Annotated in this window: 52 protein-coding genes and 1 pseudogene (1 of these 53 cut by a window edge); 18 read left to right on the plus strand and 35 right to left on the minus strand. The window is 71.7% G+C overall.

The annotated features are described in order from the left end of the window. Positions 1-156: 156 nt before the first annotated feature. From rph to K7640_RS24600, 3 genes and pseudogenes are all read left to right on the plus strand, one after another. Positions 157-2754 (plus strand): rifamycin-inactivating phosphotransferase, encoded by a 2598-nt coding sequence (gene rph, locus K7640_RS24590; RefSeq protein ID WP_222957280.1) that lies wholly within the window; start codon positions 157-159, stop codon positions 2752-2754. Between the two features lie 395 nt (positions 2755-3149). Further along, a complete protein-coding gene (locus K7640_RS24595) occupies positions 3150-4934 on the plus strand; it encodes a hypothetical protein (protein WP_222957281.1) in 1785 nt (594 codons plus the stop codon). A 45-nt stretch (positions 4935-4979) separates the two neighbouring features. Beyond that, positions 4980-5904, plus strand: a pseudogene (locus K7640_RS24600) (glycosyltransferase family 2 protein); the annotation flags it as partial. 249 nt (positions 5905-6153) lie between these two features. Here the strand turns inward: K7640_RS24600 and K7640_RS24605 are convergent. The 4 genes from K7640_RS24605 to K7640_RS24620 form a co-directional block, all read right to left on the minus strand. After that, positions 6154-7311 (minus strand): serine hydrolase domain-containing protein, encoded by a 1158-nt coding sequence (locus K7640_RS24605; protein WP_255609887.1) that lies wholly within the window; start codon positions 7309-7311, stop codon positions 6154-6156. Next, the gene (locus tag K7640_RS24610; protein ID WP_222957282.1) at positions 7308-8135 is read right to left on the minus strand and encodes a carbohydrate ABC transporter permease; all 828 of its coding nucleotides are present in this window, start codon (positions 8133-8135) and stop codon (positions 7308-7310) included. The genes K7640_RS24605 and K7640_RS24610 overlap by 4 nt, the downstream gene beginning before the upstream one ends. Continuing rightward, positions 8132-9025, minus strand: coding sequence for a sugar ABC transporter permease (locus K7640_RS24615; RefSeq protein WP_308042687.1), 894 nt, complete (start codon positions 9023-9025; stop codon positions 8132-8134). Before K7640_RS24615 ends, K7640_RS24610 begins: the two co-directional genes overlap by 4 nt. Positions 9026-9099: 74 nt before the next feature. Continuing rightward, positions 9100-10455, minus strand: a complete 1356-nt coding sequence (locus tag K7640_RS24620; protein ID WP_222957284.1) for an ABC transporter substrate-binding protein — start codon at positions 10453-10455, stop codon at positions 9100-9102. A gap of 364 nt (positions 10456-10819) precedes the next feature. Between K7640_RS24620 and K7640_RS24625 the strand changes: the two genes are divergently transcribed. Further along, positions 10820-11845 (plus strand): LacI family DNA-binding transcriptional regulator, encoded by a 1026-nt coding sequence (locus K7640_RS24625; RefSeq protein ID WP_222957285.1) that lies wholly within the window; start codon positions 10820-10822, stop codon positions 11843-11845. Positions 11846-11914: 69 nt separating this feature from the next. Continuing rightward, positions 11915-12862 (plus strand): family 43 glycosylhydrolase, encoded by a 948-nt coding sequence (locus tag K7640_RS24630; RefSeq protein WP_222957286.1) that lies wholly within the window; start codon positions 11915-11917, stop codon positions 12860-12862. A gap of 4 nt (positions 12863-12866) precedes the next feature. Here the strand turns inward: K7640_RS24630 and K7640_RS24635 are convergent, their stop codons facing one another. Both K7640_RS24635 and eda read right to left on the minus strand, forming a co-directional pair. Continuing rightward, complete coding sequence (locus tag K7640_RS24635) at positions 12867-13964, minus strand: sugar kinase (protein WP_255609888.1); 1098 nt, start codon at positions 13962-13964, stop codon at positions 12867-12869. A gap of 2 nt (positions 13965-13966) precedes the next feature. Next, positions 13967-14626, minus strand: a complete 660-nt coding sequence (gene eda / locus K7640_RS24640) for a bifunctional 4-hydroxy-2-oxoglutarate aldolase/2-dehydro-3-deoxy-phosphogluconate aldolase (protein WP_222957288.1) — start codon at positions 14624-14626, stop codon at positions 13967-13969. Between the two features lie 54 nt (positions 14627-14680). Here eda and K7640_RS24645 point away from each other — a divergent pair, with 54 nt between their 5' ends. Beyond that, positions 14681-15457, plus strand: coding sequence for an IclR family transcriptional regulator (locus K7640_RS24645; RefSeq protein ID WP_255609890.1), 777 nt, complete (start codon positions 14681-14683; stop codon positions 15455-15457). Positions 15458-15504: 47 nt separating this feature from the next. Here K7640_RS24645 and K7640_RS24650 read toward each other — a convergent pair whose 3' ends face one another. From K7640_RS24650 to K7640_RS24670, 5 genes are all read right to left on the minus strand, one after another. Next, complete coding sequence (locus K7640_RS24650; protein WP_222957290.1) at positions 15505-16377, minus strand: amidohydrolase; 873 nt, start codon at positions 16375-16377, stop codon at positions 15505-15507. 75 nt (positions 16378-16452) lie between these two features. Further along, positions 16453-17499 carry an ABC transporter permease gene (locus tag K7640_RS24655; protein ID WP_222957291.1) on the minus strand — a complete coding sequence of 349 codons (1047 nt, stop codon included), beginning with the start codon at positions 17497-17499 and terminating at the stop codon, positions 16453-16455. After that, complete coding sequence (locus tag K7640_RS24660) at positions 17492-18982, minus strand: sugar ABC transporter ATP-binding protein (protein WP_308042690.1); 1491 nt, start codon at positions 18980-18982, stop codon at positions 17492-17494. The genes K7640_RS24655 and K7640_RS24660 overlap by 8 nt, the downstream gene beginning before the upstream one ends. Positions 18983-19087: 105 nt before the next feature. Beyond that, the gene (locus tag K7640_RS24665) at positions 19088-20152 is read right to left on the minus strand and encodes a sugar ABC transporter substrate-binding protein (RefSeq protein WP_222957293.1); all 1065 of its coding nucleotides are present in this window, start codon (positions 20150-20152) and stop codon (positions 19088-19090) included. Positions 20153-20186: 34 nt separating this feature from the next. Beyond that, positions 20187-21506, minus strand: a complete 1320-nt coding sequence (locus K7640_RS24670) for an enolase C-terminal domain-like protein (protein ID WP_308042691.1) — start codon at positions 21504-21506, stop codon at positions 20187-20189. A 307-nt stretch (positions 21507-21813) separates the two neighbouring features. Here K7640_RS24670 and K7640_RS24675 point away from each other — a divergent pair, with 307 nt between their 5' ends. The 4 genes from K7640_RS24675 to K7640_RS24690 all read left to right on the plus strand — a co-directional run bounded on the left by K7640_RS24675 (position 21814) and on the right by K7640_RS24690 (position 25480). Then, entirely contained in the window at positions 21814-22500 is a 687-nt protein-coding gene (locus K7640_RS24675) for a FadR/GntR family transcriptional regulator (RefSeq protein WP_222957294.1), read from the plus strand. A 111-nt stretch (positions 22501-22611) separates the two neighbouring features. Further along, positions 22612-23640 (plus strand): zinc-binding dehydrogenase, encoded by a 1029-nt coding sequence (locus tag K7640_RS24680; RefSeq protein WP_222957295.1) that lies wholly within the window; start codon positions 22612-22614, stop codon positions 23638-23640. Beyond that, complete coding sequence (locus K7640_RS24685) at positions 23637-24398, plus strand: SDR family oxidoreductase (protein WP_222957296.1); 762 nt, start codon at positions 23637-23639, stop codon at positions 24396-24398. Before K7640_RS24680 ends, K7640_RS24685 begins: the two co-directional genes overlap by 4 nt. 47 nt (positions 24399-24445) lie before the next feature. Further along, positions 24446-25480, plus strand: coding sequence for an aldo/keto reductase (locus tag K7640_RS24690; RefSeq protein ID WP_308042692.1), 1035 nt, complete (start codon positions 24446-24448; stop codon positions 25478-25480). 94 nt (positions 25481-25574) lie between these two features. Here K7640_RS24690 and K7640_RS24695 read toward each other — a convergent pair whose 3' ends face one another. After that, the gene (locus K7640_RS24695; RefSeq protein WP_308042693.1) at positions 25575-27770 is read right to left on the minus strand and encodes an alpha-L-fucosidase; all 2196 of its coding nucleotides are present in this window, start codon (positions 27768-27770) and stop codon (positions 25575-25577) included. A gap of 626 nt (positions 27771-28396) precedes the next feature. On the opposite strand from K7640_RS24695, the gene K7640_RS24700 reads away from it, so the two are divergent. Both K7640_RS24700 and K7640_RS24705 read left to right on the plus strand, forming a co-directional pair. Beyond that, positions 28397-29794: an enolase C-terminal domain-like protein gene (locus K7640_RS24700; protein WP_222957298.1), complete on the plus strand. Its 1398-nt coding sequence runs from the start codon at positions 28397-28399 to the stop codon at positions 29792-29794. 13 nt (positions 29795-29807) lie between these two features. Continuing rightward, the gene (locus K7640_RS24705; protein ID WP_222957299.1) at positions 29808-30575 is read left to right on the plus strand and encodes a FadR/GntR family transcriptional regulator; all 768 of its coding nucleotides are present in this window, start codon (positions 29808-29810) and stop codon (positions 30573-30575) included. Between the two features lie 18 nt (positions 30576-30593). Here the strand turns inward: K7640_RS24705 and lhgO are convergent, their stop codons facing one another. Then, complete coding sequence (gene lhgO, locus K7640_RS24710; RefSeq protein ID WP_222957300.1) at positions 30594-31796, minus strand: L-2-hydroxyglutarate oxidase; 1203 nt, start codon at positions 31794-31796, stop codon at positions 30594-30596. A 198-nt stretch (positions 31797-31994) separates the two neighbouring features. Here lhgO and K7640_RS24715 point away from each other — a divergent pair, with 198 nt between their 5' ends. After that, positions 31995-32336, plus strand: a complete 342-nt coding sequence (locus K7640_RS24715) for a GlsB/YeaQ/YmgE family stress response membrane protein (protein ID WP_255609891.1) — start codon at positions 31995-31997, stop codon at positions 32334-32336. Between the two features lie 86 nt (positions 32337-32422). On the opposite strand, the gene K7640_RS24720 is transcribed toward K7640_RS24715, so the two are convergent. Beyond that, positions 32423-32593, minus strand: coding sequence for a hypothetical protein (locus K7640_RS24720; protein WP_222957301.1), 171 nt, complete (start codon positions 32591-32593; stop codon positions 32423-32425). A 165-nt stretch (positions 32594-32758) separates the two neighbouring features. Here K7640_RS24720 and K7640_RS24725 point away from each other — a divergent pair, with 165 nt between their 5' ends. Both K7640_RS24725 and K7640_RS24730 read left to right on the plus strand, forming a co-directional pair. After that, positions 32759-34345 (plus strand): beta-1,3-glucanase family protein, encoded by a 1587-nt coding sequence (locus K7640_RS24725; RefSeq protein ID WP_222957302.1) that lies wholly within the window; start codon positions 32759-32761, stop codon positions 34343-34345. A 102-nt stretch (positions 34346-34447) separates the two neighbouring features. Then, complete coding sequence (locus K7640_RS24730; RefSeq protein ID WP_222957303.1) at positions 34448-36436, plus strand: acyl-CoA dehydrogenase; 1989 nt, start codon at positions 34448-34450, stop codon at positions 36434-36436. A gap of 7 nt (positions 36437-36443) precedes the next feature. On the opposite strand, the gene K7640_RS24735 is transcribed toward K7640_RS24730, so the two are convergent. Continuing rightward, positions 36444-38063 (minus strand): Ig-like domain-containing protein, encoded by a 1620-nt coding sequence (locus tag K7640_RS24735; RefSeq protein WP_222957304.1) that lies wholly within the window; start codon positions 38061-38063, stop codon positions 36444-36446. Between the two features lie 160 nt (positions 38064-38223). On the opposite strand from K7640_RS24735, the gene K7640_RS24740 reads away from it, so the two are divergent. Beyond that, a complete protein-coding gene (locus K7640_RS24740; RefSeq protein WP_222957305.1) occupies positions 38224-38760 on the plus strand; it encodes a dihydrofolate reductase family protein in 537 nt (178 codons plus the stop codon). Between the two features lie 62 nt (positions 38761-38822). Here K7640_RS24740 and K7640_RS24745 read toward each other — a convergent pair whose 3' ends face one another. The 13 genes from K7640_RS24745 to K7640_RS24805 form a co-directional block, all read right to left on the minus strand. Then, positions 38823-39755 (minus strand): trypsin-like serine protease, encoded by a 933-nt coding sequence (locus tag K7640_RS24745; protein WP_222957306.1) that lies wholly within the window; start codon positions 39753-39755, stop codon positions 38823-38825. A 58-nt stretch (positions 39756-39813) separates the two neighbouring features. Then, positions 39814-40920: a HAMP domain-containing sensor histidine kinase gene (locus K7640_RS24750; RefSeq protein ID WP_222957307.1), complete on the minus strand. Its 1107-nt coding sequence runs from the start codon at positions 40918-40920 to the stop codon at positions 39814-39816. Positions 40921-40930: 10 nt separating this feature from the next. Beyond that, positions 40931-41608: a response regulator transcription factor gene (locus K7640_RS24755; RefSeq protein WP_222957308.1), complete on the minus strand. Its 678-nt coding sequence runs from the start codon at positions 41606-41608 to the stop codon at positions 40931-40933. A gap of 5 nt (positions 41609-41613) precedes the next feature. Beyond that, on the minus strand, positions 41614-42324 hold the full coding sequence (locus K7640_RS24760) for a VanZ family protein (protein WP_222957309.1): 711 nt from the start codon (positions 42322-42324) through the stop codon (positions 41614-41616). Between the two features lie 74 nt (positions 42325-42398). Next, positions 42399-43628, minus strand: a complete 1230-nt coding sequence (locus tag K7640_RS24765; RefSeq protein ID WP_255609893.1) for a serine hydrolase — start codon at positions 43626-43628, stop codon at positions 42399-42401. A 350-nt stretch (positions 43629-43978) separates the two neighbouring features. Continuing rightward, entirely contained in the window at positions 43979-44452 is a 474-nt protein-coding gene (locus tag K7640_RS24770) for a hypothetical protein (protein WP_222957311.1), read from the minus strand. A gap of 10 nt (positions 44453-44462) precedes the next feature. Next, on the minus strand, positions 44463-44807 hold the full coding sequence (locus tag K7640_RS24775; RefSeq protein WP_222957312.1) for a PadR family transcriptional regulator: 345 nt from the start codon (positions 44805-44807) through the stop codon (positions 44463-44465). A gap of 57 nt (positions 44808-44864) precedes the next feature. Further along, entirely contained in the window at positions 44865-45404 is a 540-nt protein-coding gene (locus K7640_RS24780; protein WP_222957313.1) for an SUKH-4 family immunity protein, read from the minus strand. After that, positions 45401-45940, minus strand: a complete 540-nt coding sequence (locus tag K7640_RS24785) for a hypothetical protein (RefSeq protein WP_222957314.1) — start codon at positions 45938-45940, stop codon at positions 45401-45403. Before K7640_RS24785 ends, K7640_RS24780 begins: the two co-directional genes overlap by 4 nt. Next, positions 45937-46512, minus strand: coding sequence for an endonuclease (locus K7640_RS24790; RefSeq protein WP_222957315.1), 576 nt, complete (start codon positions 46510-46512; stop codon positions 45937-45939). Before K7640_RS24790 ends, K7640_RS24785 begins: the two co-directional genes overlap by 4 nt. After that, on the minus strand, positions 46505-46999 hold the full coding sequence (locus tag K7640_RS24795) for a hypothetical protein (protein WP_222957316.1): 495 nt from the start codon (positions 46997-46999) through the stop codon (positions 46505-46507). The genes K7640_RS24790 and K7640_RS24795 overlap by 8 nt, the downstream gene beginning before the upstream one ends. A gap of 4 nt (positions 47000-47003) precedes the next feature. Further along, a complete protein-coding gene (locus tag K7640_RS24800; RefSeq protein ID WP_222957317.1) occupies positions 47004-47327 on the minus strand; it encodes a WXG100 family type VII secretion target in 324 nt (107 codons plus the stop codon). Then, on the minus strand, positions 47324-47749 hold the full coding sequence (locus K7640_RS24805) for a YbaB/EbfC family nucleoid-associated protein (RefSeq protein WP_222957318.1): 426 nt from the start codon (positions 47747-47749) through the stop codon (positions 47324-47326). The genes K7640_RS24800 and K7640_RS24805 overlap by 4 nt, the downstream gene beginning before the upstream one ends. 147 nt (positions 47750-47896) lie before the next feature. Here K7640_RS24805 and solA point away from each other — a divergent pair, with 147 nt between their 5' ends. Together solA and K7640_RS24815 are read left to right on the plus strand one after the other, a co-directional pair. Next, entirely contained in the window at positions 47897-49039 is a 1143-nt protein-coding gene (gene solA, locus K7640_RS24810) for an N-methyl-L-tryptophan oxidase (protein WP_222957319.1), read from the plus strand. Positions 49040-49122: 83 nt separating this feature from the next. Then, positions 49123-49512 (plus strand): OsmC family protein, encoded by a 390-nt coding sequence (locus tag K7640_RS24815; RefSeq protein WP_222957320.1) that lies wholly within the window; start codon positions 49123-49125, stop codon positions 49510-49512. Between the two features lie 16 nt (positions 49513-49528). Here the strand turns inward: K7640_RS24815 and hisC are convergent, their stop codons facing one another. The 7 genes in view from hisC to K7640_RS24850 are tightly spaced (at most 43 nt apart) and all read right to left on the minus strand, a layout consistent with a single transcriptional unit that may run on beyond the window. Continuing rightward, the gene (hisC, locus tag K7640_RS24820; protein WP_222957321.1) at positions 49529-50602 is read right to left on the minus strand and encodes a histidinol-phosphate transaminase; all 1074 of its coding nucleotides are present in this window, start codon (positions 50600-50602) and stop codon (positions 49529-49531) included. Continuing rightward, on the minus strand, positions 50599-51951 hold the full coding sequence (locus tag K7640_RS24825) for an ATP-grasp domain-containing protein (protein WP_222957322.1): 1353 nt from the start codon (positions 51949-51951) through the stop codon (positions 50599-50601). The genes hisC and K7640_RS24825 overlap by 4 nt, the downstream gene beginning before the upstream one ends. Then, positions 51948-52787, minus strand: a complete 840-nt coding sequence (locus K7640_RS24830; RefSeq protein ID WP_222957323.1) for a TauD/TfdA family dioxygenase — start codon at positions 52785-52787, stop codon at positions 51948-51950. The genes K7640_RS24825 and K7640_RS24830 overlap by 4 nt, the downstream gene beginning before the upstream one ends. Further along, a complete protein-coding gene (locus K7640_RS24835) occupies positions 52769-53968 on the minus strand; it encodes an MFS transporter (protein WP_222957324.1) in 1200 nt (399 codons plus the stop codon). Before K7640_RS24835 ends, K7640_RS24830 begins: the two co-directional genes overlap by 19 nt. A gap of 20 nt (positions 53969-53988) precedes the next feature. After that, positions 53989-55392 (minus strand): FAD-binding oxidoreductase, encoded by a 1404-nt coding sequence (locus tag K7640_RS24840; protein WP_222957325.1) that lies wholly within the window; start codon positions 55390-55392, stop codon positions 53989-53991. Next, a complete protein-coding gene (locus K7640_RS24845) occupies positions 55389-55598 on the minus strand; it encodes a ferredoxin (RefSeq protein WP_222957326.1) in 210 nt (69 codons plus the stop codon). The genes K7640_RS24840 and K7640_RS24845 overlap by 4 nt, the downstream gene beginning before the upstream one ends. 43 nt (positions 55599-55641) lie before the next feature. Beyond that, a protein-coding gene (locus K7640_RS24850; protein ID WP_222957327.1) for a cytochrome P450 crosses the window boundary here: on the minus strand, positions 55642-56761 show its 3' portion. 74 nt of this gene lie beyond the right edge of the window; the window shows 1120 of its 1194 coding nt (coding positions 75-1194); the start codon falls outside the window, past its right edge — the gene reads right to left on this strand; it ends in the stop codon at positions 55642-55644.

Raw genomic sequence — 56761 nt, forward strand, 5'->3', positions numbered from 1 at the left:
GTGCCGGCTCCAGTTGACGCCCCAACAGAAAAGGCAAGGAGACCACTCTCCCTGCCACTATCAACATATACCGCACCTGGGGGCTTGCGGCAAGACCCGTGCCCTGGCGCAGAATCGTCGGCCGAGGCGACAAGCTGCGGAAACGGGGGGCACGGCATGGTCGAGCGGTACGTGGTGGAGCTGAGCGAGGTCGACGAGAAGCAGGGGGCGCTCGTCGGGGGCAAGGGGGCGCACCTGGGCGGGCTGGCCCGGATCGGGGGCATCCGCGTGCCGGCCGGCTTCTGCGTGACGACGGACGCCTTCCGGCGGATCATGGCCGAGGCGCCGGCGATCGAGGATCGGCTCGATCAACTGTCCCGCCTGGGCCCGGACGACCGGGCGGCGATCGGCGAGCTGAGCGCGGAGATCCGCCGGATCATCGAAGGGGTCGCCGTCCCCGACGACCTGACGGCGGCGATCACCGAGGCGCTCGCCCGGTTCGGCGAGCAGGCCGCCTACGCCGTCCGATCCAGCGCGACAGCGGAGGACCTGCCGACGGCGTCCTTCGCCGGCCAGCAGGACACGTACCTCAACGTGGTGGGGGCGGCGGCGATCGTGGCGCACGTCAGCCGGTGCTGGGCGTCGCTGTTCACCGAGCGGGCCGTGACCTACCGCCAGCGCACCGGCATCGACCACCGGACGGTCCAGATGGCCGTGGTGGTGCAGCGGATGGTCCTCCCGGAGGCCGCCGGCGTCCTGTTCACCGCCGACCCGGTCAGCGGCAACCGGAAGGTCGCCACGGTGGACGCCGGCTTCGGCCTCGGCGAGGCGCTGGTCTCCGGCCTGGTGAACCCGGACGTCTTCCGGGTCCGCGACGGCGAGATCGTGGCCAGGGCGGTCGCCGCCAAGCAGCGTGCCGTGCACGCCCTACCGGCGGGCGGTACCCGGGAGGTGGCGATCGACCCGCGACGGCAGGAGCAACCGGCGCTGACCGACGCGCAGGTCCTGCGGCTGGTACGGCTCGGCCGGCGGATCGAGGCGCACTTCGGCCGCCCGCAGGACATCGAGTGGTGCCTGGTCGACGACGACTTCCAGATCGTGCAGAGCCGGCCGATCACCACGCTGTTTCCCGTTCCCGAGGCCCACGACGCGGAGAACCACGTCTACCTCTCGGTCGGCCACCAGCAGATGATGACCGACCCGATGAAGCCGCTGGGCCTGTCCGTGTGGCAGTTGACGGCCATGGCGCCGATGCACGTGGCCGGTGGGCGGCTGTTCGTCGACGCCACCCGGGGCCTGGCCGCGCCCGCGAGCCGCGCCGGCCTGCTGGACATGATCGGCAGGTCCGATCCGCTGACCAGGGACGCGCTGGAGACCGTCCTCGCGCGCGCCGACTTCGTCCCGTCGCTGCCGGACCCGGAGCCGGGCGGGCCGGCGGCCCGCGGCGCGCCCGCCCCGATCGAGACCGATCCGGCCATCGTCGCCGAACTGATCGCGCGCAGCGAGGCGTCCGTCGCCGCCCTGCGGCGCGACATCCGCACGAAGACCGGGCCGGAGCTGTTCGACTTCCTGCTGGCGGCCTTCGAGGAGCACAAGCGGATCCTCGGCGATCCGGTGAGCATGCAGGCGATCATGGCGGGGATGCAGGCCACCTGGTGGCTCAACGACCAGCTGTGGGAGTGGCTGGGCGAGAAGAACGCGGCCGACACGCTCACGCTGTCCGCCCCGAACAACGTCACCTCGGAGATGGGCCTGGCGCTGCTGGACGTCGCCGACGTGATCCGCCCGTACCCGGAGGTGGTGGCGTTCCTGCGGGACGTCGAGGACGAGGGTTTCCTGGACGAGTTGCCGAAGCTGGCGGGCGGCGTCGAGGCGCGCGACGCCATCGAGGCGTACCTCGACCGGTACGGGATGCGCTGCGTCGGCGAGATCGACATCACCCGGCCGCGCTGGCGCGAGCGCCCCCGCACGCTCGTCCCGCTGATCCTCGACAACGTCCGCAACTTCGCGCCGGGCGCCGCCGAGCGGCGCTTCGCACAGGGGCGGCGGGAGGCGAGCCGGAAGGAGCAGGAGGTGCTGTCGCGCCTGCGGGCCCTGCCGGACGGGGCGCGCAAGGCCGACGAGGCCAAGCGGATGATCGACCGGGTCCGCACCTTCATCGGCTACCGGGAATACCCGAAGTACGGGATCGTCAGCCGCTACTTCGTCTACAAGCAGGCCCTGCTGGCCGAGGCCGAGCGCCTCGTGCGGGCCGGCGTGCTCCCGGATCGGGAGGACATCTTCTATCTCACCTTCCCCGAACTGCACGACGTGGTGCGCGCGAACCGGGCGGACCACCAGCTGATCCGGGAGCGCCGGGACGCCTTCCGGTCGTACCACGCACTCACCCCGCCGCGGGTGCTCACCTCCGACGGCGAGGCCGTCACTGGCGCGTACCGGCGCGACGACGTGCCGGCCGGCGCCCTGGTCGGCCTGCCGGTCTCCGCCGGGACCGTCGAGGGCCGGGCCCGCGTCCTGCTCGACCTGGCGCAGGCCGCTGTCGAGCCGGGCGACATCCTGGTCACCGCCTACACCGATCCCAGCTGGTCGCCGCTGTTCGTCGCGGTCGCGGGCCTAGTGACGGAGGTGGGCGGCCTGATGACCCATGGCGCGGTGATCGCCCGGGAGTACGGCCTGCCGGCGGTCGTCGGCGTGCCGGACGCCACCCGGCTGATCCGCGACGGGCAGCGGATCCGGGTGCACGGCACCGACGGGTACGTCGAGATCCTGCCCTGACCGACACGGGTTCGGCGCTTGCCTTCCCATCGGCGGGTGGCTATGTTGTCGATCACAGGGAGTGTTGCCGCGGGAGCAGCTCGCTGATCGCCGCGGACGCCTCGGGCAGCGTCCGCACACCACGTTCCCGGCCGCGCCGTCAGGCGACTCGCGGTCGTGGCGTGGCCGTCGCACCGTCGGCCCCTGCGGGCCGCCGTCGGCAGCACCATCCGGCAGCTCCGGACCGCGGGGCCGGCCGGACCGGCCGGCGGACGTGCGACGACCTCACCAGCACAGCGCCGGCACGGCGAGGAGCCCTCGGATGAGTTCGCGAACCGCCCGACCACTACCCCGGCGACGGCCCACACTTCGGACAGTTGATCGACAAGGCCAACGCATCGGGGAGTATCTATTACATGAACACCCGGTCCACTGACGCCCGGCCGACCGCCGACATCGCGAGCCCGGACGAGACCACCGCCGGCCGGAAACCCGACGGGCGGGCCGGCCGGCGCTGGCCCCGCCCCGAATGGACCTGGGCGACCCTGGCCGGCCTGCTGCTGGCGGTGGTGCTGACCTGGCCGACGCTGCGGCACCCGGCGAGCACGATCCCCGGCGACCTCGGCGACCCCACCTTGCAGGCGTGGCAGATCGCCTGGTCGGGGCACGCCCTGCTCAGCGACCCGGCCGGCCTGTGGCACTCCAACACGTTCTATCCCGAGCGGTACACCTACGCCTACAGCGACACCCTGCTCGGGTACGCCCCGCTCGGGATGCTCGGCTCCGGCTTCGAGGCCGCCCTGATCCGGTACAACGTGGCGTACGTGCTGCTGCACGCGCTGGCGTTCGTCGGGGCGTACGCGCTGGTGCGGCAGCTCGGCGCGGGCCGGTGGGGCGGCGCGGTCGCCGGGGTCGCCTGGGCGTTCGCGCCGTGGCGGCTGGCCCACTCGGGCCACCTGAACATCCTGTCCAGCGGGGGGATCGCGCTGGCCCTGGCGATGCTGGCCCGTGGTCACGGCTGGTCGCTGCGACACGGATACCGGCCGGAGCGGCGGCGGCCCGGCTGGGCGCTGGCCGGGTGGCTCGTCGCCGCCTGGCAGGTCAGCCTCGGCTTCGGCATCGGGCTGCCGCTGGTCTACTTCCTGCTCGCCGCGACCCTGGTGGCGGCCGGCTGCTACGGCCTGGCCTGGTGGCGCCGGCGGGAACGCCCACCGTTCGGCCGGCGGCTGCTGCTCGCGGACCTGGCCGGCGGGGCCGCGTTCGGCACGGTGACGCTGCTGCTCGGCCTGGTCTACCTGCGCGTCGTCGACCTCAACCCGCAGGCCGTCCGGACGCTGGACTGGACGACCATGTTCTCCCCACCGCTGCTCGGGTTCGTCACCGCGCCGGGCGACTCGTGGTTGTGGGGCGAGCGGCACGCCGCCGCCCGGGAACAGTTGTCCTGGCCGCCGGAGATGGCGCTGCTGCCGGGCATGGCCCTGATCGGGTTGGCCGCGGCGGGGCTGTTCGTCTCGGTGTATCCGCTGCGGCACCGGGTCGCGCTGGGGCTCGGCGTGCTCGGCACGGTGCTGCTGGGCCTGGGCGCCACCCTCGGCGGCGACGGCGATCCCGGCTATCTGACGCTGTCGATGCACCTGCCGGGCTGGGACGCGTTGCGCACGCCGGGCCGGATGATGCACTGGACCAGCCTGCTGCTGGCGGTGCTGGCCGCCGGACTGGTGACGGCGCTGGCCGAGTCGTCGGGGCAGCCCACGTCCCGCCGCCGGAGCCGGATCCTCACCTCGCTGGTCCTGCTGGTGCCGCTGGCCCTGGTCACCCTGGAGGGCGTCAACCGGACACCCCACCCGGTCGTGCCCCGGCCGCCGGCCGCGCTGCGCACGGCGCAGGAGCCGATCCTGATGCTGCCCGCCGGCGGGGCGGGCGACCTGACGTACATGTTGTGGACGACCGACGGCTTCCCGCGGATCACCAACGGCCTGGCCGGGTTCGAGCCGGCCACCCAGGCCCAGACCCGGGCGGCGGTGGCCTCGTTCCCCGACCCGGGCAGCGTGGCGTACCTGCGCGGGATCGGGGTGCGGTCGGTGGTGGCCGTGCCGAGCAACACGGCGGGAACGCCGTGGGAGGGCATCGAGGCCCGACCCGTCGACGGGCTGGGCATCACCCGGGAGGACATCGATGGCGTGCTGGTCTATCACCTGTGAGGAGCGCGCCGGGCGGCCCGGCGGCGGACACCTGGGCCGGGCGGGGTGACGACGATGCGGCTGTCGGTGGTGGTGCCCTGTTTCAACGAGGAGGCGTCGGTCGAGCGGTTGCACCGGACCGTGCGCGACGCGTTGGCCGACCTGCCCGACGTCGACGTCGAGGTGGTGTACGTCGACGACGGCAGCGCGGACGGCACCCTCGCGGCGCTGCGCCGGCTCGCCGCCGCCGACCCGGCCGTCTGCTACACCTCGCTGAGCCGCAACTTCGGCAAGGAGGCGGCGATGCTCGCCGGCCTGGAGCGGGCCACCGGCGACGCGGTCGTCATCATGGACGCGGACCTGCAACACCCGCCCCGGCTGCTGCCGGAGATGGTGGCGTTGTACCGGCAGGGCTTCGACCAGGTGATCGCCCGCCGCGACCGGCACGGCGACCGGTTCGTACGCATGGTCGCCTCCCGGTCCTTCTACCGGATCATCAACTGGTGGATCGACGTACGCCTCCAGGACGGGGCGGGTGACTTCCGGCTGCTGTCCCGGCTCGCGGTCGACGCGGTGCTGGCGATGCCGGAATACAACCGCTTCTCCAAGGGGCTGTTCTCCTGGATCGGCTTCCGGACGGCCGTGGTGGCCCACCGCAACGAGACCCGGCAGGCGGGCCGGAGCAGGTGGACGCTGAGCAAGCTCTTCAACTACGCGTTCGACGGCCTGCTGTCGTTCAACAACCGGCCGCTGCGCCTGGCGATCTACGGCGGGCTGTTCCTCACCCTGATCGCGGTGGCCTACATGGCCTGGGTGGTCGCGGACGCCGTCGAGAAGGGCATCGACGTGCCCGGGTACACCACCATCATCGTCAGCGTGATCGGGCTCGGCGGCATCCAGATGATGATCCTCGGGGTGATCGGGGAGTACATCGGCCGGATCTACTACGAGACCAAACGCCGACCGCACTACCTGGTGCAGGAGACCGAACACCTGGTCACCGAGGCGGGCGAGGCGCCCCACCGGCCCGCCCGGCCGGTGGCGCGGTCGGCCGAACGGGGCCAGCGGGTGCCGCCGGCCCGGGAGAACCCGTCCCGACGCCGCGTCCTGCGGCGGGCCGCCGAGGACTCGATGACCGGCGACGCGGGCTCGCCGAGCGGGATGTCGCCGCGAGAACGGGCATGACAGTTGTCCCCGGGCGGCCCTGAGATCGGGCCGACCCGGGGGCTGCCGGGGCCGGCTAACCCGCCAGGCAGTCGCGCAGCGCCGCGCTGAGCAGGTCGGCCCGCACGTCGTCGACACCACCCATCTGGTTCACCACGTAGCCGAAGCCGACCTGGTGGGTGTCGTCGGCGAAGGCCAGGTGCCCACCCGCGCCGTCGTGGCCGAAGCTGCGCGCGCCGACCATCGGGCGCGGCGCCGAGTGCACCAGGAAGCCGGTGCCCCACCGGTGGCCGATGTCGGGATGCCCGTACACCTGCTGGCCGGCGGCCCGCACGGTGATGGCGTCGTCGACGGACGCGGCACTGAGCAGGCGCGGCCCGTCGACGTCGGCGACGCAGGCGCCGTAGAGGCGGGCCAGGCCCGCCGCGGTGCTGACCGCGCCCGCGCCCGCGATCTGGGCGGCCTGGATGGCCGGGTCGTTGAAGCTGACCAGGCCGTTCTCGTCGGCGGGGAAGGCGAAGGCGCCGCCCATGGTGATGCCGCGCTCGGCGACCGGGTGGGCGGCCGGGCCGGGGTCGCCGATCGGCGCCAGCATCCAGGCGACCGCGTCGCGCTCGGCGGCCGGCAGGCCGAGCCAGGTGCGCAGGCCGAGCGGCTCGCCGAGGGTACGGGCGAAGTAGGCGCCGGGCAGCTCACCGGTGATCCGGCGGATCACCTCGCCGATCAGCCAGCCGTAGGTGATCGGGTGGTAGCTGTGCGCCGTGCCCGGTTGCCACAGCGGTGCCTGCGCCTCGATCGCCTCGATCACCGGGTCCCAGGCGATGACCTCCTCGCGGGTGAACGGCTTGTCCAGCGCCGGCAGGCCGGACTGGTGGGTGAGCAGCCAGCGGACCGGGATCTCCGCCTTGCCGTGCTGGCCGAACCCCGGCCAGTAGCGGGTGACCGGGGCGTCCAGGTCGAGCCGCCCCTCCTGCACCAGCCGGTACGCGCAGATCGCCATGATCCCCTTGGTGACGGAGAAGACGACCGCGGGCGTGTCGGCGGTCCACGGACGACCGGTCCGGGGATCGGCCAGCCCGCCGTACAGGTCGACGACCTTGCGGCCGGCGACGTAGACGGCGACCGCGGCGCCCACCTCTCCCCGGCTGGCGAAGTTGCCCCGGAACACGTCGGCGACCGGGCCGAAGCCCTCGTCGACGTGGCCGTGGATCTGCGGGTCGGTCACACTCGTCATCCCTTCACGGAACCCTGCAACAGCGCCTTGATGAACTGCCGCTGGAAGATCACGAACACGATGAGGGTCGGGGTCAGGATCAGCAGCGACCCCGCGCACAGCAACACCAGGTCGGTCCCCCACTGCCCCTGGAAGGCGCCGAGCGCGCCGGCCATCGTCCGCTTGGTGGCGTCGTCGACGAGGACGATGGCGAGCAGGAACTGGTTCCAGGTCCACAGGAACAGCAGGATGGTCAGCGACGCGACGGCCGGTCGGGCCAGCGGCACATGCACCCGCCAGAACAGCTGCCAGGTGTTGCTGCCGTCGACCCGCGCCGCCTCGGACAGTTCGCGCGGCACGTTGATGAAGTGCGCCCGCATCCAGAACACCGCGAACGGCATGTAGAGGCCGATCAGCGGCAGGATGATCGCCCATCGGGTGTTGAGCAGGCCCAGGTCCCGGATCTGGTAGTACAGCGGGGTGACCACGGCCTCGAAGGGCAGGGTCAGGCCGAGCAGCAGCAGCCCGAAGGCGAAGTGGCCGCCGGGCACCCGCAGGTGGCCGAGCCCGAAGCCGGCCATGGTCGCGATGAGCACGGCGAACGGCACCACCCCGGCCACGATCAGCATGCTCGACTTCAGCAGGGCGCCCATGTTCGCGGCGGTGAAGGCGTCGGCGAAGTTGCCCCACTGCGGGTCCGTCGGCCAGGCCAGGCCGGTGGGCACGGTGCCGCGCGGTTGCAGGGCCGCCGAGAGCATGCTCAGGAACGGCAGCAGGGTGACGACGACCAGCGCGATCAGGAAGATCCGTCCGGTCAGCCGCTCGCTGCGACTGGTCAGGTTCATGGCTTCTCCCCCCGGGTCAGCCGTTGGATCGGCAGCACGCACACCAGGACCAGCAGCATCAGCACCACGCCCAGCGCGGAGGCCAGCCCGACCTGTCGCTGGGAGAAGGCGAGCCGGTAGATCTCCAGGCCCGGCACGGTCGTCTGGATGCCCGGTCCGCCGCTGGTGGAGATGTAGACGATGTCGAAGCTGGCCAGGGCCGCGATGATCGTCACGGTGAGGCAGATGCCGATCTCCTGGCGCAGGCTGGGCAGGGTGACCGCGAAGAACTCGCGGATCGAGCCGGCGCCGTCCATCCGGGCCGCCTCGTAGAGCGACGGGTCGATCTTGCTCATGCCGGTGATCAGCAGGATGGTGCAGAGGCCGAGCATGACCCAGGCGCCGATCACGCCCACCGCCGGCAGCGCGGTGTCGAACTCACCGAGCCAGGGCCGGGTGATCGACCCCAGCCCGACCGTCCGCAGCACCTGGTTGACCAGGCCGCTGCTGGACATCACCCAGCTCCAGGCGATGCCGGCCGCCACCAGGGGAATCACCTGGGGCAGGAAGAGCACGGTACGGACCAGCGTGCCGGCCGGGCCGGTGGCGATGCGCCGCACCAGGCTGGCCACCACCAGGCCCAGCACGACCGGCACGAAGCTGAAGAAGATGATCAGGATGAACGCGTTCGAAATGATCTTCAGCAGGTCCCGGTCGGTGAAGACGGTCAGGTAGTTGTCCAGCCCGACCCACCGGGCCGCCCCGATGCCGTTCCAGCGGTACAGCGAGTACTGCACGGTGAGCACGAGCGGGCGCAGCACGAAGAACCCGTACATGAGCAGCGCGGGCAGCACCCACAACCACCCGATCCACCGGGCCGTGCGGCCCCACCGCTTCCGGTGGAGCCGCACGGGTGATCCAGGATTCCCCCGGCCGGGTCGGGACGCGATGCCCGACCCGGCCGGAGCGCCGCCGAGGGCAGACGTCATCGGGACAGTTCCTTCTCGTACTCGGCCTGGACCGCCTTCACGTACCCCTCGGGCGTCTGCTGGCCGGCGACCAGCTTCTGCATCTCGGGCGTGATGGCCGAGGCGAAGATGCCGCCGGTCGCGTTCGCGGTGAAGTCGATCGCACCGTTGTCGGCGCCGAGCTGCTGCGCGGCCTTCAGGGTCTCGGCCAGCACGGTGCCCTCCTTCACCGACGGCAGGGGCAGGTCGGCCGGGCCACCCGGGCTCGAACCGCCCACGTTCACCGAGATCTCCCGGGCCTTGTCGTTGGTGTGCACCCAGTTGAGGAAGAAGGCGGCGGCGTCGGCGTTCTTGGCCTTGGCACCGACGCCGAAGGTGTTCGGCGCCGACATCGCCACGCGCTTGGCCTCGGCGGTCTCACCCGGGAAGAGGAAGAAGCCGACCTTGCCGGCCAGGCTCTTGTCCAGGTTCGCCGACTCCCAGTCGCCGTTGAACATGAACAGGCCGTTGCCCTTGCCGAACTCGCCCATCATCGCGGTGTAGTCGATGGCGTTCGCGTCCTTCGGGAAGTAGCCGGCCTTCGCCCACTTCTGGATGGTCTGGGTGGCCTTCAGGGCGGCCGGGGTGTCGAAGGTGGCACCCGGCTTCTGGAAGACCCAGTCCGCGATCTGGGCCGGGTCGCCGTACTGGTTCTGCAGCGCCTGGTGCGGGAAGTTGATGCCGGCAGTGTTCTTGTTGAACTGCATGATCGGCTGCAGGTTGGCGGCCTTGGCCTTGGCCAGCAGCTCCTCGAACTCGGCGATGGTGGCCGGCGGCTGGGTCATGCCGATCTTCGCGGCCTGCTCCTTGTTGTAGAACACGCCGGTGACGCTGTAGCCCAGGCCCATGCCGTACAGGGAGCCGTCGCCCCGCACGCCGCCCTCGCCGATCCGCAGCTGGACCAGCTGCGAGGCGGGGAACTTGTCCCACCCGTACGCGTCGAAGTACGGGTCCATGTTCTTCAGCAGCCCGTCCTTGACCAGGTCGACCATGGTGGGCAGCCGGATGATGTCGGGCGCGTTGTCCGAGGCCAGCACCCGCGGCGCGTTCTCCACGATGACGGTGAACTGGTCCTCGCGGATGTTGAACTTGACGTTCGGGTGCTGCTTGGTGAACTCGTCGGCGAGCGCCTTGGCCAGCGGGAAGCCGGTCTCGGCGTACATCTCCAGGGTGATCTGCTCGGACCCCAGCTCCGTGCTGACCTTGGCGTCGGAGTCGCCCGACGTCGTCTGCTCCTCGCCGGGTGGGCTGCAGGCGGTGATGGTCAGGCCGGCGGCGAGCAGTGGCACCAGCACTGCGAACCGGCGGCGGGTCATCCTCGGAAACTCCGGCACGTCATTAGCTCCCTTTGACTAGATCCGCGCGCCTCGTCCGTCGACGGCGGCGGTGGCAGTCGCCACCCGCCCGGCCGCCGGCCGTCACGTGTCGCGCGTCGCGCGCCGATTCCGGCTCGCGGTCCCGATATGAGCAGCGGAGGCGGGGGCCTCCGAAGCGGTGAACAGCCTCGCTAAACTGATTTAGCAGAGCATGCGCGTGCGACCTGGGACTGTCAAGAAGCAGTTGGCAACGGTCCGGAAACGGCTGGTTCACACAACGGTCTCGCCGAGGTCGGGCCGGCGGAGGCGGTGACGGACGCCGGGACCGGACGCATCATGATGAGCAGCAGCGGCGGGACGGATCGCCGGGATCGGAGGACTGATGGGCCGCGACCGCGCAACCCTGGCCGACGTCGCCGAACGAGCCGGGCTGTCCAAGACGGCCGCGTCGATGGTGCTCAACGGCCGGGAGGGCACCCGGCTCTCGGCGGAGGCCCACCAACGGGTCTTCGCGGCGGCCGAGGAACTCGGTTACCGACCCAACGTGGCCGCCCGGAGCCTGCGGACCCGCAAGACCGCCACCATCGCGTTCGTCTCCGACATCGTCGCCACCACCCGCTTCGCCGGCGGCCTGATCCGGGGTGCGCTCGACGCCGCCCGCGAGCGCGATCACGTCCTGCTCATCACCGAGACCCAGGGCGACGCGGCCTTCGAGCAGTACGCGATCGACGCGATCCTCGACCGCCAGGTCGACGGCGTGATCTACGCGGCCATGGCGACCCGCCGGCTGGCGGTGCCGCCGGCCATCCTCGGCGGCCGGGTGGTGCTGCTCAACGCGACAAGCGCGGAGCCGCTGCCCAGCGTGCTGCCGGACGACGAACGGGCCGGCGCGAGGATTGCCGAGACCCTGCTCGCGCACGGCCACCGGGACCGGATCGCCCTGATCGGCCGCAACCGCCAGAAGGAACGCGACCCGGAGATCTCGCTGGCCGCCGCGGCCCGGCTGCGCGGCATCCGGGGCACCCTCGCCGACGCCGGTGTCACGCTGTCGACCGAGGGCTTCTGCCCGGAGTGGCAGCCGGAACACGGCTACACCGCGACCCGCGCGCTGCTGCGGCGGCCGACCCGACCGAGCGCCATCATCTGCATGAACGACCGGCTCGCCTTCGGCGCCTACCAGGCGCTCGGCGAGGCCGGCCTGAGCATCCCGGGAGACATCTCGATGATCTCCTTCGACGACGATCCGATCGCCACCTGGCTGCGCCCGAAACTGTCCACCGCCGCGCTGCCGCACGAGCAGATGGGACGGCGGGCGGTGGAGTTGCTGGTGGACGGCGACACGCACGAGCCGTCGTACGTGCCGATGCCGCTGCGCCGCCGTCGCTCGGTCGGCGCCCCGGCCGGCTGACTCCCCCGTCGGCTCGCCGGACGAAACCCGCGCTAGCCGCTAAACCGATTTACTGATAGCTTTCCCGCCATGCTACGTCTGCCCGACCACTGGGTGTGGGACAGCTGGTACGCCCAGGACGACGACGGTTCGTGGCACGTGTTCTTCCTGCGTGCCTCCCGGGCCCTGCTGGACCCGCACCGTCGTCACCGGCGCGCCTCCATCGGCCACGCCGTCTCCACCGACCTGCGCTCCTGGCGGCTGGTCGCCGATGCGCTCGTGCCCGCCGACCCGCCCGGCTGGGACGATCTGGCCACCTGGACCGGCTGCACGGTCCGGGGCCCGGACGGGCGGTGGTACCTGTTCTACACCGGCGTCGGCCGGGCCGACGACGGGCTGGTCCAGCGCATCGGGCTGGCCGTCTCCGACGACCTGATCACCTGGCGGCGGCACGGCGACGGGCTCGTCGTGGAAGCCGACCCCGCCTGGTACGAGGTGCTCGACCGCGAGATGTGGTACGAACAGGCCTGGCGCGACCCCTGGGTCTTCCCCGATCCCGACGGCAACGGCTGGCACATGCTCATCACCGCCCGCGCCAACCAGGGACCGGCCGACGCACGGGGCGTCATCGGCCACGCGACCTCGCCCGACCTGCTCACCTGGACCGTCCAGCCGCCGTTGTCCGCGCCGGCCGGCTTCGGCCACCTCGAGGTGCCGCAGGTCGCCGTGGTGGACGGGCAGCCGCTGCTGCTGTTCTGCACCAACGCCATCGCCGCCGGCCGTGGCTCGACCCACCAGCTCTGGGTGGCGAACGCGCCGACGGTCCAGGGCCCCTGGGACGTGGCGTCGGCCCGGCCGGTGGTGACCCCGAACCTGTACGCGCCGCGGCTGGTCCCCGACGCCGACGGCTGGTCCCTGATCGGTTTCGTCGACGAGGTGGACGGCGAGTTCGTCGGCGAGCTCAGCGACCCGATCCCGGTCCGCTACGACAGCGGCGCCGGCCTGGTCACCCGGGTGACGGCTCCCGCCGCCGGCTGACCGGTCAGCGCTGCACGCGCGCGCCGCCGCCACCGACCAGGGCCTCGACTTCCTTGAGGCTCGCCATCGAGGTGTCGCCGGGGGTGGTCATCGCGAGAGCGCCGTGTGCCGCCCCGTACTCCACGGCGGTCGCGAGGCCGCCCTTCGCCAGCAACCCGTAGATCAACCCGGAGGCGAAACTGTCGCCGCCGCCGACCCGGTCGAGGATCTCCAGGCCGGGTCGGTGGGTGGCCACCACGAAACCGGTGTCGGCGGACCAGGCGACGGCACCCCAGTCGTTGACCGTGGCGCTGTGCACGGTACGCAGCGTGGTGGCCACCACCTGGAAGTTGTCGTACTCCTTCGTCACCGCCTCGATCATCCGCCGGAAGTTGTCGACGTCGAGGTGGGTCAGGGCGGCGTCGGTGTCGGGCACCTCGAAGCCCAGCGACGCGGTGAAGTCCTCCTCGTTGCCGATCATCACGTCGACGTAGCGGGCGAGGCGGCGGTTGACCTCCCGCGCGCGGGCCTGCCCGCCGACCGCCTTCCACAGGCTGGGCCGGTAGTTGAGGTCGTAGGAGATGACGGTGCCGTGCCGGGCGGCGGCGGCCATGGCCGCCTCCATGGTGTCCGGGGTGGTCCCGGAGAGCGCGGCATAGATGCCTCCGGTGTGCAGCCAGCGCACCCCGAGCGTGCCGAACAGGTGGTCCCAGTCGACGTCGTCGGGACGCAGCTGACCGGCGGCGGTGTGGCCGCGGTCGGACGTGCCGACGGCGCCTCGTACGCCGAAACCGCGTTCGGTGAAGTTGAGCCCGTTGCGGACCGTGCGGCCGATCCCGTCGTAGGGCACCCACTTCACCAGCGAGGTGTCCACCCCGCCCTGCAGCACCAGGTCCTCCAGCAACCGGCCCACCTCGTTGTCGGCGAAGGCCGTCACCACGGCGGTGCGCAGGCCGAAACAGCGGCGCAGGCCGCGGGCCACGTTGTATTCGCCGCCGCCCTCCCACACCCGGAAGTTTCGGGCCGTGCGCACCCGGCCCTCGCCCGGGTCGAGGCGGAGCATGATCTCGCCGAGCGACACCAGGTCGTATCGGCACTCGTCGGCGGGGCGGATCTGACGCATCGTCATGCCTCCGGCTCGGGACGGGCGGCGGCGACGGCCGCCGCGGTGCGGGCGGTGACCTCGTCCCAGCGGGCGGCGGCGATCAGCTCCGGGGCGACCATCCAGGTGCCGCCGACGGCCAGCACCGCGGGGTGGGCGAGGTAGTCGGCGAGGTTGCGGGTGTTGACGCCGCCGGTCGGGATGAACCGCACCGAGCGGAACGGTGCGGCGAGCGCCGTCAGCATCCCGATGCCACCGAGCTGCTCGGCCGGGAAGAACTTGACCGTGTCCAGGCCCGCGTCGAGCGCCAGCTGGATCTCGGTGGGCGTCACCGCGCCCGGAAAGACCGGAACACCGAGCTGCTGACAGTGCCGTACGACCTGGGGCCCGAAGCCGGGGCTGACGACGAACCGCGCGCCGGCCTCGACGGCCTGGTCGACCTGGGCCGGGGTCAGCACCGTGCCGGCCCCGACGAGCACCTCGGGACGCTCGGACATGACCCGGATGGCCTCGGCCGCGGCCACGGTCCGAAAGGTCACCTCGATGCTGCGCAGGCCGCCCCGGGCGAGGGCGGCGGCGAGGGGGTCCGCGTCACGCGCGTCGTCGAGCACGACGACGGGGAGGATCCGGCTCGCCTCGATGACGGAGAAGACATCTTGTTCATCATGGTGAACATCGGTCACACTCATGACCCTACTGGGGCCGATCCGGCTGTCAAGACCGCTACAGTGGCCGCCATGGCAGCACCCGAACCGTTCCCACCGGTGAAGTCGGCCGGCCGGACGCTGGAGGTACTCGAAGCGCTGGCCGCCTCGCCGCACCGGCGTTCCCTGGTCGACCTGGCCCGCACGCTGAACATCCCGAAGAGCAGCCTGCACGGCATCCTCCGGACCATGGCACAGCGCGGCTGGGTGGAGAGCGACAGCACCGGAACACGATTCGGGCTGGGCGTCCGCGCCCTTCAGGTGGGCGCCGCCTACCTCTCGACGGACGACGCCGTGGGACTCCTGGGCAGCGTTCTCGACGACCTGTCGCAGCAGTTCGGGGAGACCGTCCACCTCGGACGCCTCGACGGCGCGCACGTCGTCTACCTGGCCAAACGCGAGTCGGTGCACCCGTTGCGGCTCTACAGCGCGATCGGGCGGCAGCTGCCGGCGCACGCCACCGCGCTGGGCAAGGTCCTGCTCGCCGGCCGCCCGGACGACACCCTCGACCAGCTACTGACCTGGCCGCTGCCCGCCCTGACCGCGCACACCATCACCACCCGGGACGCGCTGCGCGCCGAACTCGCCACCGTGCGGGCCCGCGGCTACGCCGTGGATCGCGAGGAGAACACCGAGGGCATCGCCTGCTTCGCGATGGCCGTACCGTTGCAGGCGCCGGCGACCGACGCGATCAGCCTGTCCGTGCCGCTGGCCCGGCTCGGCACGGACAGCGAGGAGCGGATCGTGGCCGCGCTGTGCCGGGCCGTCGACCAGGTCGAGGCCGCGCGCGGCCTGCTGTCCACGGCCTGAGCCGGAGAGTCGGATTCCGGGAACTTCCATACCTGGCCACACCGGCCTCACGCCGGTGGCGGTGGCAGCCGGTAGGTGCGGCGCGCGGTCTGGTGCCAGATCGCGCGTCGCTCGCTTTCGCTGCATTCGCTGAGCAGCTCGGCGAGCACGTCGATCCAGCGTTGGTAGCCGGTGGCGAGCAGGCTGACCGGCCAGTCGGAGCCGAACATCAACCGCTCGGGGCCGAAGACGTCCAGGGCGTGCATGACGGCGGGTTCGACGTCGCGGCGGGTCCAGGATTGCCAGTCGGCCTCGGTGGCCAGGCCGGAGAGCTTGGCCGTCACGTTGGGCAGCCGGGCCATGGCCCGCAGGTCGGAGACCCAGTCGCCCAGGTCCCGGTCGACCAGTGGCGGTTTGCCGAGATGATCCAGAACGAAGGACACCTGTGGCAGGTCGGCGGCCAGGCGGGTCGCCGCGGGTATCTGGTGATGGCGGATCACCAGGTCGAACACGATCCCCGCGTCGGCGGTCGCCGCGACGGCGCGCCGGACGGCGGTCCGATCGAGGAACGCGGGGTCGGGTTCGTTCTGGACCACGTGTCGGATGCCGACGAGATTGCCGCCGGTCGCCAGCTTCTGGATCGCCTGGGGCGCGTCGTCCGCCGTGACGTCGACCCAGCCGACGACACCGGCGATGAGGTCACTGTTGGCGGCCGTGTCCAGCAGGTCGGCCGTCTCGGCCGCGGAGTGGATCGCCTGTACCACCACCGTCTGGGTGACGCCGGCCGCTCGGGTGGCCGCGGCGAGGTCGGCCGGGCCGAAGTCGGCGTCGATGGCGCCCATCGACTGCGGGTCGATCCAGGGCTGCGGGTGCCGGCTCCGGTCCCACAGGTGGTGGTGGGCATCGACGATGTCGGTCTGCACGTCGCCTCCGGTCGTCATCGGGATCCTGGTCGGTGGTGCACCCGCGTCGGCCGTGGGCCTCGCCCCGGGCGGATCGAGGCCCACGGCCGGGCGCTACTCATGCGCCTTGCCGCCGGTGATGCGGGAAACGACGAGCGCGATGAGGATGATGGCGCCGTTGAGCGCGCCGATCCACTGCGCGGGCACACCGGCGAGGGTCAACACGTTCTGGATCATGAACAGCAGCAGGATGCCGGTGAAGGCGCCGAACATCGTGCCCTTGCCGCCGTTGAGGCTGACGCCGCCGATGACCGCGGCGGCGAAGACGGTGAAGATGGCGCCGTTGCCCTGGGACGCGGCGACGGAGGCCAGCCGGCCGGAGAGCATCAGACCGCCCAGCGCAGCCAGCACGCTGGCGATGGTCAGCGCGGTCCAGAGCACCCGGTCGGTGCGGATACCGGCGGCCTTCGCGGCGTCGACGTTGCCGCCGATCGCGTACAGCGAGCGGCCGAAGCCGGTGTAGCCGAGCAGGATGATCCCGGCGGCGAAGAGTGTGACACAGATCCAGATAGAGGCGGGCACTCCGAACCAGACAGCGGTGCCGAGATACATCATCGACTCGGGCAGGTTGAAGAAGGTCTGGCCGCCGGAGATCCCGGTGAGCAGACCGCGCAGGACGATGAGCATGCCCAGGGTGACGATGAACCCGTGCAGGCCGAACCGCACGATCAGCGCGGCGTTGGCGAGGCCGATGAGCGCGCCCACCAGCAGGGTGACCGGGATGGCCCAGCCGCCGGAGAGCAGGCCGGTGCCGTGACCGGCGCCGACCGCGACGGTCATCCACGCCGCGACGCCGGGCGCCAGACCGAACGTCGACTCCAGCGACAGGTCCATCTTGCCGGAGACCAGCACGATGGTCTGGGCCAACACCAGCAGCCCGATCTCCGACATGGTCTGCGCGATGTTGATGAGGTTGTCCGGCTGCAGGAAGACCGGGTTGATGATCTGGCCGACGATCGCGATGAGCACGATCGCGGGGACCAGTGCGAGGTCGCGCAGCCGGGCGATGGCGAGCTTGCCGACGCGTCGACCGGGTGGTGGTCCGGCCGCGACAGCCGCGTCGGCGGTGGCCGCATTCGCGGTGGTCATGGTCTCAGGCATCGACGGTCAGTCCTTCCATGGCGGCTACGAGGTCGTGGTCACGCCAGCCACTGGGCATGTCGGCGACGATGCGCCCCTGGAACATCACCAGGACGCGGTCGCAGATTCGCAGGTCGTCGAGCTCGTCCGAGGCGACCAGGACACCGGTGCCGGTATCCGCGACCTCGTCGACCTTGTCGAGCAGGAACTCCTTGGAACGCACGTCGACCCCCGCCGTCGGCGTGATGAGCACCAGCACGCGAGGATCGTTGGCGAGGGCCCGGGCCATCACCACCTTCTGCTGGTTGCCGCCGGACAGCCCGGAGACCTCCAGATCCGGGCCGGGAGTCTTGATCGCCAGGTCGTCGATCAGGCGGTTGGCGACCGTGTCGCGGCGCCGGGTGCTCAGGAAGCCGGCCCGGCCGAGCCGTTCCGTGATGGTCATGGTGGCGTTGTCGGCGATCGACATACCCGCGACCAGGCCCTGCTGGTGCCGGTCCTGGGGCACGAATCCGACGCCCGCCGCCAGCGCGGCGTTGACGTCGCCGGGCCGGGGCCGGTGACCGCCGACGGTGACCGCGCCCGCGTCGGGGGTGCGAAGTCCGACGACGGACTCGGCGACCGCGGTCTTGCCACTGCCGCCGGCGCCGGCCAGGCCGATGATCTCACCGGACCGGACCTGGAACGACACGTCGTCGTAGAAGCCGCCCATCCGCAGGTCGGACACGTCGAGCACCACCTCGGCCGGTCCGGCGGGCCCGTTGCGGGTACGGGCCGCCTGCAGCGCCGCGGCCTCGCCGGTCATCGCGGCGACCAGCTCGTCGCGGGGCAGCTCGGCGACCGGAGCGGTGATGATGTGCCGGGCGTCGCGGTAGACCGTCACGATGTCGCAGATCTCGTAGATCTCCTGCAGGTGATGGCTGATGAACAGGAACGTGACGCCCTGCTGCTGCAAATCCCGGATGTGGTCGAACAGGCGGGCGATCGCGGCCGCGTCGAGTTGGGCGGTCGGCTCGTCCAGCACGATGAACCGGGCACCGAACGACAACGCCCGGGCGATCTCCACGAACTGCCGCTGCTCGACGCTGAGGTCACCGGCTCTGCTGTCGACGTCGACGTCGACCGACCACAGCGCCAGCAGGTCCCGGGCCCGCTGCCGCAGGCCACGCCAGTTGATCAGGCCGCCGCGACCGCGGTCGTACCGGTTGAGCAGGAGGTTCTCGGCCACCGTCAGCTCGGGGATGATGGTGGACTTCTGGTAGACGCAGGCGACCCTCTGCCGCCACGCGTCGCGGTCGGACAGCCGGGGTGCGTCGGCCCCGCCGAACCGGATCTGACCGGCGTCCGGGGCCTGCAAACCGGTCAGGATCGACACGAGGGTCGACTTTCCCGCCCCGTTCCGGCCGACCAGGGCGTGGGTCTCGCCGCTGTGGACGGTGATCCGGGCCCGGTCGAGCGCCACCGTCGGGCCGTACCGCTTGCTGACGTCGATCGCCTCCGCCACGGGCGGGCCCGATCGGGCCCGCCCGTCGCCATTCGGAGCCGGTGACGAGCGTGTCGAAGGCTGCCCGTTACCGTTCATGAGCGCATATCTCCTTCGGGACCGCGGTCAGCCGATGTTGTTGCCCCAGAGGGACTTGTCGTCGGGCTTGAGGCTCTCCACGCCGCCGTACGTACCGCCGTCGAGCGTGACCAGCGGCGCCGAGAGCTGGTCCTCCAGCAGGCCCGGACGGACTTCGATGATGTTGCTGTCGTGGTCGGTGGGGCCGGGCTGGAAGGTCTTACCGTCGATGGCGGCCTTCAGGTAGTGCAGGGCGTACTTGGCGTACAGGTCCGCGGGCTGGGAGACGGTGGCGTCGATGTTCCCGGCGGTGATGTCCTGCAGCTCCTTGGGGATGCCGTCGTTGGAGACCACGAAGACGTGCTTGGGGTCGTCCGGCGCGGTGAGCAGGTTACGCTGCTTGAGCAGCTGCAACGTCCCGGCCAGGGCGAAGCTGGACTGCATGTAGACGCCCTTGATGTCCGGGTGCTCGGTCAGCCGGATCTGCAGCTTCTGCGAGGCGATCGCGCCGTCCCAGTTGGTGGCCTCGCCGAAGACGGTGATGCCGGGGTAGCTCTTCTTCATGCAGTCGTTGAACGCCTCGGTGCGGTCGCGACCGTTGATCGAGGCCAGATCGCCCTGGAGCATGACCACCTTGCCGGCGCCCTTGAGCTTGGTGCCGAGGAAGTGGCACGCCTTCTCGCCGTAGGCGCGGTTGTCGGCCCGTACGACCATGAACACGTCACCCTGGTCGGGGCGGGTGTCCACGGTGACGACCGGGATCTTCTTGCTCGCCAACGTCTGCAGGGCGGGCGCGATCGCGGCGGTGTCCTGCGGTGCCATCGCGATGCCCTTGACCCCCTGGCTGATCAGCGTCTGGACGTTGGAGGTCAGCTTCGCCACGTCGTTCTGGGAGTTGGTCGTCTTCAGCTCCAGGCCCAGCTCCTGCCCGGCCTCGGGGGCGTACTTGATGTAGGAGTTCCAGAAGTCGGTGTCCGATCGGGGGTAGTCGACACCGACGACGGGGGCGCCACCGCCGCCTCCGCTGGACGACGTGTCGCCACCGCACGCGGTCAGCAGCAGTGCGACGGACATGACGAGGGCGGCGGCCGAGGCGGTCCTGCTAGGTTTCATCACGGCTCCTGTGTGGAGGGCACTCAGAGGGAAATTAGCGGTGCTCGGATGGTGCTCCCGCGAGATTCCATTGCGGGCCGTTCGGATAGTGGTACGCGGTGACCGACCGGGGATGCATCCGGGCGCTCATGCCCGGCGCCCGCGGCGCGAGGTACCGCCCGTCCCGGATGCGCACCGGGTCGACGAAGTGCTGGTGCAGGTGGTCGACGTACTCGATGAACCGGCCGTCCGTGCTGCCGCTGACGGCGACGTAGTCGAACATCGCCAGGTGCTGGACCATCTCGCACAGGCCCACGCCGCCGGCGTGCGGGCACACCGGCACGCCGTACTTCGCCGCCAGCAGCAGGATCGCGATGTTCTCGTTGACGCCGGCCACGCGCGTCGCGTCCAGTTGCAGCACGTCGATGGCCCCCGACTGCAGCAACTGCTTGAACATGACCTGGTTGTGGCAGTGCTCGCCGGTGGCCACCTTGATCGGCGCCACCGCTCGCCGGATGGTCGCGTGGCCCAGGATGTCGTCGGGTGAGGTCGGTTCCTCGATCCAGTACGGCTCGTACGGCGCGAGCGACCGCAGCCAGGTGATCGCCTGATCGACCCCCCATGCCTGGTTGGCGTCGACCGCGATCCGCACGTCCGAGCCCACCGCGTCCCGGGCCAGACCCATCCGCCGGACATCGGCGCCGTTGTCCGCGCCGACCTTCAGTTTGATCAGGTCGAACCCGTCGGCCACCGCCTCCTTGGCCAGCCGCACCAGCTTCTCGTCGGTGTAGCCGAGCCAGCCGGGGGTGGTGGTGTAGGCCGGATAACCCTCGGCGATCAGCTGCCGCTGCCGCTCGGCCCGACCGGGCTGCGCCCGACGCAGGATGTCCAGCGCCTCGTCCGGGGTGAGCGCGTCGCGCAGATAACGGAAGTCGATCATGCTCACCAACTGCGCCGGTGGCATCTCGGCCAGCAACCGCCACAGTGGCTTGTCCTCCCGACGCGCGTACAGGTCCCAGGTCGCGTTCACGATCGCCCCGGCGGCCATGTGGATGACGCCCTTGTGCGGGCCGAGCCAGCGCAGCTGGCTGTCACCGGTCAGCCTGGCCGAGAAGCCCCTCAGGTCCCCGAGGACGTCGTCGACCGGCAACCCGGTCACCAGCGGCGCCAACGCCTGGACGGCAGCCTGCTGGACGTCGTTGCCGCGACCGACCGTGAAGGCCAGCCCGAACCCCTGCGCGCCGGCGCTGGTGCGGACGGTCACGTACGTCGCCGAGTAGTCCGGCTCCGGGTTCATCGCGTCGGACCCGTCCAACTCGCGGGAGGTGGGGAACCGGACATCGACCGCCTCGATCGCGCTGATCACCTCGGTCACCGCACGTCACCTCCTCCACCCGCCGCACGTGCCGGCTGCGGCATCGCCGTCCGTCGCTGTCGCTCATCGACCGGTAACCCGTAGGCCATGGGATGTCTTTATAGCCCGCCCCCGCGAGCTGCGTCTAGACACAGTTTCGAAACATGGTGTCCTTAAAGGCTTTTGCCTGCTCCGGTCCGATCAAGAGATTCGGGGAGTCGTTACGCAGGTTTCCAGACATGGGATCACCTGTTACGGTTCAGGCTCCCGCGAACACTCCACCCGCCGCCCGTTCCGTGGGCGGGGGCACCCGACCAAGGGGCACGACATGTCGCTGACCGACAAGGCGATGACGCGCCTGCGTGAGCTGATCCAGTCCGGTGAGCTGCCGCCCGGCACCCGGCTGCCACCCGAGCAGCAACTAGCCACGGAGCTGGGGGTGGGCCGCAACATCATGCGGGAGGCGGTACGGGCGCTGGTGGCCGCACGGGTGCTGGAGGTGCGCCGAGGAAACGGCACCTTCGTCACCAGCCTCGAACCGCGGTTGTTGCTGGAGAGCATCGGCGGCGCGGTCGAGCTGTTGCAGGGTGACACGATGCTCGAGCTGACCGAGGTGCGGCGGCTGTTCGAACCCGCCGCCACCGCGCTGGCCGCCACGCGCATCACGCCCCAGCAGCTCGCCGTCGTCCAGGGGCACCTGGAGGCGATGCGCGCGGCCGCCGACGATGTGGAGCTGCTCAACCAGCACGACGCCGCGTTCCACCGCGCGGTCGTCGCGGCCACCGGCAACGAGACACTGTCGACGGTCCTGGAGGGGATATCCAGCCGGACCGTGCGGGCGCGGGTCTGGCGCGGGCTCGTCGACGCCGACGCGGCCGGTCAGACGCTGCGGGAGCACGAAGCGATCTATCTGGCGCTCGCCGCCGGCGACGCGATCCAGGCGCAGGCGGCCGCCCTGATGCACATCATCACGACGGAGAGTTGGTTACGCCTGCACCTGGCGGAAGAACGGTAGGGGCGTCAGCCCGCAAGCCCAGCAACCCGGCCGGGATCCTCGTCGCCATGTCCGGTGTGAGCCGCGGCGGCGTGGTCGCCGCAGCCACCGACCAACAGCGAAGGACCACCCATGCGTTCAGCTCTGTACGCGGGCAACTCGACAATCGTGGTCGAGGACCGTCCCGCCGTCCCTCCCGCCGCCGGCGAGGTGCAGATCGACGTCGCCTACACCGGCATCTGCGGCACCGACCTGCACATCCTGCACGGGGCGATGGACCACCGGGTACAGATTCCCCAGACGATCGGACACGAGATGTCCGGCCGCATCGCCGCCCTCGGCCCGGGTGTCGACGGTTTCGCGGTCGGGACGCCGGTCACCGTGATGCCCCTGCGCTGGTGCGGTTCGTGCCCCGCGTGCCTGGCCGGCCACCGGCACATCTGTCACCGGCTCGACTTCGTCGGCATCGACTCGACCGGGTCGATGCAGCAGCAGTGGACCGTGCCGGCCGACCTCGTCGTCCCCCTGCCCGAGGACCTTCCGCTGCGGCACGCGGCGCTGGTCGAACCCACCGCGGTCGCGGTACACGACGTGCGCCGCGCCGACCTGCACCGTGGCGACCAGGCGCTGGTGATCGGTGGCGGCCCGGTCGGCGTCCTGATCGCCCAGGTGGCGCGGGCGGCCGGCGCCGAGGCCGTCGTCCTGGAACCGGACCCACACCGCCGGGCTGTCGCCGAGAGGATCGGCATCCGCGCCCTCGATCCCTCGGCCGGCGATCTGGCGGCCGAGGTCGCCGCCTGGACCGCCGGCGCCGGGCCGGCCGTCGCCTTCGAGGTCTCCGGCTCGGCGGCCGGCCTCACCACCGCGGTCGACCTGTTGGCGACGCGCGGCCGGCTGGTGGTGGTGGGCATCCACAACCAGCCGCGCGAGCTCGACGTGTTCCGGTTCTTCTGGCGGGAGCTGTCCATGGTCGGCGCCCGGGTCTACGAGCGCGCCGACTACGAATCCGCGATCGACCTGCTCACCGACGGCACCATCGCGGCCGAGGCGCTGATCACCCACGTCGAGCCGCTCGCCGACGCGGCCGCCGCCTTCGCCGCGCTCGGCGGCGGCGGAGCCGTCATGAAGGTCCTGATCGACTGCCAGGAGGCCACCCCGTGAACCCCTTCGACCTGTCCGGCCGGCTGGCCGTCGTCACCGGCGCCCGGCGCGGCATCGGCCTGGCCGTCGCGGACGGCCTCGCTGCCGCCGGCGCCGACATCGTCGCGGTCAGTGCCCACCTCGAACCCACCGGCAGCGAGGTCGAGAAGCGCGTCCGCGGCCACGGCCGCAGCTTCGCGGCACACCAGGTCGACTTCGCCGACCGCGCCGCCGTCACCGCCTTCGCCGACCGGCTGGAGCACGGCGACCGGCCGGTCGACATCCTGGTCAACAACGCCGGCACCATCAGACGCGCACCGGCCGCGCAGCACGGCGACGAGCTGTGGGACGAGGTCCTCGCGGTGAACCTGTCCGCCCAGTTCGTGCTGACCCGGCAGATCGGCAACGGCATGCTGGCCCGCGGCCGGGGGAAGATCATCTTCACCGCCTCCCTGCTCAGCTTCCAGGGCGGCATCAACGTGCCCGGCTACACGGCGGCCAAGTCCGGGCTGATCGGCCTCACCCGGGCACTGGCCAACGAATGGGCGGCCCACGGCGTCAACGTCAACGCCATCGTCCCCGGCTACATCGCCACCGACAACACCCAGGCCCTGCGGGAGGACCGGGACCGCAACACGGCGATCGTCGGACGCATCCCCGCCGGTCGCTGGGGGCGCCCCGACGACCTGGCCGGCGCCTGCGTCTTCCTGGCCAGCGCCGCGTCCGACTACGTGCACGGGGCCGCCATCCCGGTCGACGGTGGCTGGCTCGGCCGCTGACCGGCAGCTCCACCACGAGCACCGACGAGCACCTGGAGATGATGTCCGTGGCACAGGATCAGCAGCACAACCGCAGTGGGCCGCCGGTGATCCGGCCGGTGGCGCTGCCCCGCAGGCCCGCGGTGGAGGTGAGCACGCTCAGCTTCGGCGCCGCACAGGCCGGCAGCCTCTACCGCGCCAGGAGCGACGAGGACGTCGCCGCCGCGATCGACGCCGCCTGGGACGTCGGCATCCGCTATTTCGACACCGCACCGCACTACGGGCTGGGCCTGTCGGAACGACGACTCGGCGCCGCCCTGCGGTCCCGGCCCCGGGACGAGTACGTCGTGTCGACAAAGGTCGGACGGCTCCTGGTCCCGTCCCCGGACACCGCGCACCTGCGGGACCCGGACGGCTTCGACGTCCCCGCCGACCGTCGCCGGGTGTGGGACTTCAGCCGCGACGGGGTGCGTCGCAGCCTCGACGAGAGCCTCACCCGCACCGGTCTGGACCGGATCGACATCGTCTATCTCCATGACCCCGACGACCATGCCGAGCAGGCCATCAGCGAGGCGATCCCCGCTCTCGTCGAACTGCGGGAGCAGAACGTCATCGGGGCGATCGGCGCGGGCATGAACCAGTCCCGGATGCTGACCCGGCTCGTCGAGGAGACGGACGTCGACGTCGTCATGTGCGCGGGCAGGTTCACCCTGCTCGAACAGGGCGCCCTGGCCGACCTGCTGCCCGCCGCGCTACGGCACGACGTCGCGGTCGTCGTCGCCGGCGTCTACAACTCCGGCCTGTTGGCCCGGGACCGGCCGCCGACCAACGCCAGTTACAACTACGCCCAGGCTCCGACGGAACTTCTCGACCGGGCCAACCGGATCGCCGGGGTCTGCGAGGAGTACGGCACGACACTGCCCGCCGCGGCACTCGCCTACGCCCGCGCACACCCCGCCGTCGTGTCGCTGACGATCGGGATGGCGAGCGCCCGTCAGGTGCACGAGACCGTCCAGCGGGCGTCAGCCGCGATACCCGCCGCGCTCTGGCCCGCCCTGCACCGGGCCGGACTCATCAGCCAACTGCCGTTGACGTCGGCCTGAACGGGCTCACCCCGCGAACAGAAATGCGTCCGGGGCCGGCGTGTGCCGGCCCCGGGCGGCGCCGTTCCGGGTCAGTGCGGACGGGTTAGCTGGGTCAGCTCACGGGAGTGAGGGTCCACCGTAGGTTGTTGCTGGAGTCGACGGTCCACTGCTTGAGCGGCGAGCCCGCTGGCACGTTGCCGCCGCTGTCCAACGCCAGGCCGGTCTGCTTGTTGATCACGTTGTACACGCTGCCGACGCTGGCCAGGCGCCACAGTTGGCTGTCGGCCGCACTCGGTGCCTTCTGCTGGACCTGGGTTCCGCTCCCCCGCCCGAGTCCGTCGATCGCCAGCCCGGTGCCGGGGTTGGTGATGTGGTAGAAACCGGGTGCCTTCTCGGTCAGTTGCCACTGCTGCTCCGCGCTGCCGTCACCGGGTTGCTGCTTGACGGTGGCGCCGTCCTCGCCGGAGTCGGTGTCGAGGACCATGCCGTTGGTGGCGTTCTTGAACACGAACGGCGTGCTGACGTCCTTGACGACGCGGATCGAGCCCACGGTGAGCTTCGGCAGGGCGCTGACGGAGCCGGTGAACGACAGCGGCTCACCCTGGAAGTTGTCACCGGGGTAGAGCAGCAGCTGAGTGTCCGCGGCGACGCTCAGCGAGGCGGTCTTCGCCGGGTCGAAGCTGAGGTCGGCAAGCGCCGCCTTGTCGTAGGAACCCGGCTTGAGCAGCGCGCTGACCCCGAGGAAATCCTTGGTCTGGTAGACGCTGGCACCGTCGGCCGTGGGCCGGGGCGTCGGGATGCCGTCCTTGAAGCTCAGCTTGACCACGTACGCGGACGACGCGACGGGCCGCTGGCCGGGCATGGCGATCTTCAGGCCGTCCGGGTCCTGTCGGACGTTCTTGGTCAGGTTGAGGTAGCTGTTCTTGGTGGCGCCCAGCAGCTCGACCTTCTTCAGGTCCTGGAGGTTGGTCGTCGCCGAGCCGAGGCTGGTGATGTTGAGGACTCCGTTGTCGCCCGGCCAGCCGAGCACCGTCGCATACAGGGTGTCGTCCTTCTTGTTGCGGGTGAACCGGATGTCGGTCTTGGTCCCGACCTTCGGCGCGGTGAACGATCCGCCGCCCATCTTGGTCGGGCCTTCGCCGTAGATGTCCCACGCCCGGGTGGAGTAGATGGACTCGCCCCAGCGGTTCAGGTAGTCACCGATGTCGTGCAGCACGTCGCGCTGGCCCTGCGGGATCTCCCCTTCCACCGTCGGGGAGACGTTGAGCAGCATGTTGCCGTTCTTGCTGACCCGGTCGACGAGCGCGTGCAGCATCTGCTGGGAGCTGTAGTACCCGATGCCCTGGGTGTAGCTCCAACTGCTGGAGGAGATCGCGTCGTCGGTGAGCCAGTACGGCCGTACGATGTCCGCCGGCCCGCCGCGCTCGTAGTCCTCGACGGCGCTGGCGTTGTGGAAGCCGCCGTCGAAGTGCTTGTAGGTGGTCACCACCTCCTTGTTCCACTCGCGGCCCTTGTTGAAGTAGTAGGCCAGGTAGTTCAGCCGTTGCTGCTCGCTCACCGCGCAGGGGCCGGGGTCGCCGTGGCAGTAGCCCGGGCTGTTGAGCGCGAAGTCGTTCCAGATCATGTCCGGCTGCGCCTGGTCGATGACCTCCCGCTGCTTGTCGAACCAGAGCTGGTCCTCCTCGGCGCGGGGAAGCTGCCCGTAGAGCTTGCGCAGACTCGGGTCCGTCTGTTGTGGGACGAACCGGTAGAAGCCGTTGTAGTTGAACGACTGGTGCATGGCGACCATCAGCTTCATGTCCTGCTTCCGCACCGCCTCGGCGAAGAGCTTGAGCAGGTCGAGCTTCGGTCCCCGGTCGACGGAGTTCCACTCGTTGACGTCGCTGTCCCACATGGAGTAGCCGTCGTGGTGCTCCGCCACCGGTCCACTGAACTTGGCGCCGGAGTCCTTGAACAGTCGGGCCCACTCGTCGGGGTCGAACTTGCCGCCCTGCGACTTCAACACCGGCTTGAACTGCACCGGGTTGCCGGCCTTGTCGACACCGCCGTCGATGAACTTGTCGTACCCGAACTCGGTGCGGGGGTCGCCATAGGTGGCCTTGTGATGGTTGTTGATGTTGCTGCCGTCGACGTACATCTCGCGGCCGTACCACTCGTGCCCGTACTGCGGGGTGGTGAAGGCGCCCCAGTGCCAGTAGATGCCGAACTTGGCGTCCTTGAACCACTCGGGTGCGGCGTTGTGTTGGTCGATCGACTCCCAGGTCGGCTCATAGGGTGCGTCCTGGGTTGGTGGCGCCAGGGCGGCCACACCGCCGGCGGACGCCGCTGATGGCGCAACGAGGGCTGCGGGGCAGAGCGTGACCGCGGCCGCAAGGGCTGCGACGCGGCTGGGTCGTCTTCTCATTTCAGAAAGTACCTCTCGTGGGACGGACGATGTTTCCGGCAGTGGGGAGGTCCTCGAGCGCACGGGAACCTTGCACCCGGCCGGCGTGGCGCCAGTACGACTGGGAGCTCGACACCGACAGGGGGCGTGCGGCGCGACCGGCAGCAGGACGAGGCTCTGAGTAAGGTGCCAGGAATCTACAAACATTTGATGTATCGAGTCAACGGCTGTAACGAAGTTGGTCGACACTACGCCCCCGAACCGTCCATCTTGCCGCGATGTCTGATGTCTCCCGCGCCCCGCCGTCGGCGGCGACGAACGGCCAGCACCCGCCGGAGCACGCCGAACGCACCGCGCTCAGGCGCGCAGAGCAGGGTCGCACCCGGCGGTCCGGAGAGGACGATGGGCGCGCTTCCACGCGCAGTCACACCAGTCGGAATCGCCGATACATTGGATGTCTCGCCCAGCACCTTCGTTGACGCTTCGAGAGCCGCCTTCGTATACTTCCCACGGTCATCTGACCTTTAGATCGCTGAGCAGACGGGTGCCTCATGCCGCAGATCACCGCTGTCACCGTCGAGGACGTCCGGTTCCCCACGTCACTGACCGCGGACGGCTCGGACGCGATGAACAAGGACGGCGACTACTCGGCGGCCTACGTCGTGCTGCACACCGACGGCGTCGACCCGGCCGGTGCGCCCCTCGGCGGCTACGGGCTGACCTTCACGATCGGCCGGGGCAACGACATCGTCGCGGCGGCGGCGCTGCTCCAGGCCCGACGCCTCATCGGCTGGGACGTGGCGGCCATGGCGGCGGACATGGGCGCGCTGTACCGGTTTCTCACCGCCGACTCCCAGCTCCGCTGGCTCGGCCCGGAGAAGGGCGTCGTCCATCTCTCCCTGGCGGCCGTGCTGAACGCGTCCTGGGACCTCGTCGCCCGCGCCGCCGGGAAGCCACTGTGGCAGCTGCTCACCGACATGTCGCCGGAGCAGCTCGTCGACGTCGCCGACCTGCGCTACCTGTCCGACGCGTTGACCCGGGACGAGGCACTGGAGATCCTCCGCGCCAGGGCGGGCACGAAGGGCGACCGCGTCGCCGAGCTCGCCCGCACCGGCTACCCCGCCTACACCACGTCCGCGGGCTGGCTCGGCTACGACGACGACAAGCTGCGCTGGCTGTGCCAGGAGGCGGTCGACGCGGGCTACGGCCACGTCAAGCTCAAGGTCGGTGCCCAGCTCGACGACGACATCCGACGCTGCGCCATCGCGCGAGAGATCATCGGTCCGCACCGCAAGCTGATGATCGACGCGAACCAGGTGTGGGATGTCGGCCAGGCCATCGAGTGGGTGCGGGCGCTCGCCCGGTTCGATCCGCTGTGGATCGAGGAACCCACCAGCCCCGACGACATCCTGGGACATGCGGCCGTCCGCCGCGCCGTCGCGCCCGTCGGTGTCGCCACCGGCGAACACTGCCACAACCGGGTGATGTTCAAGCAGCTGTTCCAGGCCGAGGCCATCGACTTCTGCCAGTTGGACACCGGTCGGCTGGCCAGCGTCAACGAGATCGTCGCGGTGCTGCTGCTGGCAGCGAAGTTCGACGTACCGGTCTGTCCGCACGCCGGCGGCGTCGGGTTGTGCGAGATGGTGCAGCACGTGTCCGTGCTCGACTACGTCGCGGTCTCGGGAGATCTGACCAACCGGGTGACCGAGTTCGTCGATCACCTGCACGAGCACTTCACCGACCCGTGCCTGGTACGGGACAGCGGCTCGGGGAGCGCCTACGTGCTACCCCGGTCGCCGGGCTACTCCACGCAGATGCGTCCCGAGTCCCTGCAGCGGTACCGATTCCCGGACGGCCAGTACTGGGTGACCGCCGGCGCCGGGACGCCGACCGCTCCCCCGCGGCTGACCGTCCTGACCGACGAGCCGGCGACGGCGGTGGCGAGATAGCGGAGCACGGATCATGTCACGCACCGACGCAGTGGTGGACAGCATCAAGCGGATGATCCTCGACGGCGCACTTCGGCCCGGTGATCGCCTGCCGGTCGAGAAGGAGCTCGCCGAGTCGCTGGGCGTCTCCCGGGGTTCCCTGCGCGAAGGAGTGTCGGCGCTGTCGATCCTCGGCATCGTCAACACCCGGCAGGGCGACGGGACCTACGTCACCAACCTCGACGCGAGCGAGTTGCTGGCGCCGATGGGCTTCGTGGTCGACTTCCACGGCCAGGGCGACGCGCGGCACATCCACAGCGTCCGGCGCCTGCTGGAGGGGGAGGCGGCACGACTGGCCGCGACCCGGATCACCCATGAGGCGCTCAGCCAGGCCAGGGAGCTGCTCGACGAGGCGGCCCTCATCGTCGGCCGGTCGCCGCAGGACCACGAACGCGTCATCGAGATCGACATCGCCTTCCACCGCATCATCGCGGCGCACAGCGACAATCCGGTGCTGGTCGGCCTGATCGAGGCGTTCGCCGGACGCACCGTTCGCGGCCGGCTGTGGCGCAGCCTGCACGAGGCGGGCGCCGACGGGCGTACCCACGACGAGCACGTGGCGATCTGGCGGGCCCTGGCGGCGCGGGATCCCGAACGGGCTCGCACCCGGATGGCGAACCATCTGATGGGCGTGGAGGAGTCGCTGGACCGGCTGCCGGAGGACGTCGTGCGCGGCGCGCGCCCGGGGCCGGCGAACGCCCCGGCACCGGGCGCGACCGAGCTGCTCTCGCACCACCCGTGAGCCGCCGGCCGGCCCGGCTCAGGCAGCCGCCAACCGGTCCACGACGTGCTCGGCGATGGCGAGGCTCGACGTGGCCGCCGGCGACGGCGCGTTGCGGACCAGGAGGACCGGCCCCGCCCGGTGGAGCAGGAAATCGTCCACCAGGGATCCGTTCCGGGCCACCGCCTGGGCGCGCACCCCGGCCGGGGCCCGCACCAGATCGTCGGCGGTGAGTCCCGGCAGGTAGCGCGCGGCGTGCCGGGCGAAGCGCCGGCGGGACAGCGAGCCGGCCAGCTCACGCACGCCGGTCCGCCAGTGCCGGCGCGCCATCCTCGCCGTTCCCGGCCACGCGACGATCCGGGCCAGGTCCCGCGCGCTGACGTCACCCCAGGTGTACCCCTCGGTGGACAGCGCGAGCACGGCGTTCGGCCCGGCCAGCACCTCGTCGTCGACGTGGCGGGTCAGGTGGATGCCGAGGAACGGGTAGCGCGGGTCCGGCACCGGATAGACCAGCCCCCGCACCCGGTCGCGCGCGTCGGCCCGGAGCCGGTAGTACTCGCCGCGGAACGGGAGGATCCGCGTGTCGTCGCGGCTGCCCACCATCGCCGCCACCGTGTCACCGGACAGCCCGGCGCACACCACGAGCTGGCGCAGCGCGTGCCGGGAGTGGCCGGCCGACACCTCGACCAGCCCGGCCCGCGGCCGGACCGCGTGCACCGCGGTGGACGTCAGCACCTGACCGCCGAGTCGCCGCACGTCCGCGGCGAGCCGCTCGCAGACGGCGACGAAGTCCACCACCGCGGTACGGGGTGAGTGCAGCGCGGCGATCCCGGCGACCGCCGGCTCGCGGTCGCCGATGCCGGCCCGGTCCAGGCGGGCCAGGTCCGGTACGCCGTTGGCCCGCGCCCGTTCCTCGATCCGGTCCAGGGCCGGCAGCTCGGCGGGGTTCAGCGCCACCACGAGCTTGCCGAGTTCCCGGTAGGGCAGGCGGTGCTCGGCGCAGTATTCGCGCAGCAGCCCGACGCCCCGCCGGCACAGCCGGGCCTTGAGCGAGCCGGGCGGATAGTAGAGGCCGGCGTGCACCACACCGCTGTTGTGCCCGGTCTGGTGGGCGGCGAGCCGGTCCTCCTTCTCGAACACCGTGACGTCGGCGCCGGGCCGGCGCAGCAGCAGCTCCCGTGCGACCGCCAGGCCGACGATGCCACCGCCCACGACACCGACGGCCTGCTTCGTGTCGCTCATCCGGCCAGCCACCTCCGTCGACGGCGATCATCAGCCGCCGTGAGAAAACTACCCGGCGCGAGGCGGTTCGCGCGCGCCCGCCGGGCTCAGCGTCCACGCCGCACCGCTCGGTCCACAGGGGATGCTCAGCTCGGGCCGGTTTCCGGTGGCGTGCCGGGCGGGCATGTACTACCCGAACGCGGAAAGGGAGTGACGACGATGCTGGTGACTGGTTATCTCGGCGCGGTGCTCATCGGCGCCCTCGTCGGCCTGCTCGGCCGTTTGGTGCTGCCCGGCCGGCAGCGGATCGGCATCTTCGCGACCTTCGTCATCGGCGTCGGCGCGGCGGTGCTCGGCACCGTGGTCGCCCGGACGTTCGGCATCGCCGACGACGCCCCGATGCGGCTCTGGGTGCTGCGCTGGGACTGGATCGTGTTGGCGCTCCAGGTCGGCTTCGCGGTCGTCGGCGTCGCGGTGGCGAACATGCTGACCTTCACCCGACTCGCCGGCGGCGACGACGACAAGCGGCGGCGGCCGGCCCGCACCCGGGCCGGGAAGTGAGCGCGGGGACCGACGATCCGGTCCAGGCCCGGGTCTCGCCGACCCGGGTCGGCCCGTACGGTCCCCGTGCCTCGGCGTGGCGGCCGTCAGGCCGGTTCGGGCACTCCCCCGGCCTCGCCGTCGTCGGGCATGGGCTCGACCGGCGCCTCCGGCAGCTCGCCGGGGCCTTCCGGGAGTAGTTCCGCGGGGTCGTCCGGCACGGTCTCACGCGGGTCGAGCGGTGGGTACAACTCGGGATCGAGGTCGGGGTTCGTCATCGCGCAAGTATCCGCCGACGTCGCCGGGATCGCCCGGCGAGCCCGCACCGGCCGGCGGCGCCGCGCCGACGCAACGCATCGGCAACCACCTATTGACAAAGGTTGTTTCCGATTACACGCTGAGAGAGCGCTCTCACCCGCTCCTCCGCAACCCTGGGGTGTCCCATGCGACTTCGAAGAAGGCTGCTGGCAGCCGCGTCCACCCTGCTCGTCGGCCTGGGCAGCAGCGTCGCCCTCGCCGCCCCCGCGCACGCGGTCGGTCCGGCCCTGCTGCCGGTCACCGTCACCAACACCACCGGCCGCGCCGACGCCGTGCACCTCTACGTCATCGGCACCCAACTGGCCACCGGCCGGCTCGGTTACGTGACGGCCGCCGGCGCCTTCGTGCCGTGGACGGGCGGGCAGATCCCGCCGGCACCCGCGCCCGACGCCGCCATTCCCGGACCCGGCAACGGCGGCAGCACCACGATCCAGTTCCCCCGCGGCTTCTCCGGCCGGGTCTACTTCGCCCTCGGCCAGAAGCTGAAGTTCTTCCTCACGCCGGACGGCCTCGTGCAGCCCGCCCCGTGGGCGGCGGGTGACGCCAACCGCGACATCCTCTTCGACTGGAGCGAGTTCACCTACAACGACTCGGGACTGTGGCTGAACAGCTCACAGGTCGACATGTTCGCGGTGCCGCACGCGGTGACCGTGACCGGCGCCAGCGGCGTGACCAGGCGGACCGGCGACGTGGTGACCAACGGGCGCAACGCGGTCATCGACGGGATCCGGGCCCAGCCGGGCTGGGCCAACACCGTGCACACCCGCTCGGACGGCACCGTGCTGCGGGTGCTGGCCCCGGGCAAGGCGGCCGGCGCCGGACTCCTCAGCCCCACCTACCTGGATTCCTACATCGCCGCCGCGTGGAACGCGTACACCACCAGGACGCTGACCGTGGTCCCGTTCGTCAACCAGCCCACCGTCCGCTACTACGGCCGGACCTCCGGCAACACCATGACCTTCACCAACGGCAGCGGCCAGGTGGTCGCCTCGTTCAACCGGCCCTCGTCGGCCAGCGTCTGGGGCTGCGACGGCGACCTGCCCGCGCCGAACGACCAGGTCGTCGGCCCGATCTCGCGTACGCTCTGCGCCGCGCTGAACCGCGGCACCCTCGGCACCGTCGACACCCAGCCCAGCACCGACGCCGCCGCCTTCTACCGCAACACCCCCACCAACCAGTACGCCCGGCTGATCCACGCCAACATGGCCGACGGCAAGGCGTACGCGTTCGCCTTCGACGACGTCGGCGGCTTCGAGTCCCTGGTGCACGACGGCGATCCCCGCGCCGCCGGACTGGTCCTCAGCCCGTTCGGCGCCGGCGCGACCAGCACCCCGACCGCTCTCGTCAGCAGCCTGAACAACAAGTGCATCGACGTGCCCAGCGCGAACTTCGTCGACCGCGCCGCCCTGCAGATGTGGACCTGCAACAACACCAACGCGCAGCAGTGGACCTTCGCCGGCACCGCCCTGCGCAGCCAGAACAACAAGTGCATGGACGTCGACGGCGGCTCGACGGCCAACGGCGCGACGGTCCAGCTCTACACCTGCAACGGCACCGGCGCCCAGCAGTTCACCCTGAGCCCGGCCGGGGACCTGGTCAACCTGCAGGCCAACAAGTGCGTCGACATCAAGGACCGCAACGCCAACGACGGCGCGCGGCTGCAGCTGTGGGACTGCTCGGGGATCGCCAGCCAGAAGTGGCGCAAGGGCTGACCGCGCGCGGGGTGCGACAGGTCGGGGCATCATCGGCGGACCAGCGGGTATTCTTGATCAGGTCCAGACTGCACCATATATCCGCCATGTCGTGAGGTGACCATGCCCGAGCACGCGTCCGACATCGACCTCGACCGCCTGCGGGAAGTGCTCGACGGGCCGTGGGCGAAGGTCCGCAACGCGCACCGGGAGCACCTCGACGAGCGCTTCCTCCCGGTGTACGGCGAGACCGGCGACCAGGCTCGCGAGCGGATCAGCCGGCTGCTCACCGAGCTTCCGGTCGAGCTGGGTATCGCGTCGGCCTTCCCCACCGAGTACGGCGGCGCATCCGACGTCGGCGGCTCGATCGTCGCCACCGAGATGCTGGCGCAGGTCGACCTGTCACTGATGGTCAAGGCGGGCGTGCAGTGGGGCCTGTTCGGCGGCGCCGTGCTGGCCCTCGGCACCCGGCGGCACCACGACGCCTACCTGCGGGACATCATCTCGGGCACGATCTTCGGCTGCTTCGCGATGACCGAGACCGGGCACGGCTCCGACGTCCAGCAGCTGCGCACCACCTGCACGTACGACCCGTCGACGCAGACCTTCGACCTGCACACCCCGCACGAGGCGGCCCGCAAGGACTACATCGGCAACGCGGCCCGCGACGGGCGGATGGCGGTGGTCTTCGCCCAGCTGATCACGGGCGGGCGCCGGCACGGCGTACACGCCTGGCTGGTCCCGATCCGCGACGCCCAGGGCAACCCGCTGCCCGGTGTGACCATCGGCGACGCGGGACCCAAGGCCGGCCTGCTCGGCGTGGACAACGGGCGGCTCAGCTTCGACCACGTCCGGGTGCCCCGGGACATGCTGCTGGACCGGTACGGTCAGGTCGCCGCCGACGGCACCTACTCCAGCCCGATCGAGAACGACTCGCGGCGCTTCTTCACCATGCTCGGCACTCTGGTCCGCGGCCGGGTCAGCGTGGGCGGCGCCGCGGCGGCGGCCACCAAGTCGGCGCTGACCATCGCCGTGCGCTACGGCGACATCCGTCGCCAGTTCTCCACCCCCGACGCCGACCGGGAGGTGCTGCTCAACGACTACCTGGCCCACCAGCGCAAGCTGCTGCCCGCCCTGGCCACCACGTACGCGTTGACCTTCGCCCAGGCCGAGCTGGTGGCCGCGCTCAACGAGGTGCACGGCAGCGACGGGCCGGTCGACGAGCACCGGCAACGGGAGCTGGAGTCCCGGGCCGCCGGCCTCAAGGCCGCCCAGACCTGGCACGCCACCCGCACCATCCAGATGTGCCGCGAGGCGTGCGGCGGCGCCGGCTACCTGGCCGAGAACCGGCTGCCCAGCCTCAAGGCAGACACCGACGTCTTCACCACCTTCGAGGGTGACAACACGGTGCTGCTGCAACTGGTGGCCAAGGGGCTGCTCACCGGCTACCGCGACGAGTTCGGCTCGCTGGACGGCTGGGGGCGCGCCTCCTTCGTCGCCGAGCAGGTGCGCGAGATGGTGCTCGAACGCACCGCCGCCCGGTCGGTCATCGAACGGCTGATCAGCGCGGCGCCCGGCCGCGACGAGGAGGTCGCCGTCACCGACCGAGGCTGGCAGCTCAAGGTCTTCGACGACCGCGAGCGGCACCTGCTCGACGGCGCGGTCCGCCGGCTGCGCAACGGCGCGGCGACGAAGAAGGACCGTCCCTTCGACATCTTCAACGACGTCCAGGACCACGTCCTCGCCGTCGCCGCCGCGCACGTCGACCGGGTCACCCTGGAGGCGTTCGTCGCCGGCATCGAAGCCACCGCGGACCCGGCGGTCCAGGCGCTGCTGTCCCGGGTCTGCGACCTGTACGCGCTCAGCGTCATCGAGGCCAACAAGGGCTGGCTGCTGGAGCACGGCCGGCTCACCCCGGCCCGCGCCAAGGCGATCACCGCCGTGGTGAACGGCCTGCTCAAGGAGCTGCGCCCACAGCTGCGCACGCTGGTGGACGGCTTCGCCATCCCGGACGCCTGGTTGCACTGCGCCATGCTGCGCGAGGAACCCGACCGGCAGGAGACGATGGCCGCCCACGACGCCGCCGATGACCCGCAGGCGGTCCCGGCATAGGCCCTGCCTATCGGCAGGCGGCCGTGACGACCACGGGCGCCTGCGCCAGCGCCGGCGGGCGGCAGTCACCCGGTGCCGCCGGCCGCCACGCCGCGGCCACGTTGTGGACCCAGTCCTCCGGCCGGTGACCGGCCCACCGGGAGAGGTCGTGCCCGCCGTCCAGGCCGGCGGCGAGCAGCACGCCGTAGGAGCCGGTCCGGACCGCGGCCAGCAGTTCCCGCATGCCGACCGCCGGGTAGCCGAGCGCGGCACACGCCTCCTGCCCCTCCCGCCAGCAGGTCCAGGCGAGGGCCGGATCGCCGATCGCCCGGTCCGGGTACGGCGCCGTGAACAGGTCGTACACCACCGCGTCGGTGCCGATGGTCTGACCGACGCTCTGCCAGAAGTCGACGGCGTGCGCGGCGTCCGGCATCGGCTTGGCGCAGACCGCCCGCTCGTCCCGGCACACCGCCCCCGGCCCGGTGTAGCTGCCGTGGCTCCAGGTGAGCGCGACGATCGGCGTGATGCCGGCCGCCGCCAGCCGCTCGGTGTACGCGACGACCTCCTGCCGGTACGGCTCGCCGCCGTAGCGCGGGTCGACGTACGGCAGGCCGAGCCAGCAGGCCTCGTTGAGCGGTAGGTACACCGCCTGCACGCCGCGGGCGGCCAGCCGGTCCACGGCGGTCGCGTCGACCGGACCGTCCCAGATGCCCTGCCCGTGCACGCACCGGGACTCCGCGCCGGTACGCGCGAGCGGTGCCAGCGGTCGGGGAGCCGCCGCGTCGATGACCGGGGAGATGCCCCACAGCCGGTCCCGCACGACGCTGACGTACGGCGCCTGGCGTTCCTCGCCGGGGGTCAGCACCCGCACGAGCGGGGCCGCGCTGCTCTGCTTCGCACCCTGGTCGTCGTACGCCCAGGCGAAGAGGAGGTATCCGCCGGCCGGCAGGTCCCGCCACCGGGCGGTGTACGGCGCGGTGGTGTCGGTGCCGAGCGGGACCGGCTCCGGCAGGTCGCCCATGCCGAAGAACTCCACCCGGGCGATCCGCCGGCCCGGCGCGGGTGTGGCGGTGGCCTCGACCGTGATCGTCGCCGGTGCGAAGAAGTGGTCCCCGTCCTCGGGTCGGATGATCCGCACGAGGGGCCGGTTCGGGTCGGGCCCCGGGCTGGGTGACAGGCTCGGGGTCGGGCTCAGCGTCGGGCTCGGCGTGCCCGGCGTGGCCGTCGGGCCGGGCGCCGGCGGCAGCACGGTCCCGCACGGGACGCCGTTGAGCGTGAAGGCGGCCGGGCCGCCGCCCTTGACCCCGCGCGTCATGACGTACGGAAAGGAGACCCGCCGGTCCGCCGGCAACCCGGCACCGGGGAGGCCGCGCAGGGTGACCTGCCCGCCGTGCTGTTCCCAGCGCACGCCGTCGACGTGCTTGAGCTGCTCGGTGGGATACCGGAGCTGGAAGCGCAGCGTCCACTCCCCCAGCGACCGGCCCACGCTCACCACGGTGAGCTCGCCGCGTTGCATCGACGGGTACTGGAACCGGATCTGCGTCTCGACGGCGCATCCGCCGGCGGCGGACGCCGGGAGCACCACGGCGAGGGCCGGCGCGGCGGCGACGAGCGCGGCGACGACCAGCCCGACGATGCGATTCCTCATCGACAATCCCCCGTACATCGACGTTAATCACTTCGAAGGTTGAGCGGGCCCGGGCCGGAAGTCAAGGACATCCCGGGAAAGGCGGCACCGGGCACCGATGAGTTCCGGTCGCGCGACCGGTCCAGGCGGTAAGGGTCCATGCCAACCGGAGGTGTCGAACGTGCGCAAGGTCGTCGTCTACGAGCTGTCGTCCCTCGACGGGGTCGCGGAGAAGCCGGATGACTTCTTCGGCGACTGGGACGACGTGATGGATGCCAACCTCGGCGCTGTCATCGCGGCGCAGGACGCGGTCATCCTCGGCCGGCGCAGTTACGACGAGTGGGCCGGGTACTGGCCGGGCAGCGACGTCGAACCATTCGCGACCTTCATCAACGGGGTAGCGAAGTACGTCGCCACGTCCACACCACTCGATCCGAAGTGGGACAACACGACTGTCGTCGACGGCGATCTGGTCGAGTTCGTGCGGGACCTGAAGAACGAGCCCGGCGCCGACATCGGCGTGCACGCCAGCATCTCGGTCGCCCAGGCGCTGCTTGCCGCGGGCCTCGTCGACGAGCTCCGGTTGGTGATCGCGCCGGCGGTCGCCGGCGGTGGGCGGCGGCTCCTCGACGGCGTGCCGGCGATCCGGCTCGAGCCGACCCGGAGCACCACCTCACCGACCGGCCATCTGCTCCTCGACTACCGCGTCCTCGGGTAGGCGAGCGGCGCCCGAGCGGTTCCTCGCCGCGCACCGACCTCGGCCCCGGGCGCGGCCGCTGCTCAGCGCACGCTGGACGGCTGCCGTCGCGCCGGATCACCCAGCCGGCCGTGGGGCCGGGCCGGTCCACGACGACCGCGCCGCAGGCGGATCACCACCACCAGCACCGCCAGCACGCCCCCGGCCAGGGAAAGCCCGAGCCAGCGCAGCCGTGAGTCCGGCTGGGACGCCTCGGCGGTGGTGGCGGCGACCCAGGCGGCGAGGTTGTCGGTGCGGGCGGCCGTGTCGTCCCCGGTGTGCGGGCAGGCCGGGCCCCGGCTGACCACCGCCACGAGTTCGGGCCGGTCACCGTCGCCGGTGCGGAAGTACGGCCCGCCCGAGTCGTGCGGGCAGGCGCTGGTGTCGGCCCGGGGCGCCCGGCCGGCCATGCTCACCGTCACGTCGTCGACCCCGGTGACGACGAACTCGCCGGTCTGCAGGCGGTCCACGGTGTCGCCCACGTCGTAGCTGGTCAAGCCCCAGCCGGTGAGCCGGACCACCTCACCGGGCCGGGCGGGCGCGGCACCGACCCGCAGCGGGGTGACGTCGGTGACCGGCTCGCCCAGCTCGGCCAGGGCGACGTCGGCCGACGCCGACTGCCGCACCGCGACGACGTCGATCTCGTGTCCGGTCCGGTCGGCCAGGGCGGTGCGGCCGATCGTGGCGGTGGTGCGCCGGGCCACCGTCCGGTCGACGCGCCGGCCCGACCCGTCGCGGAAACAGTGGCCGGCGGTGATCACCCAGCGGGGTGCGACGAGCGCGCCGGAGCAGGAACTGTCCCGGCTGCCCTGATCGGCCGCCGGCAGGCCGGTCATCGTGAGCAGGACCGAGAAGCCGTACTCACCGGACGCCACGTCTTCGCCGTTGGCGATCGCCTGGGCCGGCTTGGGGGCGCTGACCAGGACCGCGAGGGCGACGACCGCGAGGGCGGCGATCCGCAGCAGCGTGGTTCGCATACCACCCATCCTGGGTCCCGGGCGGTATGGGGAAGATAAAGAAAACGCGGGGCAGGGCCTAGGGTGTGCCGGGAAGCCGGACCGTGACGAGGAGACCGCCGGCGGAGCGCGGGACGAGGTCGAGGGTCCCGTCGTGGGCGCGGACGATGCTGTGCACGATGGCCAGGCCGAGGCCGACGCCGGCGTGCTCGTCGATGCGTACCCTCTCCGTTGCGCGCCGGAACGGCTCGGTGAGGGTCGGCACCAGTTCCGGTGGGAGCCGCGGGCCGGTGTTCGCCACCCGCAGCGCGCACGTGCCGCCGTGCGCCTCGGTGCGGACCGTCACCGTGCCGCCGGCGGGGAGGTTGTGCACGACGGCGTTCTGGACGAGGTTGGTCGCCATCCGCGACAGGAGTTCGGCGGAGCCGATGGTCCGGGCCACCCCGCCCGTCACCTCCAGCGTGATCCCGCGCCGTTCGGCCAGTGGCAGCAGCGTCTCGGCGGCTTCCTCGGCGATGAGCGAGAGGTCGACGCGCTGGTGGGGGAGCTTTCCGCGGTCGCCGCGGCTGAGCAGCAGGAGTGCCTCGGTGAGGTCGATCGCCCGGGTGTTGACCGCGTGCAGGCGTTCGACGAGTTCGTCCCGGCCCCGCGCCGGGTCCTTGCGGGCGACGTCGAGCATCGTCCGCGAGATCGCCAGCGGGGTGCGCAGTTCGTGGGAGGCGTTCGCGGCGAATCTCCGCTGTTCGGCGACGTGGGACTCGAGTCGTCCGAGCATGGCGTCGAAGGCGTCGGCGAGCTCGCGGAATTCGTCCTGGCGGCCCGGTAGCCGGATCCGGTGGGCGAGCGACCCGGTAGCGGCCATCCGGGTGGCGTCGGTGATGCGCACCAGGGGGGCGAGCATCCGGCCGGCGAGCAGCCACCCACCCAACAGACCGAACAGCAGCAGGAACACGAACACCGCGGCCGCCCGGGGGGCGAAGGCGCGGAGCAGGTCGTCCCGGCTCGGACCGCCCAGCGGGGGAAGCTGCTGATGGTGACTCAACGGGTCCACGACCCGTTCCGTGGGCACGTAGCGCAGCAGGAACACCCAGACGGCCGCGAGGAGCAGCGTGCCGGCGAGCAGGAGAAAGCCGGCGTAGCTGGCGGTGAGCTTGAGGCGCACGCTCAGACCGGGGGCTCTGACCACCGATCGCTCCTCACGTCGGGCCGGGGGGTGCGGTGTCGATGCGGTAGCCGACGCCGGGCACCGTGGCGATGATCCAGGGCTGGCCGAGTCGTTTGCGCAGTGCGGAGACGGTGATCCGGACGGCGTTGGTGAACGGGTCGGCGTGCGCGTCCCAGGCCCGTTCCAGCAGTTCCTCGGCGCTGACGACACCGCCCTCGGCGGCGACGAGGATTTCCAGCACGGCGAACTGCTTGCGGGTGAGCGCGACGTGGTGGCCGTCGCGGAAGACCTCCCGGCGGAAGGGGTCGAGCCGCAGGCCGGCGAGCTCACGCACCGGTGGCCGGGCGTGCCCGCGCCGGCGGTCGAGCGCTCTGAGCCGCAGGACGAGTTCCCGCAGCTCGAACGGCTTGGTGAGGTAGTCGTCGGCGCCCAGCTCGAACCCGGAGGCCTTGTCGTCGATCCGGTCGGCGGCGGTGAGCATGAGGATCGGGATGCCGCTGCCGGAGGCGACGATGTGCCGGGCGACCTCGTCGCCGGAGGGGCCGGGGATGTCGCGGTCGAGGACCGCGAGGTCGTAGGAGTTGACGCCGAGCAGTTCCAGGGCGGAGTCGCCGTCACCGGCGATGTCGGCGGCGATCGCCGCCAGCCGCAGCCCGTCCCGGACCGCCTCGGCCAGGTAGGGCTCGTCCTCCACGAGCAGCACCCGCATGTGACTCAGTCCGCCGCCGCCGGCGCCGGCGCCGGGTGAGGCTGCTCCGCCGGCAGCTCCGCCGCGGTGCGCCACCAGCGGCGCGACGCCAGCGCGGCCAGCCCGGCGCCGGCCGCGTTGACCAGCACGTCATCCAGCGAGGACACCCGGTCCAGCCGGAAGACGTACTGTGCGGTCTCGACCAGGACCGAGCAGCCCGCCCCGAGCGCCAGGATCCGCGGCACGGACGCCAGCGCCGCGGATCGCATCGGGGCGAAGAACCCCAGCGCCGCGAAGATCAGCAGGTTGCCGCCGATCCCGATCGGCCCCATCGTGACCAGGTCCCGCAGCGGGACCAGGCTCACCCGGCCGGGGACGACGCCGGCCCCCGGCCCCGGCATCAGGGTCAGCCAGACCATCGGCACCGTCCCGTAGACCAGGCCCACCTCGGCCAGCGACATCCGCCACGCGGAGCTGACGCCGGCGGCTCGCCGGCCGAGCGCCAGCGCCGACCCCACGAGCGCGGCCAACGGCAGCCCGACCAGCATCATGAGCACCACGCCGTTCTCCGTGTCGTAGCAGCCGTGCCACCGCCCGGCCAGGCACTGCGGAGCAGCCATCAGGAGCGGCCGCCGCACGACGAACGCCGCGCCCGCCAGGCCGAGGACCGCCAGGCCGAGGAGCACGATCCGACGGGTACGGCGGGGTGGGGCGGACCGGGTTGCGCTGTGCGTCATGCCCCCATCAAAGCCGGTGGGCCGTAGCGATGGCGTAAGCGGTTTGCCATACCTGCGCGATACCTCCGGCTCGGTCAGCCGCCACCGCCGTCGCCGGGCGAGACTCCGGTGACGGCCTGCGTCTCCCGTCCGATCATCTCCGGCAAGGGCGCGTCGTCGCAGTTGGCGAGGATGACGCCGGCCCAGCCGGTGTCCGGGTAACTGCTCCAGTTGGCGCAGACGCCGGGGTTGCCACCGGCACGCTGGATCACCCACTGGCCGCCGACGATCTCGGCCGAGGGCCCGTACGTGCCGAACGAGGCCGGGCCCAGGGGAACCTTGCCGGCGGTGAGCACGTTGGCCCAGGGCCGGTCGAGCAGCGTGCCGTCGCCGAGCGCGCGAACGAAGCGGATCAGGTCCGGTGCGGTGGCGAAGCCGCCGTCGCCGAGGGCGTCGATGAAGGCGCGGCCCGGGTTCCGACCCAGCATGTACTCGTACGGGCTGCCCTTGTCGAGGTTGCGCAGGGCGTCGACCTGGCTGCCGTCGGCGAGCGTCAGGTACGGGTGCGCGAGGCGCCGGTCGCTGAGCCACCGCGGCCGGGTGTAGAACCCCGAGCCGGTCATGCCGCAGCGCCGGAAGATGTTCTCCTCGACGTAGTCCCAGTACGTCGTGCCGCTCACCGCCTCCACGATCAGGGCGGGGATGACGGCCTCGGCGCCGGCGTGGAACCCGTTGGGCTGGCCGGGCGTGCCCACCAGCTTCGACTGCCGGGCCCACCGTTCCTGATACTCGTGGACCTCCGCCCGGCTCTGGAAGATCCGGTGGATGTCCTCCTCCGGGGTGTTCAGCCCGGACAGGCCGGTGAGCATGTGGTGGATGGTCACCTGCTCGGCGATGTCCGGGGCGAAACCCGTCAGGTGCCTGCCGACCGGGTCCGTCAGCCGCAGCCTGCCCTGCTGGGCGAGTTGCAGGATGGCTATCGCGTTGAACGGCTTGCCCGCCGAGCTGAGCGTGAACGCGGTGCCCTCGTGGTTGCGGATCCCCCGCTCCCGGTCGGCCATCCCGTAGCTGCGGGACAGCACCGTCCGGCCGCGGTGCGACAGCAACACCACGCCGGAGAACCTGCCGGCGGCGGCCAGTCGCGCCACGTACCGGTCGTAGGCTCCGCCGGGCCGGGTGTCCGGCGGGATCCGGTCGTGGGCGCTCGGGTGGGCGTGGGCGGTCCCGGCGAGCGGCACCCCGGCCGCCACCACGCCGGCGGTGGCCAGCCCGCCCATTCGGAACAGCCGCCGTCGGTGGATACCTGGTGCCGATGCCGATTCCATGATCATGGTCCTCTCCCGGTCGGTGGTGTGGCACCTCCACTGAAGACGGGAGACAGTTGCGGTGACGTATGCGTTTTCCGATACGCCCGCGATACCCACCTGAACCTTCCCCGGCGTTCGCGCCGTTCGCAGCAGACATGACGACGACATTTGTCGATCTGGTCGCCAGATCCAGCGTCGCCGACCGGACGGCTTCAGATCCGCCCGCCCCCGTCAGGACACCCCGACCGTCGGCGACGCGGCGGGGTCGACGTTTCACTCCGGAGAGCTGAGAGCAATCTAACCAGCCAGAGCCGCCATGTCTACCTAGCTAGAGATAGCTTCCTGACAATACCTGGGCGAGCGCGGACTCAGCGACCGAGCAGCCGCCGCAAACGCAGCACGACGGCGAGGGCCAACGCGGCCCGCAGGCACTGGACGACCTCGTCGGCCCGTTGGCGCCGGGACAACCGGCCGCCCTGGCGGACCTCGCACAGGCCGTCCTGCCACTCCTCCAGGTAGCGGTCGCGCGCCCATGCCGGCAGCAACGCACCCGCACAGGCCAGCCCCCGCCGACTCCACCCGGTGACAAGCCACGGACCGGCCGGGGTGGGCGGCACGCCCGGCGCGGCGACCACGTCACGAAGTCGATCATTGACGCGGAGCACCAGCACGCTGCCGCCGACGACGCCGACCCCACCCAGCATTCGCAGCGGATCCGGCACGAGGGCGAAGAGGGCGAGGAAGCCGATAGCCGTGCCGCTGATCGCCACGGCATCGACGGAGACCCTGAGGAAGAGGCCGACCTGGCGGGCGACGGAACCACCTGACGTGCTCGCGTACACCGTCGGTCTCCTATCCCTGATAGCCGGGTCGCGGCAGCAGGTACGCCGAGGAGGTGGGGTTGTTGCGGGCGTCCGCGTCGGCCAGGCACGAGCGGGCAGCCCGCACGCCATCGCCGGTCAGGCGGTAGTACCGACGCCGGGGCCGCCCCTGATCCTCGTGCTCGGCCGGGTCCTCCCAGAAGCTGTGCACCCAGCCCGCCGCCTCCAACCGGGCCAGGATCGGATGCAGGGTTCCCGTCTTGAGCCCCGTCTCCCGAGCGATGTCACGGCCGTAACGAGGCACGGCCGGGTCGGCGAGGAGCAGTCGCAGAACTTGGACCGTCTGGGGGGTGAGACGGGGAGCGCCAGGTGCCATGCGCGGAAGTCTAGTTAGCTAGCGCAGCGGGCTTCCAGTCCCGCGCATCCCGAACCGTCACCGGCCGGTGGACTCCAGTTGATCGAAGGCCATGCTCCACCACGACTCCGGGTCGGCGAACGCGGACGGGTCCACCCGCATCAGGTCGGCCCGGATCGCGGCGGCGCGGGCCGCCCGCTCCCGGCCGCCCGGGTCGTTCTCGATCAGCTGCCCGAGGCGGTACAGGAACTCGACGAACGCCGCGAACGTCACGTTGACCCGCTCGAAGTTCGGCGAGTCGAGGTCCAGCAGCTCGACGCCGCCGGTCAGCGTGTCCAGGCAGAACAGCAGCTGGCTGTCCTCCGGGGAGCTGCCCAGGACGAGGTAGGTGCGCGGCCCGGCGTCGCCGATCTCGATGCGCAGCTTCGAGAACAGCTCCAGGCCCTCGACGGCGACGTCGACGGTGAACAGGATCGGCACGTCCGCCGGGAAGGCGCCGTTGGGCGGGAAGACCTCCGGCCGGATCGGGCCGAGGACGTCGTCGAACCGGTCGACCGGGAAGTGCAGCACCCCGTCGGTGCCCCACAGGCCGACGAGCTGCTCGTACGTGACGCTCACTCGCCCGACTCCTCGTCGTCCTCGTCCACGGTGGTCAGGCCGTGCTCATCGAGGAACTCCCACCACTCGTCCTGCGCCGCGACATCGGCGTAGAGGGGGCCGAACACGTAGGCGGCGAGCAGGTATTCGAGGGTGGGCATCAGCTCCTCGAACTCCCCCCGGACATAGAACGGGTCGTCGCTGGTCCGCGGGAACCACCAGACCGCCCCGGTGTCCCGCCGCAGCAGCAGCGGCTCGCGGGCCAGGTCACCCAGGTAGTACCACTCGGCGGGCTCGTCGGCCACGCCGGTGAACTCGGGCATGTTGCCGAGCATGTCCCGCCGGTAGTCGACGTCGGCGGTCCCCCACAGCTCGAAGTCACCGGCCCGGACACCGTCGGCGACCTCCAGCAGCTCCCGGACCGGCTGCGGCACCTCGGCGGGGATCTTGTCGGCCGGCGCGGCCTGCTCGATCTGCGCCCAGACCAGGGTCGCGGGCTGGTCCGCCGCCAGTTCGGCGCGCACCTCCACGATGAGTTCGCGCAGGTCGGGGTTCAAGGGATCACCTCTATTCGGATCGGCGTACCGTCGGGCAGGTTCCCGATCTGCTGCCAGAACTCGTTGCCCAGGTCCTGGTTCGTGTGGGAATCCAGGAGCCTCAGATTATCGACGGTGTCCGGACCGCCCAGCTGCGGATCCCACACGTGGTCGGTGTCGAGCCGGCCCAGGCGGGCCAGCAGCTTGTTCGCCATGGCCTTGCCCTCCTCGGTGGCCTTGCCGTCCGGCGGCCAGTACTTCTTGAAGATCGCCTCCCGGACCCGTTGGCGGTATGCCTTGGTGAGCTCTGGGTCCCTGGCCACGGGGTTGGCCTGCTTGAACAGCTTGCCCTCGTCACTGAGCTTCTTCAGCGCGTTGACCTTGCGGTCGAAGGGCCCCTTCTTGTACGACGGCTTGCGCTTGATCTTGAGGACGAATTCCGGCAGATCGTTGTTACGGGTCACCGGTGGCGCCGGGATCCGCTTCTTCGGCTTCTTGGCCGCGGCCTCGACCGCCTTGCTGACCAGCTTGCCGACCTTCGGCTTCGCCACGCCGCCGCGTGACTTCGAGCCCTTCGGCTTGTGGCTAGGCATCCATCAGCTCCGTCAGGACCTGGTCGATCAGCAGGCCGACGATCTCCCGCGTGATCATCTGGAAGATCGGGATCTCGGCGAGCGACGCGCCGAAGGTGGCGACCGCGGTCGCGATGGCCTGCGCCACCTCGAACGCCAGGATCGCGAGCTGCACGATCACCGCGATCTTCAGGGCCAGCACGATCGCCGCGCAGATGATCAGCCCGGTGCCGACCAGCACCGCCGCCTGGGCGTAGTCCGGCAGCGTGCCCGGCCCGCTCTCGGCGTCCGTCCACCACTTCTGGAACGCCTGCACCGACTCACCGCTGTGCTGCGACCAGACCGCGGCCGCGGCCGACCCGGCCTGACCGGCGGCGGTCGCGACGGTACCGCTGAAGGTGAGCCAGGCCTGGCCCATCTCGAAGAGCTTCTCCTCGTCGGCCTCGGGCCAGGTGTACCCGATCCAACCCAACGCGGTGACCAGCTCACCGGGCAGTTGCAGCCCCATGCCGTCAGCCCAGCTGTCCGTGCAACGTCTGGATCATGCCGGCCGTGTCCTCCTCGGCGGCCTCGTAGTTGTCGGCCATCAACGTCAGGTCACTGCCCGCCGACCCGACCTCCTCGGCCGCCTCGCCGATGCAGTCGAGCACCCAGGCCGCGACCGCGGTGTAGGCGACGCCGATCAGCGACCCGATGTCGTCACCGCCCCACGGCTCGCCGAAACCCTGCAACTGCGACTCGAAGCTCTCCAGCTCACCGATGAACCCCTGGGCGACGTCGATCACGGTGTCCCCACCGGATCGCAGCAACGCCGGGTCGACCTCGAAGCCGCTCACCGGGAACCACCCCCGGCCACCCGCGTCTGGGCGTCGGTCAGCGCCTGCAGGAACGCCCCCAGCCGCGGTACGGCAGTGTCCCGGACCTCCTGCAACTGCTCGGTGAGCTGCGACAGGTCCCCGGCCGCCGGCACCGGCGCCGCGGCGCCGCGCAGCGCGTCGATGGCCGCGTTCACCGCCTCGACGACGCGGTCGCAGACCTCCTCGGAGCCCAGCCGCATCAGCCGCGGGTCCAGGCTCAGCGCCGCAAGCCGCCCGTCCGACCCGAACTCGGCCCGCACCTGCCCGTCCGCCGACTCCCCGGTCCGCCGCCGGCGCGCGGTCTCCTCGTCCTCCGGCTGGGGACTGACGGCCCGCAGCGCACCGACCGTCGCCTCCAGCATCCGGGCGAACTCCCCGTCCGCCGACTGTTTCATCGACATGTGCCCTCCCCCGGTTCACCGGAGAATATAGTCGAGCCGTCCTTTGTCGATGCCCGCTGGAACGAGACGGAAGTCGTACAGAAACGCGGACGACGGCTACCGTTCCGGTCGTGTCCCGAGTCGCTTCCGGTGCTGGAGGTCCCCGACATGGCGGTCCATGACGTCATCGTGGTCGGGCTCGGCGGGATGGGGAGCAGCGCCGCCTACCATCTCGCGGCGCGCGGCCAGCGGGTGCTCGGCCTGGAGCGGTTCGGGCCGGCCCACGACCGTGGGTCCAGCCACGGCGGCTCGCGCATCACCCGGCAGGCCTACTTCGAGGATCCGGCCTACGTGCCGTTGCTGCTGCGGGCGTACGAGCTGTGGGAGCGGCTGGAACGCGACGCCGGGCGGGAGATCATCTCGCTCACCGGCGGGGTCTTCGTGGGCCGGCCGGAGAGCACGGTGGTGGCCGGCAGCCTGCGCGCCGCCCGGGAGTGGGACCTGCCCCACGAACTCCTCGACGCGGGCGAGCTGCGCCGCCGCTTCCCGACGTTCACCCCGGCGGGCGACGAGGTCGCGCTCTACGAGGCCAGGGCCGGTTTCGTCCGCCCCGAGGCGACCGTCGCCGCGCACCTCGACCTCGCCGCCCGACACGGCGCCGACCTGCGCTACGGCGAGCCGGTACGCGGTTGGCGGGTGCTGCCCGACGGCGGCGTCCAGGTCACCACCGGGCAGGCGTCCTACCGGGCGCGCCGCCTCGTCGTCTGTCCCGGGGCCTGGGCGCCGGAACTTCTCGCCGACCTCGGGGTGCCGTTGGCCGTCGAGCGGCAGGTCATGTACTGGTTCCAGCCCGGCACCGGGGTGGGCCCGTTCGCGCCGCGGCGGCATCCGATCTACATCCACGAGGACGCCGCCGGCACCCAGGTCTACGGCTTCCCGGCCATCGACGGCCCGGCGGGTGGCGCCAAGGTGGCCTTCTTCCGCCACGGTCAGCTCTGCACGCCGGAGACCATCGACCGGCGGGTGCACCCGGCGGAGGTCCGGGACATGGCCGAGCGCCTGGGATCCATCCTGCCCAGCCTCGCGGGCCCTTTCCTCCGGGCCGCCACCTGCATGTACACCAACACCCCGGACCAGCACTTCGTGATCGCCACCCATCCGGAGCACCCGCAGGTCACCGTCGCCTGCGGTTTCTCCGGCCACGGCTTCAAGTTCGTCCCGGTCGTCGGCGAGATCCTCGCCGACCTGGCGACGGACGGCGCGACCCGGCACCCCATCGACCTGTTCGACCCGCGCCGCGACCTCTCCTGACCGGCGGCGGGTTCCTGGTGTCGACGGCGGTCCCCGGGCACAATGCTTCCGTCCAGTACGGCACGAGCGGACGGGGCGGGCCAGTGGATCAGTTCGCGGTGGTGGTCGGCGCCGGCTCGTTGCGGTCGGGTGCCGCCGAGGCGATCCGGTTCCCCCATCGGTGGACCCCCGAGGGTGTCACCGTCGAGGCCGACTTCACCGGGGCCCACCTCCTGCACCTGGCCGCGGCCGGCTGCGTCCTCAACGACGTGTACCGGGAGGCACGCGAACTGGGCGTCCGCGTCGACGGGGTACGGGTGACCGCCTCGGGCGCCTTCGACCCGGCGACCTGGGCGTCCACCGGGATCACCTACCGGGTCGAGCTGCGCTCCCCCGCGTCCGACGAGGAGTTGGGCCGGCTCCTGGACCGGGTCGACGAGGTGGCGGAGATTCCGCGCGCGATCCGAGCCGGAGCCACCGTGCGGCGCGACTGACCAGCCGTGGCGCCGATCAGGTCCGCACGGGTCCGACGGCGCCGAGGGGAAACTGCTCAGCCGCCCGCAGGAACGCGTCGTTCTCGTCCGGCAGGCCCACCGTGACCCGTACGCCCTCGTCCCCGAACCGCCGGACGAGGATGCCCTGCTCCGCGCAGTACTCGGCGAAGCGCCCCGACTCCGCCCCGAGCGGCAGCCACAGGAAGTTCGCCTGCGAACGCGGCACCGGGAAGCCCCGGCCGCGCAGGGCCCGGAAGACCCGCTCCCGCTCCCGGACGACGGTGGCGCACCGGGCGGCCACCTCGTCCGCGTGGCGCAGGGCGACGGACGCGGACCGCTGGGCCAGGCGGCTCACCACGAACGGCACGGCGACCCGGTGCACCTCGCGGATCACCGCCGGCGGCGCCACGCAGTAGCCGACCCGGACGCCGGCGAGTCCGTACGCCTTGGAGAAGGTACGCAACACCGCCACGTTCTCCCGGTCCGCCAGCACGGAGACGCCGTCGGCGACGTCCGGCCCGGCGAACTCGTGGTACGCCTCGTCCAGCACCACCAGCACGTCGGGCGGCACCCGGTCGAGGAAGGCGTGCAGCTCCTGCCGGCCGAAGGCGGTCCCGGTGGGGTTGTTCGGGTTGCACAGGAAGGTCAGCCTGGTCGCCGGGGTGACCGCCGCCGCCATCGCCACCAGGTCGTGCCGGTGGGCGGCGTCCAACGGCACGGTGCGAGGGGTGGCGCCGGCGATCCGGGCGAGCACCGGATACGCCTCGAAGGAGCGCCAGGCGCAGAGGACCTCGTCCCCCGGCCGGCAGTAGGCCTGGATCAGCTGCGCGCAGAGGCTCACCGAGCCGCAGCCGACCGCGAGCCAGGATTCCGGCACGCCGATCCGGGCGGCCAGCGCGGCGACGAGATCCTCGGAGAACCACTGCGGATACCGGTGGCTGTCCCGCGCGGCGGCGGCCAGCGCCTCGGCGACCGCGGGCAGGGGCGCCATCGGCAGCTCGTTCGAGTTGAGCAGGATCGCCCCGGGCGCCTGCCGGGGGATGATGTAGTCGGGCAGCGTGGCGAGATCCGCCCGGCTCGGCACGGTCATCGCCTGCTCCCGCCCGCCACCAGATCCGTCCCGCCGGCGACCGGCGCCGGCGCCAGTTGGAAGACGTCGTCGGTGAGCTGCTGGATCCGCCGGTGGTCCGCGATCAGGTCCTGCGGGCGGTCGGCGGCCAGGAAGACCCGCAGTGGACTGGACAACAGGTCGGTGGTGGGGCGCATCCGGTCCCCGACGGCCAGTCGCGGCACGACGAGGCGGACGGTGTCCAGCGCGGCGATGCGGGCCAGCGCCTCCTCGTCGATCCGCGCGACGATGCCCGCGCGGCTGGTCCGGCCGTGGACCACCATCGCCTCCCGGCGCTTGCGGTACCTCGCCTCGGCGGCGTTGCGGCGCCGGAACTCCTGCGGTCGTACCGCCGCCATCGCGAGCAGGTCCGCCTGGTTGCCGTCGAGGCAGAGGTCGTGGAAGCCCGGATCGATGAGCCCGTTGACGCGGGCGCCGACCTCGACCAGCGCCGGCCCGGCGGGCGTCAGCATGATCTCCGCGTGGGCCGCCCCGAACCGGATGTCCAGGGCGTCGAGCACCGCGTCCAGATAGGGCACCAGCTCGGCCACCTCGGGGCTGCCGGGGTCGATCAGCAGGTCCCGGTCGTAGACCCGCTTCGCGCCGATCATGGCCTTCTCGTAGCGCCAGATGCCACAGACGTGGCGCTCGCCGCCGGCGCCCCGGACCACGTCGACCACGTACTCGTCGCCCGCCAGGAAGGACTGGGCGAGGATCTCGGTGTTGCGGCGGCCGAAGATGTCCGTCGAGCCCAGGACGGCGGCCACGGCGGCCCGGACCTCCGCCGGGTCGCGGCAGATGGAGACGCCGTCGGTGGAGGCGGAGCTGAGCGGCTTCACCACGACCGGGTAGCCGGCCTCGCGCCCGGCCCACGAGACGACCTCCTCCGGGTCGGCGGACCTGAGCTGCCGGGCGCAGTGCAGGCCGGCGGCGCGCAGGGCGTCGATCATCCGGAACTTGTCCCGGCGCAGCGCCGAGGTGCCCGCCGGGTTGCCGGGCAGGCCGAGCAGCCCGGCAACGGTGTCCGCCGCGGGAACGGCGGACTCCTGCCCGGCCAGGACCGCCACCGGCGCGTACGCGGCCAGCGCGGCGGCCGTGTCCCGCCAGTCGCCGCTGGCGTGCACCACGTTGGCGAGGTAGGGGCGGAGGTCCGGCGGCGGCACCGAGGAGAGGAACTCGGGGGTGGACTGCAGGTGGACGACGTCCGCGCCCTGCCGTTGGCAGGCGGCGGGCAGGAACTTCCCGGCGGAGTAGGCGTCGACGATCACCGCGACGGGGCGGTCGCCGCCGGCGCCGGACGTCGGCCCGGCCGGGCCGCGTACGGCGCTCATCGGCCCGCGATGCTGACGCGGTGGACGGTCCGGCTGGTCCCGGGCGGTAGGTCCGTCGCCTTGTGGTAGGTCGTGGCGGTCTTCCAGATCAGCAGGTCCGACGGGGTCCACCGATGGGTGTAGACCCGCTGCGGGTCCGGCACGAGGGCGTCCACCAGGTCGAAGAACTCCTGGTTGCCGTTGGCGTCGAGACCGACGACGGAGTCCATGTATTCCCGGGCGGCGTAGAGGTAGGGGCGGCCGGTGTGCGGGTCGACCCGGATCACCGGGTGCTCGACCGCGGGGTACTGCTGCGCCACCAGCGCGCGCAGCTCGGCGATGGAGAGGCCGACGTGCTCCGGCTCGATGCGCTGCTGCTTGGTCAGGGTGTGCCGCCCGACCAGCTCCTTGAGCCGGGCCTTCCACTCCTCCGGCAGCCGGTCGTGCACGTCGGCGGCGGAGGCGAACAGGGTGTGGCCGCAGTCGCCGGGGACGTTCACCCCGTGCAGCATGGTGTACTCGGGCGGCTCGGCGACGTAGGACGAATCCTGGTGCCAGAAGTTGCCCACCCGGGGGACGCCGACCGGCCGGTTGTTCCGGCGCTCGTTGGACGAGACGAGGATCTCGGCGAACTCCGGGTGCCGCCACTCCTGGAACACGAAGGGCACCGGCCGGCCGATCCGCTGGGCGAGCTGGATCTGCTGCTGCGGCGTCAGCTCCGCCCGGCGCAGGACGACCAGGTCGCGCTGGTGCAGCGCGTCGACGATGTCGGCGAACACCTCGCCACGGCTCAGGTCGTCGTACGTCAGGCCGGTGTACTCGACGCCGATGAAGTCGGTCAGGTCGCGCTTCTGCATGGTTCCTCCTCCGGATGCCACGTGTAGGGGTGCTTGCTGGCCACGATCAGGATCAGCCACGCCACCACCACGGCGGCGCCGGCGGCGGCCCACGGCAGGGCCGGTGCGGCGGGTCGCGAGAGCAGCAGGGCCAGTTGCGGCGCGAGGATGAACGCGACGTTCACCCCCGTCGAGTAGATGCTCATGCTCCGGTCGGCGGACGGGCCCGGTGACAGGCTGCTGACGTAGTTGAGCAGCCCGGGGAAGACCACCATCTCGCCGGCGGTCCAGACCAGGGTGGACAGGATCAGCGCCGGGCCGGACTCCGACTGCGACATCAGCAGGAAGCCGGCGCCCGCGAGTCCGTAGCCGAGGCGCAGGGTCGCCCGGTTGCTGACCCGGGTCATCAGCACGTTGACCGGCACCTCGAACAGGACGATGCACAGCGCGTTGACGCTGAACACGACGCCGGCCCAGTAGCCGGGCAGGTCGAGGACGACGATGACGTAGGTGGCGACGAAGACCGACGGCAGCGAGTAGGCCAGTTGCACGGGCAGCGAGAGTCCGTAGATGGTCCAGAACCGGGCCCGCGCGGGCGGCCCGAGCCGGGGTGCGCGGGTCCGGTGCGCCGGGCGGGGCGCGCCGCCCGGCGCGGCCGCCGCGGGCCGGGTCCACAGGTACCCGGCCGCCGCCAGCACGCAGGCGCTGTTCACCCAGAACACCAGCCGTGGCTGCACGGCGAACACCAGCGCGCCGACCAGGGGCCCGACCGCGATGCCCAGGTTGATGGCCAGCCGGATGCAGGAGAACGGGACCTTCCGGTCGCCGGCGCCGGTCTGCGCGACGACGGCCGAGTAGGAGGCCGGCGTGACGACCTCGTAGGCGAAACCCCAGACCAGCAGCGCCACGATGAGCGACGCCAGGTGGTCGGACCACGGGACGACGACCACGACCGCCGCGTTGAGCAGCAGACCGGCCAGGATCACCGACCGGGCGCCGAACCGGGCCAGCAGCACGGTGGCCGCGAGGTCGGCGGCGAGCGCACCCACCCCGAAACAGGCAAGCGCGGTGCCCACCGCGGTCGGGCCGATGACGCCCGCCAGCAGCAGGTACGCGGCGAGGAACGGATAGGCCACGGTGCCGGCGCGGAAGATCAACGTCGTGACGAACAGGGTACGCAGCGGCGCCGGAAGCGCCGCCACCGTCCGCACGGTACGGGCGATCACGGGGTCTCCCGCTCCGCTTCCGCCGGCCCGAACAGGCAGCCCGGGTTCAACAGTCCCGCCGGATCCAGGGCCTGCTTGACGAGCCGGTGCACGCGCATCGAGACGGGGCCGGCCTCCCGCGCCAGCCACGGCTGCTTGAGCTTGCCGATGCCGTGCTCCCCGGTCACCGTGCCGCCGAGGGAGAGCGCCAGCGCCAGGATGTTGTCGAAGGCTTCCCGGGCCCGGGCGTACTGCTGCGGGCAGTCCCGGTCGTAGAGGACGGTGGGGTGCATGTTGCCGTCGCCCGCGTGACCGACCACCGCCACGGTCAGGCCCGCGTCGACACCGATCTTCTCGCAGCCGGTGATGAGCTCGACGATGCGGGTGCGGGGCACGGCCACGTCCTCGGTGAGGCAGGCGCCCCGGGCCTCCAGCGCGGTGAGGCTGACCCGGCGGGCCTGGAGCAGGACGCCCCCCTCGGCCGGGTCCCGGCTGGTGCGGATCAGCACCGCGCCCGCCGCCCGGAAGGCGGCCGCCATGGTGGCGATCTCCCGCTCGGCGGCCGCTCCCCCGGCGTCCGACTGGCCCAGCAGCATCGCCTGACCGTCGTCCCCGCCCAGGTCGACGCCGAGGTAGGCGGCCGAGGCGCGCAGCGACGTCGCGTCCATGATCTCCATCAGCGACGGCACCACCCCGGCCCGCACCACCCGCTGCACGCCGTCACCGGCCTGCTCGATCGAGCCGAACACGGCGGTGACCGTGGCGGGCACGGCCGGCAGCGGACGCAGCGCCAGCGTCGCCCGGGTGATGATGCCGAGCGTTCCCTCGCTGCCCACGAAGAGCCGCGTCAGGTCGTACCCGGCGACCCCCTTGGCCGTCCGGCGACCGGTGCGCAGCAGCGAGCCGTCGGCCAACACCACCTCCAGGCCCAGGACCGCGTCGCTGGTGGTGCCGTACTTGCCGCAGCACAGGCCGCCCGCGTCGGTGGCCAGGTTGCCGCCGAGCGTGCACCAGTCGAGGCTGGACGGGTCGGGCGGATAGAACAGGTCGTGCGCCGCGGCGGCCTCGCGCAGCGCGAGGTTGACCACCCCGGGCTCGACCACCGCCAGCCGGTTGGCGACGTCGAGTTCGAGGATGCGGTCCATCCGCGTGGTGAGCAGGACGACGCACCCGTCGACCGCGTTGGCGGCCCCGGCCAGACCGCTGCCCGCTCCGCGCGGCACGATCGGCACCCCGGCGGCGGCGCAGGCCCGGACACACTGCTGCACCTGCCCGGTGTCGGCGGGCAGCACCACCGCCAGCGGCTGACCGTACGGCGCGAGCGGCATCCGGTCGTGTGCGTGGTCCCGCAGCACGGCGGGGTCGGTCGCCAGGCCCTCGTCGCCCACGGCGGCCCGGAGCTGGTCGAGCAGTCGGCTCACCGGTCGTCTCCCCCGTCGGCCACCAGGATCGCCCCGACAGGACAGAGATCGGCCGCCGCCAGGACGTCCTCGGTGAGCTCGTCGGCGGGGTCGGGGTCGCGCAGGACGACCACGCCGTCCGGGTCGCCCTGGTCGAAGACCTCGGGAGCGGTCAGCACGCACTGCCCGGCACCGACGCACCGGGTGGGGTCGAGGTCGATCTTCATGGCAGGCAACTCCTCGGCGGGGAAGCGACGGCAGACGGCGGGCTCACCAGGTCACCGGTAGTTCGTGCAGGCCGTACACCGCCATGTCGGACTTGAAGCGGAGCCGCTCCAGCGGCACGCCGACCCGCAGGCCGGGCAGACGGCGGGCCACCACCCGGTAGGTCTCCTGCAGCTCCACCCGGGCCAGCGACTGTCCCAGGCACTGGTGCGGGCCGTACCCGAAGGCGAGGTGCCCGTGCGGCCTGGCGGTGGGGTCGAAACGCTCACCGGCGGCGAACCGGGCCGGGTCCCGGTTGGCGGCGTTGATCGCCGCGATCACCCCGTCACCGGCCCGGACCGGATGCCCGTTGACGTCGACGTCCTCGACCGCCATCCGGCGGATCCCGCGCTGCACGATGGTGAGATAGCGCAGCAGCTCCTCGACGGTGTCCGCGAGCCGGCCCGGGTCGTCGGTGCGCAGCGCCGCGAAGTGCGCCGGGTTCCGCAGCAGGGTGAGCAGGCCGAGGGAGATCATGTTGGCGGTGGTGTCGTGGCCCGCGGTGAGCAGCAGCAGCGCCATGGCGGCCAGCGTCCGGCGGTCCATCGCGCCGGTGCGCACATGCGTGACGATCATGCGGCCGACGAAGTCGTCGCCCGGTTCCCGCTCCCGCTCGGCCACCAGCGACTCCAGGTAGTCCTGGAGTTCCTGACGGGCCGCGCCGGCGGTCTCGGTGGTGCCGCTGAGCACGTTCATGTCGTGGGTCAGGCGGCGGAAGCGCTCCCGGTCGGCAGCCGGGACACCGAGCAGCTCGCAGACGAACGACAGGGCCACCGGTAGCGCCAGGTCCGCGACCAGGTCACCGTGCCCGCGCCCGTCGACCATCCGGTCGACGCAGCCGTCCACGATGGCCGCGATCCGGGTACGCCAGCTCTCCGCCCGCCGGACGGTGAACTCGCTCAGCACCAGCCGGCGGACCGCATCGTGCTCAGGGTTGTCCATGATGAGCAGCGTGGGTTCGACGGTCGCCTCGGCGAGCGCCACCGCGCTGGAGACCGGGTAGCCGGGCCGCCGCTTGTCGGCGCTGAACCGGGGATCGCCGAGCACGACACGCGCGTCGTCGAAGCGGGTGAACAGCCACGGCCGCATCCCGTTCCAGATGGGGACGCGCGACACCTGCGGCTGG

It is taken from the genome of Micromonospora sp. PLK6-60 (genome assembly GCF_019890675.1).
GTDB lineage: Bacteria > Actinomycetota > Actinomycetes > Mycobacteriales > Micromonosporaceae > Micromonospora.

Excerpts from the sequence above, each read along its gene's own strand:
- K7640_RS24730 (WP_222957303.1), top strand. The coding sequence starts at position 34,448 with ATGCCCGAGCACGCGTCCGACATCGACCTCGACCGCCTGCGGGAAGTG.
- K7640_RS24595 (WP_222957281.1), top strand. The coding sequence starts at position 3,150 with ATGAACACCCGGTCCACTGACGCCCGGCCGACCGCCGACATCGCGAGC.
- K7640_RS24765 (WP_255609893.1), bottom strand. The coding sequence starts at position 43,628 with ATGGAATCGGCATCGGCACCAGGTATCCACCGACGGCGGCTGTTCCGA.
- K7640_RS24645 (WP_255609890.1), top strand. The coding sequence starts at position 14,681 with ATGGCAGCACCCGAACCGTTCCCACCGGTGAAGTCGGCCGGCCGGACG.
- K7640_RS24735 (WP_222957304.1), bottom strand. The coding sequence starts at position 38,063 with ATGAGGAATCGCATCGTCGGGCTGGTCGTCGCCGCGCTCGTCGCCGCC.
- K7640_RS24755 (WP_222957308.1), bottom strand. The coding sequence starts at position 41,608 with ATGCGGGTGCTGCTCGTGGAGGACGAGCCCTACCTGGCCGAGGCGGTC.
- K7640_RS24610 (WP_222957282.1), bottom strand. The coding sequence starts at position 8,135 with ATGAACCTGACCAGTCGCAGCGAGCGGCTGACCGGACGGATCTTCCTG.
- K7640_RS24790 (WP_222957315.1), bottom strand. The coding sequence starts at position 46,512 with ATGCCTAGCCACAAGCCGAAGGGCTCGAAGTCACGCGGCGGCGTGGCG.
- K7640_RS24625 (WP_222957285.1), top strand. The coding sequence starts at position 10,820 with ATGGGCCGCGACCGCGCAACCCTGGCCGACGTCGCCGAACGAGCCGGG.
- K7640_RS24760 (WP_222957309.1), bottom strand. The coding sequence starts at position 42,324 with ATGACGCACAGCGCAACCCGGTCCGCCCCACCCCGCCGTACCCGTCGG.
- lhgO (WP_222957300.1), bottom strand. The coding sequence starts at position 31,796 with ATGAGCGACACGAAGCAGGCCGTCGGTGTCGTGGGCGGTGGCATCGTC.
- K7640_RS24675 (WP_222957294.1), top strand. The coding sequence starts at position 21,814 with ATGTCGCTGACCGACAAGGCGATGACGCGCCTGCGTGAGCTGATCCAG.
- K7640_RS24630 (WP_222957286.1), top strand. The coding sequence starts at position 11,915 with ATGCTACGTCTGCCCGACCACTGGGTGTGGGACAGCTGGTACGCCCAG.
- K7640_RS24845 (WP_222957326.1), bottom strand. The coding sequence starts at position 55,598 with ATGAAGATCGACCTCGACCCCACCCGGTGCGTCGGTGCCGGGCAGTGC.
- K7640_RS24705 (WP_222957299.1), top strand. The coding sequence starts at position 29,808 with ATGTCACGCACCGACGCAGTGGTGGACAGCATCAAGCGGATGATCCTC.
- hisC (WP_222957321.1), bottom strand. The coding sequence starts at position 50,602 with ATGACCGTGCCGAGCCGGGCGGATCTCGCCACGCTGCCCGACTACATC.
- K7640_RS24720 (WP_222957301.1), bottom strand. The coding sequence starts at position 32,593 with ATGACGAACCCCGACCTCGATCCCGAGTTGTACCCACCGCTCGACCCG.
- K7640_RS24665 (WP_222957293.1), bottom strand. The coding sequence starts at position 20,152 with ATGAAACCTAGCAGGACCGCCTCGGCCGCCGCCCTCGTCATGTCCGTC.
- K7640_RS24795 (WP_222957316.1), bottom strand. The coding sequence starts at position 46,999 with ATGGGGCTGCAACTGCCCGGTGAGCTGGTCACCGCGTTGGGTTGGATC.
- K7640_RS24830 (WP_222957323.1), bottom strand. The coding sequence starts at position 52,787 with ATGCAGAAGCGCGACCTGACCGACTTCATCGGCGTCGAGTACACCGGC.
- rph (WP_222957280.1), top strand. The coding sequence starts at position 157 with ATGGTCGAGCGGTACGTGGTGGAGCTGAGCGAGGTCGACGAGAAGCAG.
- K7640_RS24745 (WP_222957306.1), bottom strand. The coding sequence starts at position 39,755 with ATGCGAACCACGCTGCTGCGGATCGCCGCCCTCGCGGTCGTCGCCCTC.
- K7640_RS24775 (WP_222957312.1), bottom strand. The coding sequence starts at position 44,807 with ATGGCACCTGGCGCTCCCCGTCTCACCCCCCAGACGGTCCAAGTTCTG.
- K7640_RS24650 (WP_222957290.1), bottom strand. The coding sequence starts at position 16,377 with ATGACGACCGGAGGCGACGTGCAGACCGACATCGTCGATGCCCACCAC.
- K7640_RS24655 (WP_222957291.1), bottom strand. The coding sequence starts at position 17,499 with ATGCCTGAGACCATGACCACCGCGAATGCGGCCACCGCCGACGCGGCT.
- K7640_RS24725 (WP_222957302.1), top strand. The coding sequence starts at position 32,759 with ATGCGACTTCGAAGAAGGCTGCTGGCAGCCGCGTCCACCCTGCTCGTC.
- K7640_RS24605 (WP_255609887.1), bottom strand. The coding sequence starts at position 7,311 with ATGACGAGTGTGACCGACCCGCAGATCCACGGCCACGTCGACGAGGGC.
- solA (WP_222957319.1), top strand. The coding sequence starts at position 47,897 with ATGGCGGTCCATGACGTCATCGTGGTCGGGCTCGGCGGGATGGGGAGC.
- K7640_RS24680 (WP_222957295.1), top strand. The coding sequence starts at position 22,612 with ATGCGTTCAGCTCTGTACGCGGGCAACTCGACAATCGTGGTCGAGGAC.
- K7640_RS24805 (WP_222957318.1), bottom strand. The coding sequence starts at position 47,749 with ATGTCGATGAAACAGTCGGCGGACGGGGAGTTCGCCCGGATGCTGGAG.
- K7640_RS24715 (WP_255609891.1), top strand. The coding sequence starts at position 31,995 with ATGCTGGTGACTGGTTATCTCGGCGCGGTGCTCATCGGCGCCCTCGTC.
- K7640_RS24825 (WP_222957322.1), bottom strand. The coding sequence starts at position 51,951 with ATGAGCGCCGTACGCGGCCCGGCCGGGCCGACGTCCGGCGCCGGCGGC.
- K7640_RS24635 (WP_255609888.1), bottom strand. The coding sequence starts at position 13,964 with ATGCGTCAGATCCGCCCCGCCGACGAGTGCCGATACGACCTGGTGTCG.
- K7640_RS24700 (WP_222957298.1), top strand. The coding sequence starts at position 28,397 with ATGCCGCAGATCACCGCTGTCACCGTCGAGGACGTCCGGTTCCCCACG.